This window comes from Paenibacillus lautus NBRC 15380 (assembly GCF_004000945.1).
GTDB classification, from domain to species: Bacteria; Bacillota; Bacilli; order Paenibacillales; family Paenibacillaceae; genus Paenibacillus_AQ; species Paenibacillus_AQ lautus.
The window spans coordinates 346029-403699 of the sequence record NZ_BIMF01000004.1; the positions used below are offsets into that span (position 1 = coordinate 346029).

The following is a 57671-nucleotide window of genomic DNA, read 5'->3' on the forward strand; positions in this document are numbered from 1 at the left end:
CATCCAGGCGGCCTTTGATAATCTTCTCGATCATCGATTCAACCTGTTCCACCGTCGGTTTACGCAATGAACGGACAGCCGCTTCCACGCTGTCGGCTATGCCGACAATTGCAGACTCCTTGGATTGAGCCTTCGGCCCTGGGTAACGGAAATCATCTTCGGTGAAATCCGGTTCGATGCCCTGCTCCTCAGCCTGGCGAACCGCTTTATGATAAAAATAGTGTAAAAACGTTGTGCCATGATGCTGCTCTGCGATATCCCGTATCGGTTTAGGGAGCTTGTACTCCTTGAGCATTTCCACGCCATCCCTTGCGTGAGCAACGATAATGGATTTGCTCAGCTTCGGTTCAATGGAATCATGCGGGTTCTCCATATTGTTCTGGTTCTCGATAAAATAGATCGGCCGCTTGGTTTTTCCAATATCATGATAGTAGGAACCGACGCGGCACAGCAGTCCGTTGGCGCCAATCGCTTCCGCCGCAGCTTCGGACAAGTTTCCGACCATGACACTGTGATGATAAGTGCCTGGCGTCTCCGTCAGCAGTTTACGAAGCAGCGGATGGTTCGGGTTCGATAATTCCACCAGCTTCAGTGCCGACAGAATACCGAAGGTGACTTCGAAGAACGGCATTAACCCGATAACCAGGATGGCCGTTAACAATCCGCCCGCGATGGCAAAACCGATCGAATACAGCGTTTCGCTCGTAGTCCATGTATCGTTATTGAGCAGCAGCATAATAAACACGATCAAGGCGCCGAAGAGAGAAGCCATAATGCCGCCCTTCAGCATCGTCGACCGCTGGCTTGCGCGGTGAATCGAGAAGATCGCCACGCAGGAAGTCACGGCTGCGAATAACCCGAATTTGAAGTCAAACAATTCGCCTTGTACGTTCAATATGACACTTGCCATGATGCTGAAAATGATGACGCTGAAATAGGCCAGCGAGGTTTCCAGCAGCAGGGTAACCAGAATCGCGCCAATCGCAACAGGCGCAAGATATCCAACATACATCTGGGAATCGCTCTGCAAAAATGCGGTCAAGTGCATAGGGATCAGCGTGATCACATACACCAGAACCAGCATCAACAACTGCGAGTTGTTGTATTTAAATTTGCCAGGTTCCGACTGCCGGATGAACGTCAGTATGCCCAGCGACAGCAGGACAGACAGGAGAAGAACTCCCAGCTCCGGCCAGTAGTTAATGTCGTCCTTCAGCAGACCATTTTTGCCAAGCAGCTCGTACAGCTCCGGTGTGATAAGCTGACCCTTCGCCACGAGGATATCCCCTTGTTTGATATAGACAGGGTCAGCTTCTTCACGGGCTGCAACCTTGGCTTCCTTCGTCGCCACCTCATCCAAAAACTTGTTAGGCGTAATAGCTAAACGAGCCAATTCTTGAACGACTTCCCTAGCTGTACGATCATCCAGGTTGCTTGTACTTACCATCTCTGGAACCCGTGCTCTACCCGTTTGCGCATCTACCATTTCATTCAAGATCAGCCTGGAAACGATATCTCGAGCGGTTGATTTCATTTGAGGAATATCCTCCAAATTCAATCGCGGTATCTTAATAAAGGTTTCCTCTGGAATCTGATAGGTTTGTTCCTCAATGGCTTGACGCATTTCTTCCAGCAGTTCCGGGGAATATGCTTCGTTTGTACTGTTTGCAGACAGGTAATTTCGTACAAATCGCTCTGCTCTTTGGGGAATTTCAACTCGGTAAATACCGATTTTTTCCTGAGTAGATACATCCGCATCCTGATTGAGTTGTTCAATTCTGTCCAGAATCTGGGAAACCAGAACATCACTCCGAAGAGGGATATAGGAGTAAACGGGTTGAACTGCTTCCGCCTTTTGCTCCTGCGCCTGCAGCGTTGCCTTGCTGTCCTCAATTTGCACGGGCGCCACGATATTCTTTTCGCTTTTCGTATTGACCTGTATGTCATAGCGTTCCGGCAAAAGTTTGGATGCTAGACTGATATAAAAGAGCAAAGCAAGCAGCAAAAACAGAATATAGCGTGTTGCCACGCTATATTTCCATCCGCTGTTTCTACCCCATATGGACTTGTCCGTCGATGGTTCTTTGGAGGCCATTGCGACAATCCCCTTTAATCTTGGTTTTCTGCTGCTTTATCATATGCGACGATGATTTTTTGTACTAAAGAGTGACGTACGACATCCTGTTCGGCAAAATAGACGAATCCGACTTCCTCAATTCCGCTTAATATCCTTTTAGCTTCGATAAGTCCTGATTTCTTGCCTCGCGGCAGGTCAATCTGGGTCACGTCCCCTGTTATGACCATCTTCGAGCCGAATCCAAGCCGTGTCAGAAACATCTTCATCTGTTCCGGCGTGGTGTTCTGCGCTTCATCCAAAATAATAAATGAATCATCCAGCGTCCGCCCGCGCATGTAAGCAAGCGGCGCGATTTCAATCAACCCACGCTCTAGCGCCTTGGCCGTTTGATCCGGGCCCATAACATCGTATAAGGCATCGTACAGCGGTCTGAGATAAGGATCAACCTTCTCCTGCAGATCTCCCGGCAGGAAGCCCAGGCTCTCTCCAGCCTCTACTGCCGGCCTTGTCAGAATAATCCGTTTGACGGATCCTTCCTTCAGAGCGGCAACAGCCAGAACGACGGCCAAGTAGGTTTTTCCTGTTCCGGCAGGACCGATACCGAATACAATATCCCGTTTCTTGATGGTGGTCACATAGTGCTTCTGACCGATGGTTTTGACACGAATAGGCTTGCCCTTGAAGGTTGTCGTGATTTCGCCCTTGTACAGATCCAGCAATTGATCAGCTCTCAGATCCTTGGCGAGTTCTACAGCATAAAGGATATCACGCTCGGTCAAAATGTAGCCGTTACGCACAAGTTGGAGCAGCACTTCAAACAGCTGCTGAAGACTCTCCACATTTCGATGTTGTCCACGAATCGTGATGACCGCTTCCCGTGAATCAATCGTCGCAGGAATTTCTTTTTCGATTAATTTAAGAAATGTATCTTGTGGTCCGAATAAGGACAGACCTTCTGACGCGCTTTGAAGTAAAATTTGAATGCTGGTCGTTTGCTGTGACAAATAGCCTCATTCTCCTTGATCGTATACTATGGGAAGTTCTTTCGCGATGGTCTCTTCCACCTCAAAAAGCACTTTCATATAAACTTTACCATTCTCTTTCTTATCATGCAAAATTTTTTGGCTTACAAATCTTGAATCCGTGCCATATTTCGCCAAAATATCCCGGCGCGCCCCCTCGATTCCCTCTTTTTTCGCCTCATCCTCGGTAATGGTCCGCTGAACCTCGGTAACCTCCATGATCTTTTCCGTCATCCAGCCCAGCGGAAGCACGCGCGTCCTCCAAGTTAGCGGATCATAGAAGGTCAAAGTCTCCTGCTGCGAAAATGGAATATCCCCATAGCCCCACAACTGGACGGCCCGATCGCCAAATACGATATAAGAGCGCTTCTTCCCTTCCCCTGTATAAACCTTATGGGTCTTCACCAATGGGATTTCGATATCGTATTCATGCCACACAAGGCCCTTCACTTCCCCTTTGGCTACAATGCGTTCCGAATTTTCCTCGTCCCCAAGGACGCCGGAAATCAGTATGTCGCCCTTCTTCACCCGGCTGTTTATCCCTACTTTAGGGACTCCCTTCTCAGCGTATATATGGGTGATGACGGCGTCCTGCGTACTGATAAGATGCCTCGGGCTCTGGAGCGGCGGTTTGTCCGGTACGGCCGCCTCTACAATCTGTATGCGTATGCGTGTCCCATTGCGTTCCACCCCTACCCATGAAGTTCCCGGAAGGCGGGCGGTCATATTCCCGGACAGCTTGTCCATCGATTGCAGCTTGAATATCCATTGAAACGGATAGATGCCTTCCTGCTTCGCCGCATCAAGCACATCTTCCGAAGCGATCGTTTCATTCCCCTCGACTTCCACGTTCCACACCATCGAGGAAAGCGTCAACAGGATCATAAAAAACGCAACAACGCCAATAACAAACGCTTTGCGTTTCAACAGGCGGCGGGCTTTGAAGGGGGATCCGTAGCGCCCCTTGATACGCGTACGGCAGCCTGTCCGTTTTAACAGCGGACGGAGCCCTCTGAAATCCTTCAGCAGCAGCTTAAGCTCTGCTGAGTGGGCTCCTGTCGGTGTTACATCCCAAACCGGAATCCCCGCCTCCGCCAATGAATTAATGAATGCTTCCACATGCTCACCGCGAACAGCGAGCTTCAAATATCCTCGAAGATGGATCATCGTCGGAATCTTCACGGTTTCTCCCCCGTTCCTATGTATTGAATATGATGAATGATGCCAATGATGGTCACTTCATGACTTTGAATAGCCTGAATCGCAAGTCCGGTCCCCGAAATCTCCAAAGAACCCTGCGTTAAAGACAACACAAGTCGTTCCTCGGAAAAATGCCGGACTCCGCGATGATTTTCGATATGCAGCTCTTTATTGCCAATCAGGGTCAACCGCGGCAAATCAAATAACAGGTCCTGTGGCAAATCAAGCATTTCTTGGGTCCATTTCTGCAGCTTGCGGCTGATGCGGGACATATGGAGACTTTCCCCCTTCCTGTACTGTACACCTTATGCCCCAAGAAGCTGTTTTATGAGATCAAAAGTAAAAAGACCGCCCCGTCAAAAAAATCTGACGAGGCGGTCTCCCGCTTCTATAAATCTATGAATTGAGTCTAATTTACGCTGATCCTGTACAAGAAATTTGGCTCGAAGAGCTCGAAAGAATCCGCTAATTTAACGGCGAGTATTCATGGGGCGCTTGGCACGCGGAGTTCCCAGAATTTCGGCCCAAACAATGCCATTTCGAGCTTGTTCTGCAAGAAACGATCCACTGCCCCTAGACTGTTCACGATCTTCATCTCGGCTTTCGACAACCGTTTCAGGTAATGCGATGGTCATCTGGTTCAAATTCGAGTGAATCCGGTTCAAATCCCTCTCCATCATCTCGATTCTATGATCTATGCTATCGGGGTGAGATCTCATCTCTTCCTCACGTCTCGCTCGATCAATCTCTTGATGTTCCAGAGAGTATCCGTTCCCGGTATCCATTTCTTCTTCATCCATCCGCTCGATCCGGGTGCTTTCCTGAACAGGTGCCGGACGGGAGACTTGCGGAGTCGTCTGTACCCGTCTAACTTCAGGCCGCTGAGGCCGCTGCTGCCCCGGTCTTGCAGGACGGTCCCCTTCGCCGCCGAAGGACGGCATACGGGGATTTTTCCCCTCCTCAGGGTTCTTGCCGCGTCTTCCGAGGGCGGAGATGATGAAGAAGCCTATAACAGCTACAATGTAAAAATTTTCGATTAACCAGCTCACTATAGGCTCACCTCATCGTTACTTGGTTTTGTTGTCACCAGGATTGTCATTATTCTCACCCATCTTACCGAAGGAACCCCTCATTTGCGTGTCGGCTTCGATATTCTTCAGGTTCATATAATCCATCACGCCCAGTTGGCCGCTGCGAAGCGCTTCAGCCATAGCCAGCGGAACTTGGGATTCCGATTCCACAACGCGTGCTCTCATCTCTACGACGCGAGCCTTCATCTCTTGCTCTTGGGCTACCGCCATCGCGCGGCGTTCTTCCGCCTTCGCTTGGGCAATACGCTTGTCGGCTTCCGCCTGTTCGGTCTGCAAGTACGCGCCGATGTTTTTGCCTACATCCACGTCCGCGATATCGATGGACAGGATTTCAAATGCGGTTCCGGCATCCAAGCCCTTGGACAGCACCGTTCTTGAGATGGAATCCGGATTCTCCAGAACATCTTTATGAGAGTTACTCGAGCCGACGGTAGTAACGATACCTTCACCTACACGGGCGATGATCGTTTCTTCCCCGGCACCCCCGACTAAACGGTCAATGTTGGCACGCACGGTTACACGGGCTTTAACTTTCACTTCAATACCGTCTTTTGCAACAGCTGCAACAGTTGGCGTCTCAATTACGCGCGGGTTAACACTCATTTGAACAGCCTGCAGAACATCGCGTCCCGCAAGGTCAATAGCGGCAGCCCGTTCGAACTCAAGTGGAATATTTGCACGTTGAGCTGCGATCAGCGCATTTACAACCCTGTCTACATTACCACCTGCCAAATAATGGCTTTCCAGCTGGTTGATGTTTAGACCGAGACCCGCTTTTGTCGCTTTAATCAGCGGATTCACAATTCGGCTTGGCGTTACGCGCCGCAGACGCATAGCCACCAATGTAATAATCCCCACGCGAACGCCAGAAGCGATCGCCGAGATCCAGAGCATCAACGGGAAGAAACTGAAAAACACGCTGAGCACAATGATCGCGACAACCCCGATCAGAAGTATCGGTATCAAAGAACCGTCCATATTCACTTCACCCTCCATTTTTAAAAATATTTGCACTCATAACTTAGAACGCTTAAAATACTATCCCTTGTAATACTACACAATTCCGTGACGAGGTTCACCCTTTTTCTTCCTCTACCACAATTCTAGTGCCGTCCGTCCTGATGACGCGGACCGGGCGGCCGGAATCGATGAATCCTCCAAGGGTAACCACATCAAGTCGTCGTCCCTCTAGCTCCATCGTTCCAGCTGGCCGCAGCGGCGTAAGCGAAGTTCCGACCAGACCGATCAATACATCTCGGTCTTCATTCGGAATATACCCCTGCTCTTTGGATAAGCTGTCACTGAGTATGAACTTCCGCCATATTCCCCGTTCCTTAAATACGAGGGCGACCACAATGATAGCCACCAGTGCACATGCCGCTGCAATACCTAGAGACAGCGCGACATGCGACGTGCTGTATGCCGCCATGACCACGCCGGCAATCAAGCTGGCTGATCCAATGATGCCCAGTATCCCGAAGCTTGGCACAAACAGCTCCATCGCCAGCATCACGATACCGATGATAAACAGCAGCCAGGTCTCCCAACCGGCAAATCCAGCCACCTGGTTACCAAAGAAATACAGTACGAATGCAACCACACCAAGAATTCCCGGCACACCAAAGCCCGGAACGATCACTTCGATAATGACACCTGCGATACCAATGAAGAGCAGGAGCGTCATCACGCCAGGGTGCGTAAGAAAAGTAGCCAGTTTCTCCGAGAAGGTCGGCTCCATCCGGAATACATCCTGCGTGGAATAATCCATCCACGTGATGACTTCTTCCGTGCTGCTTGCAACCGTATCCGCATAGCCTGTCTTCAGCGCTTCATCATGCGTCAAGGATATTATATCGCCTGGCTGCTTCGTTAAACCGATTTCAGGCACTTCAACCTTTAAATTAAGGTCAGCCATTCCTTTGGCGATCTCCGGATTTCGGCCCGAAGCTTCAGCAGCACTAGCCATGCTGGTTTTCCACCAGGAAACCATCTTGGCATCCTCGATCGGATTCCCCCTGGCATCCACCATATAAGCCGCGCCAATCATACTGCCTGGCGACATGGCAATCTTGTCTGCGTTCAGCGCAATGTAACTCCCAGCCGATGCGGCATCACCCGTGATGTAAGCCACAATCGGAATATCACTGGCCTTCATCAAGGATGCAATTTTACCCGCTTGGTCGACCAGACCACCCGGCGTATCAATTTCCAGGACGATCAGTCCTGCCGCCATCTTCTCGGCTTCCTTAAATCCACGCTCCATAAAGCTGGTTAAGCCGCGCTCGATCTGCTGCTTGACCGGAATGACATACACCGATCCGATGTTCGCAGCCACCGCGGATTTCACCGGACCTACATACATTCCGATGGATATCAGCATCATAACAACAGCTGCCGTGAATGTCAGTAATTTGCGGATCCAAAACGGTTTGCTCAATCTGTTCCCCTCCTTTTCGACGTATTAAGCCATCTGAACCATTACTTCGACAAATAGGGTTCAGCGTCCTGCCTGTTGCATAAGCATATGTATCTACTTGCCCTCATATGGTAGTTATTACGAATCAGAAACGAATTCGTTTCAAAAAGTATTCCCATTCTTAAAAAAACCATCGCGAAGAGGCGGTTCTCGAAAACATCCCCCGGATAAAAAGAAAAAACACCCCTTGAGAAAACAAGGGGTGTTTCACTTATGTTGTTACAGAAATTGTTGAACAACTTGATTGACAAGCTTTCCATCTGCACGCCCTTTAACTTTCGGCATGAGAGCGCTCATTACTTTACCCATCTCGGCTTTTGAAGAAGCACCGGTTTCCTGGATGGTCTGCTGTACAATGACTTTAATTTCTTCTTCAGTAAGCTGTTCCGGGAGGTAGGCGCTTAGGAGCTCAATTTCTGCTTTTGCATCGGCGGCAAGATCGTCGCGTCCCGCTTTTTCAAATTCTTGGAGGGCATCTTTGCGCTGTTTGATTTCACGACTAAAAATATCAAGCACTTCGTTGTCATCCAAACTTCGTTTCAAATCTATTTCAAGATTTTTTATCGTCGAACGAACCATTCGAATCGTTGAGAGTTTGAACTTGTCCTTACTCTTCATCGCTTGCTTCATATCTTCGTTCAATCGTTCGCTAAGATTCATGCTAGTTCAGATCCTCCTAAAACTTTCTCTTACGAGCAGCCTCGGACTTTTTCTTGCGCTTTACGCTTGGCTTTTCATAATGCTTGCGTTTCTTCACTTCAGCCAATACGCCATCTTTAGCAATGGAACGCTTGAAGCGACGAAGTGCAGCATCAATTGTCTCGTTTTTGCGAACTTTAGTTTCAGACACCAGTTTTCCCTCCCTCCGACCAGACCGTCCAAGAGCATTAACACGGTTCATCAAACTTCATTATAGGGCAAACGGAAATAAGGTGTCAACCTTAGGCGTCTATTTTACGATAGTCGAAAGAATTGGAACAACCCCGCTGCGACATTGGACAGCGAGGCTGATCTATTTCTTCATTGGCCCGATATTATGTATGAGCGGGCGAAATGCCTGTTAAAGCGCCTAAACGGCGACCGCCCATCAGATGATAGTGCACATGAAACACCGATTGTTCCCCATCGGGTCCGCAGTTGTTAATTAATCGGTAACCGCTCTCCGCAATGCCCAGCTTCGCAGCGGCTTCTTTAGCCGCTTTGTGCATCTCGCCAATCAGCAGCAAATCTTCATCCTGAATATCGTTCATGGATGCGATATGCTTCTTGGGAATAATCAGGACATGAACCGGCGCCTCCGGATTAATGTTTTGAAATACAAGCACCTTATCATTTTCGAGTACCTTCGTGGAAGGAAGCTCACCCTCTACGATTTTACAAAAAAGACAATCCATCACGGTTACCCCTTTCATACGTTTACATGCTTTTATCATATAAGAAATTAGGCAATGCGTCCAATAGATGACAATTAGGGACGACACAAAAAAAAGAGAAGCACCCCTGGAACGCAGCTGTCCAGTAAGGAGGCGCTTCATCACGAGAGCAAGGGAAAAGATAGGAATCTCTCATGATCAAGCGCCTGCCCGGTGCTTCTTATATATGTCGGCTTATCTGTACTATAACAGTGCCATGTTGCTGTTTCCGTGATTTAGATCACATTATCCATGGTTCGCTGCTACATCGATTCGATTGCAAGCTTCGAGCCCGCACCCGCTTGCTCTGCCGGCCGTACGACCAGCTTGCGCGGCAGACGCGCCCGAAGCTCGGGCACATGACTGATGATGCCAACGGTCAGCTTATCGGTATGGAGCCGCTCAAGCGCGGTGATGACCGTTTCCAGCAGCTCCGGATCCAGCGTACCGAACCCTTCGTCGAGGAAAAAGAACTGCAGCGGATATTGCCCGCGCAGCTGAATTTGTGCCGAGAGTGCCAAAGCCAAGGCTAATGAGGTCAGGAATGTCTCGCCGCCGGATAATGTGGATACCGGACGCCGGACGCCGCCGTTGGCATCGTCCCGAATGACGAATCCTCCGCCGGAATCCACCTCAAGCGAGTAGCGCTGTTTGGTCAAGTAGCGAAGACGCTGGGAAGCCGACTGACTTACCTGCATCAGCTGTTCCTCCGCAATGTATTCAACAAACGCGTTTCCGCGCAAGCAGGACTGCAGTTTGGACAAGCGCTCGCTCTCCCGTTGAAGGCTAAGACGCTGCTCTTCCAATTCCATAAACCGGATGTGACGTTTATTCAGGTCTTCCAAGTCCCGCTCGGCTCGAGCCCTCGCCTGAAGAGCCTCCTCATCGGCTGTACGGGCCGCCTGAAGCTCGGCTGAGCACCGTTCCCACTCCTCTTCATGAAAAGGGCTGGCGCCAAGCTTCTGTTCGACGTCGCGAAGTCTCAGCGTCCATTCCCGCTGACCTTCCCGGTGTGCTTTCACTAACTGTACACAACGTTCAATTTCTTCCGCGGTTAAACAGGCTTCCATGACGGCATGCTCCGTAGCGAACGGTGAGGCTGCCAGTTGGTTCTCCCAAGCAAGCTTGGCGGCTTGATGCTGCTCCTGCGCAGCTCTCTCAGCCTGTTCCGCAAGAGCCGCTTCCTTGGCTGCATGCTGAGCCTTCTCTTCTGCCTTCCTGCACTCGCTTCTGGCTTGTTCAGCGGATTCCTTCAGCATCGTCATTCTGGTCCGGCATTCGCTCAGCAATTCCTCAGCCGACCGGTCACCAATCCATGCCTGAAGGCGCTCTTCTTTATCCTTCAGCCCCTCCGCCTTTCCTTCACGCTGCGCGTCCCATTGAATCAGCTGCTTCTCCAGCTCACGAAGCTGCTGCTCCAAGCGAAGGACGGCCTGCTTCTTCTCCTCAATAAATGGTACGCTGCGCTCAAGCCCTTCCTTAATCGACTCGGATTCCGCATCCTTCTCCTGCATGAGCTGAAAACGGCCGGCTGCCTCCTCCAGAGAGAAATCCGGCTTGCCTTCCTGCCAGGAATTCAGAATGCCCTCAGCTTCTGCTTCCAGTCCTGCAAGCTGATCCCGCTGCTGGTTCCATATCATTTGACCATTCTCAAGCGCAGCGTTCTGTTTCATTAGCTCCTGCTGGCATGTAAAGAGGCTCTGCTGTACCTTGGACGCTTCCGTACGGCATTGCCCGATGGCAGCAGCCTGAGTTTCGGCTGCTTTCATGAGCCAGGCCGTATCGGAGGCAAGCCTTTCGACATCGTACGCTTTATCATCGGCAGGTATAGCTGACACTGCCGCTTCCATCCATCCGCGTTCCTGTTCCTGCCCGCCGGGTTTGACGGCAAGCAGGTCGTCATCTGCGTACGGCTCAATCTGCGAACGCGTTTGGCTTGCCAGCGCTTCCGCTTCGTTAAGCTGCCCCCGCAGGGTTAATCTGACCTCCTGGATCTGATGAGTGATCTGCGTCAGCCGATCCATGCTCTCATCAAGATCATCTTCAGGCTGCCCTGATGAGGCAGCAGGGAGAGGATGATGTTCACTTCCGCAAACCGGACAAGGCGCTCCTTCCTGAAGCTCGGCGGCCAGTGAAAGGGACAGCGCATGAAGCTGTTTGTCGCGAAGCGATTGGCTCATCGCCTGGTTTACATGAGCTGCCGCGGCTGCCATCCGATCGGCAAACGACGAGGCTTCGGCTGCATCACGCTGCAAGCTGATAGCTTGCACGGAGAGCTGTATGTAGTGCCGTTGCAATTCTTGCTCCTGCTTCTGCAGGGCAATACGTGTTGCCTCTTGCTCCTTCAGCCTGCTCTCCTGCGACTTTAACTCGAGCTCAGCCTTTTGCTTCTGTCTGCCGGCTGACTCAAGCGCTTGAACCTTCTGCATCGCCATATGAAGCAACTGGCGATCACCAGAGCGAGTCTCAAGCCCTTTCAGCTTGTCCTGCAGCTCCTCCTGCCGCTTTCGCCCTCGTTCGAGCAGCTCCTGCTCCTTCTGCAGCTGGGCAGTTACCCCTTCAAGCTCTTTACGGGCATTCACTCGCTGTGCGTCGAGTCTAATCAGTTCGTCCCGTAATCCATCACGTTCCCGCTGCAATAAAACAGCTTGCTCCAGCTGCTGCTCCCGAAGCACCAGCTTCGGCTCCTCGGCCCGAAGGGCTGCCTGGGCTGCTTCATCCGCCTTTACAGCCTGCTCCGCCGCCTTCTGAGCGGATGCAGCTTGCGCGGTGAGTCCTTCGGCAATCTGCCGCCGATGATCCCAGGCCTTGCCGGATTCGCGCCATGCTTCAAGCGCAGGGAGAACAGCGGCTGCCGCCCCTGTCAGCTCAAGCCGTCGTTCCAGCTCCTTCATCTCTTCCTCATGAAGGGCTAGTTCATCCAGCTTCCCCTGCAGCCGCCGTTTTTCCATATCCAGCTCACGGATTTTCCCCATAGCTTCATGGGCTTCCATGGCGGCCTGAAGAAGGCCCCGGGATGACGCCGCGTGTTTCTTGGCATCTTCCAGCACCGCAGTGGCTTCCGCCAAAGCTTCTTTCCCTGCACTGCCCAACCCCTGCTGTTCAGCTTCGACGGATTTCAGCGAACCCTCTGTATCCTTAACACGCCGGCTGAGCTTGATTGCGAGCTGGTCTCCGTACCGCTCCAAATGAAACAGCCGCTGAAGCATCTGCCGACGCTCACTCCCCTTCAGGGAGAGGAATTCGGCGAACTTTCCTTGAGGAAGGACAACCGCGCGGGTAAAATCATCCATTTTCAGTCCAATTTTCTCTTCTACGCAGCGGGTGACTTCGGCCAGTTTATCCGCCATCACCTGATCCCCATCGGGAGTAACGTGGATAAAACGACTTATTGTATTGCTTATAGAGAGCTCGTTGACCCGTTTGAATCGGCGCTCTACCCGGTATCGTTCCAGCCCGGCAGCGGAAGACAACTCAAACGTAAAGGAGACGGACAAGCTGTCCTCTGAATGGTTCATGATGCCCTGGGTTCCGTTAACCGCACGCTCCACCTTTCCGTACATGGCTAAAGTAATAGCATCCAGCAACGTGGATTTCCCGCTTCCCGTCGGTCCGAAAATACCGAAGAGTCCGGTTTCGCACAACGTCTCAAAATCAATCTCCTGCGTATCTCGGTAACTCTGCAGTCCGGATAACTTCAACAAGATCGGTTTCATCTACGACTTCACCTCCATCCCGTCAGACTCCTCTTCCTCTACAAGCTCCAGAAACAAATCGACCAGATGATCCTCGGGCTCCGCCCCGCCGGTTTGCCGCTGGTAGAACTTTCGGAACAGGTCCGGCAGCGGCAGTCGGGAGCGCTCGCTCTCCAGCTCCAGCGCCTCCATCTCCGGGTAAACCGGACGGATGTGAACAATGCCGTCCCTGCTCTTTCGGAGTCGCTGAATGTCGGCAAGCCCCATGGCCTCCGTTAGGGATACCTCCAGATCTATGAAGGCTTCGGGATCGCGCCCTTCATCAAGCCAACGATACACTTCTTCCAAGCCGCCCTTGGCCTTCCAGCGAACAAGCGGGCGGCCGCTGCTAAGAAACAGCTCCTCGATCACGGGGGCTCCTCCTGGCGATACGTCAACCAGAGTCACCGATTTGGCCTGTCCCGCTTCCGAGAAGCTGTAGGCGAGAGGTGAACCGCTGTAGCGGATAATTCCCTCTCCTTTTACTGCCTGAGAACGATGCAGGTGACCAAGCGCCGTATAGGATGCGCCTACAGAGAGTGCCAACGGATCAACCGTGTACGCTCCACCGACCTGAATCGGTCGCTCGGAATCGCTCTCGACGCCGCCAAGCACATAGATATGGCTCATGGCCAGATTGACCGTCTGCGGAGAAAAATCCCTTGCCATCATCCTCATCAGTTTTCCGACTCTCTCGCTATAGGCACGCCGGAGCTGATCCTCATCTCCATCGATGGAAAGCAGCTCGTTGAGCCTGGCCTCCGACGGATATGGGAGTGCTGCAATCTTGGCCGTTTCTCCGGTACGTGCCGCTGAAACAGTGATTGCATCGGCAACAGGGGTACCAATCAGGGTTATGCCCCTGGTTGCAACAAGCGGCGTGACCGATGCAACCCGTTCCGGCTGATCATGGTTGCCCGCAATGACCACCATAGGGCGCCCCCCCTCCGTAAGTCTGGCGGCCGCATCGTAAAACAACTGCTCTGCAGCCGCAGGCGGATTGACGGAATCATAAACGTCCCCCGCCATGAGGATCAGATCGGCCTGCTCTTCATCTGCCAGCTTAACCAGCTCATCCAAAAAGCGCTCCTGCTCTGCAAGCCTGCTCCGACCTTCGAGTGTGCGCCCCAGATGCCAGTCTCCGGTATGCAATATACGCATCGCTAATCTCCTCTCCCGCTTCAAACTTCCAAATCAAACCAATAGAAATGACTATAATTGAACGGCATGTCCCCCATCAAAAAAGTACAGCCATTTTTCATGCACGGGCTCGTCTAAAATATCCTCCAAGGCCTTCGCATATAGATCCAGCTGAAAACGATACTGCTCTGCCAAGGCCGAAACGCCGCCGCGATGCTCCAGGACCCGGTCCGTTTTATAATCCAGCAGCACAAGTCTACCACCCTGCCTGAACAGGCAGTCCACAACCCCTTGGATCAGCACGGTTTCGTCCTGAAGGAGCTGCACATCCGGTGCTGCTTCGGCCGCTTGGTCCGAGATTTGGTCCATGAAAGCGAGCCCTTGGTATGCTTCAGCTGCCGGGAGTGCATATGAAAACGGCATCTCGCGCCAGACATCCTCTGCTGTCAGCAGCTGCTTCCCTACCTCGCAAGCGAACAGGCCGCTGATCTCCGTGGCTTCCACCGCGGCTGCCTGCTCACCGGTTAAGATTTCTTTTTCCACAAGGTAGCGGATCGTGTCTTCAATCTCCGGCGTCGGTTCCGCGGCTCCCTCCAATCGTTCAAGAGGCACATGCTGCATGATCGTATGATACACGGTTCCCCGTTCCGCGGGTGTCAGCTTTGTTGACTCCATAAATTTCGGCCGCCGCAAGCTTAGTGTGAAGGATGAGCCTGCCCCGATATTTTCCTTGCTCTGGCGTTTTACGGCCTGCTCCTCCAGCAGATCCAGGGAGGGGCTGTCCTGCAAGGCAAGCAGCTTCTTCATCTCCGTTACGGACGTTTTGGCGGATATTTGGCTGACCGTTTCATAACGATATTTCCAAGACAAGCGCTCATAGATGCTTGCACGTTGACCATCTGTGCTTTTACCTTCCGCTTCGGCCATAGTAGCCAGCGGACCAACCGGCTCGAGCTTGCGCAGGGCATTCAGCTTAATCAACCGATCATCGCTATCCGCCTGCACGTCATCCTCAATGCCGGTCATGCCCTGCGCCAAGGATTCCGGCGTCTCAATCGAAATTATCCATTGCGATCGATCTTCCCTCAACACGCGTGAGCTCGTCTCCCCGGGTAATCCCGCCTTTTCGCGGAGCACACCTGCGGATGGATGGCGTATCACGGCCGGGCCGATCCAATCCAAGTAACTCCGGCCACGGGCAAGGACGTAATCCGGCAGAAGAAGCTCCGGGTTAAAATCGGCTTGTGCCCACACAGCCGCCTTCTTCGGCAAATCCTTCACCGTACCGACCAGGATCATTTTCTCTTTGGGCCGCGTAAGGGCAACATAGAGGACGCGCATCTCCTCAGCCAACAGCTCCAGCTGCGACCTGCGCCGGATCGCCAGATTAGGCAGCGTCGGGTAGCTAACGCGCATGCCTTCATCCACAAACTTCGGTCCAAAGCCAAGCTCCTTATGCATCAGGAATGGGGAGTTCAAATCCTGCTGGTTGAAATTTTTGGACAATCCCGCTACAAAAACAACCGGGAATTCCAGCCCCTTGCTCTTGTGAATGGTCATCAGGCGCACTGCGTTGCCCTGACTTTCCGTACCGCCGGCCGTGCCGAGATCCCCGCCTCGCTCCCGGAGCCGGGAGATAAAGGTCAGGAATCGGAAGAGACCTCTGGAGGCGGTATCCTGTTCATACTGCACAGCCCGGTCATACAAGGCGGTCAGATTACCCTGACGCTGCTTGCCGCCGGGCAGACCGCCAACCCAATCCAAATAACCGGTTTCGCTGTAAATTCGCCAGATCAGATCGCTCAAACTTCCTTGGCGCGCTTCCTGCCGCCAGCGCTGAAGCTGATCCATAAACAATCCAAGTTTTGAGCCCAGCTCCGGAGATATTTCGATATTCTGACTTTCCGCTGATAACGGAGCGTCCGAAAGAAGGCTGCCTGCCACGAGCTCATGACCTGCTGCTGCTTCGGCTAAGCCTTCCAGTTCTACGCCCGGTGTCCATTTGCCATCCACGAAGCCCACAGAGCGTGCAGAATCCATGACCGGCGGGGCGACACTTAACGCGACTGCTGCCTTAAGCGCATCGTAGTAAGTCCCTTTGGCACACAGACGCACCTGTGCCATCTCTTCCTCGGATAATCCAAGTATGGGCGAACGCAATACGGAAGCCAGGGGAATATCCTGGCGGGGATTATCAATCACCTGCAGCAGCGATAAGATGATCTCCACTTCCGTCGCCTGAAAGTATCCCTTGTTCTGCTCGCCGAACGCCGGAATGCCTTCCTGCCGCAGCTCCTCCATAATCAACGGTGCCCACACCATGGCTGAGCGCAGCAAAATGACCATGTCTCCATATCCCGCGGGCCTCATCGATTTGAGTCCCTTATCGTACACCATAAGCGGCTTCCCGCTTTCGCCTGTCATCTCTCGGATTCTACGGGCAATGGCGCGTGCCTCCAGCTGGGCGGTTTCCATTTCAAGCGCCTCAACCTCAAGATGTACCCCATCGTCTTCGGAAGCCGATTCTTCGGGCTGCGCCTCCGTCCCTTTTCCAAGACGGTCGATCAGGAGTAATTCAGGGGTGTAAGGGTTCGTGCCACCCTGAACCTCCTGCTCCGGAAAGGAAGCGCCGCATACAAGCTCTGCCCGCTCGTCATAGGCAATCTCGGCTACGGATTCATTCATGATCTGCCGGAACAGCAAATTGACGGCATCCACTACTTCCGTTCGACTGCGGAAATTACGGGCCAGATCAATCCGGATACCGGCTTGGGCAGTGCTTGCGTCAGAAGAAAACGTCTTATATTTATCGAGAAACAATCCCGGCTCCGCCAAGCGGAACCGATAAATACTCTGCTTCACGTCTCCGACCATAAACCGGTTGCCCGGCATTTCCCGGGAGATCAATCGTACAATGTCTTCCTGTACGCTGTTCGTATCCTGGTATTCGTCCAACAGCACTTCATCAAACTGCTCGCGGTATTCCATGGCCGCATCGGAAGGCATCATATGGCCCGGCACGGAATCGGGGTGGCGAAGAATATGGAGGCAGTAATGCTCAAGGTCATTAAAGTCGACCATACCTTTGGCCGCCTTGGCCTCCCGATATCGCTCGCTAAAAGCGATAACCGTCTCGGCCAGCTCCATCATCAACGGCGCTGCCGTGTGAAGTTCCTGCAAAAATTCCGATGCCGGACGGCCAAACAATGCACTTTTCAGCTCGTTGACGATTTTCTTCACGTTGTCGCGCAGTTCCTTAACCTGTTCCTGAAGCTCCGGCAGCACCTCATCCTTCCGGACGGATTTGAGCTTGCCGAAAGAAGCCTCGCGGAAAATGCCGTACAACGATTCCCACGGCGAAATATCGATGGCCTCAAGCAGGGAGGCGACCAGCCGCAAGTCGTCATCCAGATTATCCACATACGGTGCAGGCCCTCCCGGCTGCATGGCGATCGCCCTGGCTTGCTGCAGCAAGCCGGCCGCTCCATTCAAGGCCAACCGAGCATCCGCCAAAATGCTTTGAACCCATGGCGTTTGTCCGAGAGCCTCCGTATCTTGTACCTGGAAGCCGGCAGCCGTTTCCCTAAGCCAGTGTGCCGGCCATGAATGGCTGCGGGAGAAATCGTAGAGGCGCTGCACGAGACGGTACAGCGCGTCATCCGTGCGCTCGCCGCTGAACCAGTCCGCCAATCGCACAAAATGACTCTCCGGATCGCCCTCGGCCTCGCCGTATTTCTCCTCGAACAGCTCCTCCAGCATGTCCTGCCGCATTAAATCCGCCTCATGTTCATTCAGAATGCGGAATCCCGGATCCAGAGGTATTAACTGATAATATCGCCGAATGACTTCCATGCAAAAGGAGTGCAGCGTCGTAATGGACGCCCTGCCAAGCAAAGCGAGCTGACGCCGGATATGCTCATTGTCCGGATCCCGGTCCAGCTCACGGTCCAGCGCTTCTCTAATCCGCCCCCGCATTTCGGCAGCAGCGGCCTTGGTAAACGTAGCCACAAGAAGCCGGTCTACGCTGAACCCTGCGGAATCGTCGAGGATTTTGCGAATGATCCGTTCAACCAGCACGGCGGTCTTCCCTGAACCTGCTGCAGCTGCAACCAGCATGTCATCGCCCGACATTGCGATGGCTTTCCACTGGTCGTCACTCCACATGCTGCCCTCGGGTTTTGCTATCATCTCTCTCACCGGCCATCTCCTCCCTTCGGATGTCCGAGCAGATCCCAAACCTGATCTTTACCCGGTTTACCCAGCAGCTGATACTCGCTGCCCTCAATCGCGTCGTCGAACTGGCATACCGGCCGGAAGGAACAGTACGTGCAGGCAGTCTCCTGCTGAATCCGGTATGGCACAATCGCGACATCGCCCCCCGTAATTCGGGAGCCGATATTCAGCATGTTCTCCCGCGCGGCGGACAACAAGGTCTCCCACTGGTCAGGCGTTGCAACGGCTGCGCTGCTGTAGAAGCTGCCGTCCGTTTTGACGGCGACAGGCAGAATGGCCGAGTGCCCTTTTTCAAGGAACGAATCCATAAGGGAAACCGCTTCGCGGTCTGCCAGCAGCAAGCCCTTCATTTTGTAACGTTTGAGCAGCTCCTCTGCCGCCTGCTCCGGCGTCATGCCGTTTGCGGATTGCAAGACAGGATCATGAACGTGGAAATACAATGTTCCCGCAGGCAACGCCTGTTCGCCGAGCCAGTCCTCGGCAAACGTCAGCAGCACGTCCAGATAGGTCAGCATCTGCAAGGATAAGCCGTAATAGACCTCATGCAGCCGCAAATCCTTCTGGCTCGATTTATAATCAATGACGCGCAGCATGATCCCATGCTCTCCGCGTGCCATGTCGACGCGGTCAATACGCCCGACAATCTCCATCTTGACACCGTTCGGCAATTCAAACGTCAGCGGCGGCAGCGGCTTCCCGGGACCGAAATCAAGCTCGAGGCCGATCGGCTCGAATTTGCCGCGCCTTGCTTGTTCACCCAAAATCACTGACGCTCTGCCCACGATGTTTTTCAGCTTGCGCGAAATATATCCGTATCGCTTGGAGCTAAGCAGGATTTCACCCTGCAGCATCGGAGCAAGCCGATCGACCGTTGCTTCCGCCTCGCGCAGGCATTCCTCCGCGGTCAAGTCTCCCCAGCTTCGATGCTGCGATTGAAACTTCACGGCCATGCTGCTTAAGGCCGCATGAAATAGCTGCCCGATGTCAGGAGCCTGAAGACGGTACAGCTGACGTTCTCTCAGCTTCAACCCATGGGAGGCAAAATGGGAAAACGGGCACGCAACAAAGCGCTCCATCCGGGATACGCTTGTCCGCAGCTTCGTTCCGTACAACTGCCTGCTGGTTTCCTGCTTAAGCGGCCGGGCTTCATTCCGGTAAGACAAGGATGAGAGCATCGAAGAAAGACGCGGTCTTACCTCCGGCTGCTCCGCATACCAATTGTACACATGCCACCAAATGTCCGGGATCTCCTCTCCATTCCTCCAGTCGCGAAGCCGACCCGTTAAATAAGCAAGCGTCTTGTCCGGACGGGCCGCGTAATGCTCCTGCTCGCTGGCCGATTGCCCGGCATGCGGTCTTGGAAACAATGGCACCTCTTCCATCTGAAACATCAGCTTCAGATGACGGATGACCTCGGATGGCAATAACGTCTTGCCTTCATCGTCCGCCGCAGGATAACTGACCCATAGCTGCTTACTGGCCGAAGTCAGAGCATTATAGATCAGGAAACGTTCATCCAGCAGTCTTCGGGATATGCTTGGAGCAAGCTCCAAACCGCGGTCTTCGAGCTGAACACGCTCCGGTTCTGTCAGGATACCATCGTCCTGAAACTGGGCTGGGAGAACACCATCGTTAACGCCGAGCAGAAAAGCATATTTCAGGCCGCCCGTCCGTGTCCGGTCCATGCTGCCGATCAGCACTTGATCCAGAGACGGAGGCACCAGAGCCATTTTCATCTCCGTAAGTCCCGTACCCAGCACGCCCGTGAACATTTCGGTGCTTAACTTCTCCGCACCCATCATTTCCACAATCTGGTCGAGCAGGTCAAGCACAGCCCCCCATACCTGGCGGTGCTCCCTGGCTTCCTCAGGACGCCCGGCATCCAGAGCTGCCCGGCTTAACAGCTCCAGCTTTTCAGGAACAGCGGTTTCCTCCAGAAGCCGATAGACTGCGGTGCTCTGATCCATTGCACTTGCAGCCTTTTTCATCCGTTTCTCAAACGCATGCAGCGGCTCCGTAATCGCCTTTCTGGCATACTCAATCACCTGCATGCCATCGGGATTTCGCACCTCGCTCTCCCCGTCTTCTAATGAGAGGCTTGGAATTCCCTTCCACGGACGGCCATCCGTCCAGCGCGTGCCTTGGATTCCGGAAGCCAGCACATGGTTCTCCAGACGGTCCATGTCCTCACGGGTAAGCGAACCGTCAAGCGGCAGCAGCAGATCTGTCTTCACGCAGCGGAATACATCCTCATAACGCCAGCGGCGTCCGATGATATCGAGCGCAGAGCGAATAAATTCGACCAGCGGATGATGCAGCTCGCTTCGCTTCTGATCCAGGAAATAAGGAACGCCGTGTTCCCTGAACAAAGGACCTATCAGATGTTCATATTCCCCCATATTCCGGACAAACACGGCCATTTCCCGGTATCTTGCTCCTTCTTCCCGGGCGAGACGCACCATTTCACGTAAAGACCCTTCAATTTCGGCCCGTCGGTGACTGGCAGCATGAAGAAGAAGACCTGCGCTTCTACCGTCCGGATTGCTCACTGTAACTCCGTCCCGGGCAGCTTCAGTCCAACGTTTCTTCCGATCATAACCGCGTTCGAGGTGGGCAAGCAGAGGGGATTCTTGAAACCGTGGAAGAACATCGGGTTGCAGGATACGGTGCTCCGTATCCACCCCCATCTCATCGGCAATGCCTTTAAGCTTTATGTACGTCACTGCGGTAGGATGAAAGAGATCCAGCTCATGCGGAGCCTTCCCGTTCGTATAAGGCTTGTCCAGTGTCAACGCGATCGTTACGCGGTTGGCATGGGTCATAATCTCCTGGAGCACCCGGTACTCCTGCGGCGTAAAGCCGTGGAAACCATCAATCCAAATGTCGGCGCGCTTGATATAGTCCGATTGGGTCACGCCCTCTGCCAAAGAGGCCAGCGTATCTTCCTCATCCATGTATAACCGTGAAATCTCAAGCTCAAAATCGCGAAAGACTGTTACGATGTCCTCCAGCTTGCGTCGAAGCATCGGTGAATTCCCGGAGCCTGATACCATCTGTCCCAGCTGCTCCTCCACGCAGGAAGCGTCAATGCAATAGCGCTTCATTTCCGTATACAGCTCGCTCAGCTTGCCGACAAAACCATGCTGCTCCCCCGAAGCCCCGAACAATTGGAGCTCTTCTTTGCGCCTCCGCAAAATTTTATACAGCAGCATGCGCTTTCCTTCTTCGCTGATCGCCACTTTCGCGGCCCCGCCGGTTTCCTGCATGACACGGTAAGCCAGTCGACGGAAACTTAGCACTTGCGCGCGCATCATCCCGCGAATGCCTCCCGCATTAACGAGTGCATGCTCCGCTTCATAGGACCCTTGCTCGGGAACGATCAGTATCATCGGATTCCCCTTGGGATCTTGCTCCAATCGCTCGATCATCTCTTGGCGGATCGACGTGCTTTTGCCGCTGCCCGACCTGCCGATAACAAATTGAATGCTCATGCTATGCCCCCTTTACATCGTCTTTCGAAAGGGACTCCTTCACCTTCAAAACAAGCTGCGTGCCCGGTGAAATCATGCCCTTGAATCTATTGGTCAAATCTATCAAAATTCATGTGAAATCCACGTCTTGGTTCGTTCTCTATCAAAAAAGATGCTGATTACTAGTATAGCATAAGTAATGTTTAATGGAACATACGTTTGGATTTCATTCCCATTCCAAAATATTGCGGGCATACAAAAAAGGACCCCGCCATCGTGGTTCACCCACCATGGCAAGACCCTTCGCATTAACCGCGAAGCTGCGGCAATTTAAAGCTTTGATTTGCTGCGCACTTCGAACACGGCAAATTTCAAATAATGGCCCTCGTCGACCCCAAGAATTTGCGGATGATCCTTGCCAGCCGCACGCCATTCCACAAGTCTTAAAATTTTGCCGGCATCTTTTGCCGCATCCTGAATCGTCTCCAGGAACAAATCCGGCCGCATATGGTACGAGCAGCTTGCAGTAACCAAATAACCGCCCTCATTCACCAGTTTCATGCCATGAAGGTTGATATCCTTGTACCCGCGGCAAGCCCCTTTGACGGCAGACCTGGTTTTGGCAAACGCCGGCGGATCCAGGATGACCACGTCCCAGGAACGTCCACCTCCCGCGGTCAGCGGTTTGGAGGTATCCACTTTCTGGTCCCCTTGCGCACGCTGCTCACGTTCTTCCAAGCCTCTTACCTGGTTGCGCAAATATTGGAAGGCGTCGTCCACTACAAACTCCACGCGATCCTGGAATCCGTTCAATTCCACATTCTCTTTGGCGCTTTCAATGGCATGCTCCGATATGTCAAGACAGGTTACTTTCTTGGCCCCATAAAGGCATGCATGCAGCGTAAAACTGCCCGTATGCGAAAAGCATTCCAGCACCGTGGCTCCGTCCCAATAGGGAAAAGTGACTTCTTTTCCGCTTTTGTTCACCGGTAAGGTCTTCATCTCACCGTCCCGTTCCACAGTCTGGAGCGTGATCCCGCTGCGGCTTCCCCAACCATTCATTAAGGGTTTAATGGATGCCCGATTCTCCCGTTGATCAAAGAAATAGCCCGTCTTCTGCCCTTCCTCGATATCCACCTTGATCTTCAAGCCGTTCTCCGTCACCGTTACGTGGCGCGGACACTCCCCGTAGAGAATGCCTGTGCGCTGCTCCAGCCCTTCCAGTTCCCGGATGGATACATCGCTTCGTTCATAGATTCCTTTCGGCTGCACCACCTCGACAAGCGCGTTCACGATATCCTCACGGCAGCGATCCATGCCCAGCGTCAGCAGCTGCAAGACCAGTACATCATCAAAACGGTCCACAATCAGCCCCGGCAGAAAATCCGCCTCGCCATATACCAGCCGGTAGGCGTTCTCATCTCCGATAAACCGTTCCCGGTGTTTCAGGCATTCCTGGAACCTGGCGATGAAAAAAGCCTTGTCCATCGTCTCAACCGGCTCATACGAAACGGTGCGTACGGTGATTTGAGATTGCGGGTTGTAATAACCGGAGGCGAGAAAACGGCCCTGATGGTTTAACACCGATACGATATCACCTGGCTTGGGTTCACCCTCGACAGAGGCAATCTCGCTTTTATAAACCCAGGGATGCCCCTGCTCCAGTCTCTTTTTTCGACTGCGCTCCAAAATTACCGATGGCACTGTATTTCACTCCTTAAGTTATCCCCTGGCCATTTCAATAGGCATGCATGTCCGCCAAGGGTCATATACGTAATTAAGAAAAAAGTCTATCGCCGGACTTTCACAGTAGCGGTTGCTTCATATCCAATCCACCACTTTATTTCACAAAAAGGAGAACATCATGCTATCCTCACTCTGGTTTCCTATCTGTTATGGTCTTGTCCTGTTCCTGTTCGGCATGAAGGTCATGGAGGTTGCCCTCCAACGCTGGGCCGGTCCACTGTTGCATAAGTGGCTCCATAAAGCGACATCCACGCCCCTTAAAGGCATGATCGCCAGCACAGCGGTCACGGCCCTGCTGCAGAGCAGTACCGCCGTTACCGTGCTGGCTATAGGTTTCGCCAATGCCGGATTGTTAAGCCTCGCCGGTACCCTGGGCGTTATCCTTGGCACGAACATCGGCACAACGGTAACGACCGAACTCATCAGCCTGCAGATTGGACAAGCCGCCATGCCCCTGCTTGTCCTCTCGCTGATGCTATGGGTCGGGGCCGTCCTCGTCAGCGAGCGCGTGCCTCCGAGCTATGACAAGTTAAAAAACAATTTGATCCGCAGCCAGTTTTTATGCCTTGCTGTCGCCGGGTTCTCGCTGGTGCTGCTTGCTATACAATTCATGCAATCCATCGGCCCGACCCTTCAAAGCCTCGGTTTGTTCCAGTGGTTCCTGGACCACGCTTCGCGAAGCGTCCTCTGGGGCATTGCAGCCGGAACGATATTGACTGCTTTGATGCACAGCAGCGCCGCTGTCATCGCTATGGCTATGGGACTTGCAGCAAGCGGTGCGCTGCCTCCGGAGATCGGCGTTGCCATCGTTCTGGGCTCCAATGTCGGCACCTGTGCAACAGCACTTATAGCAGCGATTGGCAGTACTCGAGCAGGACGATTCGTGGCCTGGTCCCATATGGGGCTGAATATCGGCGGAGTCCTGCTCTTTACTCCGTTCATAGCGGGTTTAACCACCGTATCCGGATGGTTAGCGGCGGATCCGGCCGGACAAATCGCTCATGCGCAAACCCTGTTCAATGTTGTATGCTCGCTCATCGCGCTTCCACTATGCTATCTGCCCTTCTGGAACAAGCGGGCAAAAATCTAAAATTTCATATCTTCATCCGTAGGAATGCTAACCTCAAGCAGCGTTAACGCTTTACGCAGGATGATATCATTGTTGTTGTATCCGTTGCTGCGCTGCTTCCTCCAAGCGGCCAGAGGCTCAAACCAGTCCACCCCGTTGATTTCCTCAATTTGGGGCTTCAGGTTACCTTTTTCTGCCTTAACCAGATAGTAGTGAACTTCCTTGTCTACCTGGCCGAATTCGGGATGATGGTATTTATATGCAATAATGTCCACTGGTGAGGTGATGGATCCGACTATACCTGTCTCCTCGCAAATTTCTCGAAGTGCAGTCTGCTCGACGGTTTCACCGGCTTCCATCTTGCCCTTGGGAAGCGAGGTTTTTCCATAACGGTCCAAAATAAGCTGGATCTGAAGCGCCCCTTCATGATGACGGTATACCACGCCGCCTGCGGAAATCTGTGTATATGTCATGTCCTTTTCCTCCTTCATGTACAACAAGGATTCCACTTCCGGTAGCCAGGAAATGAAATCCTTGTCTGGTATGGCCGCTATGGGAATTACTGAGCAGCTGCCTTTAGTCCATGATCCATGACGCTCAGGAGTTCGCCCTCGCATTCATTTACACCGGCTTTGGTTACTTTTACACGGCACAGTTTGCCTTCGAGATCAGGCGATCCGTTGAATACAAGCTGCAGATAATTATCGCTATAACCCTGCATCTTTCCGCCCTGAGGAGCACCCTTGTACTCACGTTCCGGTATCACTTCCAGAATCTGACCCACAAAACGTTCAGCATAAGCAAGCTGCAGCTGCTCCGACAAGTCAATCAGATCATGGACGCGTGCATTCTTCACTTCCTCGTCCACCTGATCCTCCATCCGTGCTGCCGGCGTACCGGTACGCTTCGAATACGGGAATACATGCATTTCGGAGAACTGAATCGCCTTCATCAGGTCATAGCCGTTACGGAACATCTCATCGGTTTCGCCAGGGAAGCCAACGATAACGTCCGTCGTAATGCCCACATCGGGCATCGCTTGACGAATCAAGCCCATCTTGTTATAGAACTCTTCGGTTGTATATTTACGGCGCATCCGTTTCAGTACCGTATCATCCCCCGCTTGCAGCGGAATATGAAGGTGGCGGCACATTTTACTGGAGCGGTTCAGCACATCCAGCATCTTCTCATCGATCTGGCTTGCTTCGATGGAGCTGATGCGGATCCGTTCCAAACCGTCTACCCGGTCAAGATCCCACAGCAAATCGGACAATCTGTAATCTTCAAGATCATCTCCATATCCGCCTGTATGGATTCCGGTCAGCACGATTTCCTTATAACCCGCTCCAACCAGCTGATGCGCCTGAGTGATGATGCTCTTCGGATCACGGCTGCGTGACAAACCGCGGGACCAAGGGATAATGCAGAACGTACAGAAGTTGTTACAGCCGTCCTGGATTTTTAGAAATGCACGAGTGCGTTCAGCAAAATCCGGAACGTCCATTTCTTCAAATACCCGGGTCTTCATAATGTTGCGAACCGCATTAATCGGCTGGCGCGTCTTTTCAATATCATGGATGAAATCCATGATCTTATCGCGATCCTGGTTCCCGATGACAAGATCCACGCCCGGTATGTCCAGAATTTCTGCAGGCGAGGTTTGAGCGTAACAGCCCGTTACGGCCACGATGGCCTCGGGATTGCGGCGAATCGCGCGTCTGATCATCTGACGGCTCTTCTTGTCCCCTGTATTGGTAACGTGGCAGGTGTTAATCAAATAAACATCTGCGGTTTGTTCGAAGTCCACTTGGTCGTAGCCTTCATTTTTGAAGTATTGCCAGATGGCCTCGGTATCGTAAAAATTGACTTTGCAACCCAACGTATAAAACGCTACGGATGGCATGTTCAAACGCCCCCCATTTCTCCAGATTCGTATAGTGCGCAGGCAAGCGCCGTCATGCCGGCAGTCTCGCAGCGAAGGATCCGCCTTCCAAGTCCAACGGATACGGCTCCTGCATCTTCGGCCGCTCGGCATTCCTCTTCCGTAAAGCCGCCCTCGGGTCCAACGACCAGCAGCAAGCTGGCCTTCTCGGCCGACTCCGGCAGCGCCTGCTCTACAAAAGGCTTCAGCACGTCCCTCAGCTGGGAGCCATGCTCTTTTTCATAACAAAAATATACGGCATCATAGCCGGCAAATGCTGCAAGCAGATTTTTCCACGACAGAGGCTGTTCAACAGACGGTATCCGGTTACGATGCGCCTGTTCAGCCGCCTCCTTCGCAATCTTGCGCCAGCGCTCCAGCCGTTTCCCTTCCTTCTTGGCATCGTACTGAACAATCGTTCTGTCCGATAGGAAGGGCACAAAGGACACCGCTCCAATCTCGGTGCACTTTTGGATGACGGTCTCCATCTTGTCGCCTTTCGGCAAGCTCTGAGCGATGCTAACTTGCAGACGCGGTTCCTGCGTCATCTCCATGGGTTCAATTACAACGGCAGTGACACTGGCCGCTTCGATGCTTTCAATCTCCACCATGGCTTCGCGGGATACCCCATCGCTTACAATCAATTTATCACCAAGCCTGCCTCGCATGACCTTGGTAATATGACGGGCGTCGTCGCCCGTAATCTCAACACGGTCTCCCTCGAATTGTGCGGGAGTCACAAAATATCGCTGCATCTTTATCCTCACCTAACTCCAAAATCGCCAAACCCCATCATACAACTTTTCGTGCAAACTGACCAGAGAAAATCAGCGCCTCTTACCCCCCGAACATCTTAATGAACAGATTCAAAAAGTCGATGGATAATGCATGCGCCGCATCATATAATGGCTTAATCGTATATCTCTGAAAGGTTGGCAGCAATATGATCAATAGGAATATAAGTATCGACCACTGCTCGAACTTCTGAATCCTCGCGCTTACGCGCGGAGGAAGCACATTCTCAAGAATCCGGTAGCCGTCAAGCGGTGGCAACGGAATAAGATTAAAGAGGCACAGAAAGAAATTGAGCAGTATAAAGGTATTGAAAAACAAATGTATCGCTTGATCTGTTTTGGTAACGCCGATCGGCTCGATCACACCGAACTGATAGAGTCCCGCATAGATCAGCGTTCCAAGTATACCTAACATGAGATTGCTCAGCGGGCCAACCGCCGCCACAATGATGCTCATACGGCGCGGGTTGCTGAAGTTCTCGCGATTGATCGGTACCGGCCGTGCCCAACCGAAACCTGCTATCAGCAAGAGAACTATCCCCAGAAAATCAAAGTGCACCGCCGGATTCAGCGTGACCCTGCCCAGCAGCTTAGCCGTTGGGTCTCCGAATTTATTCGCAAAATAGGCATGCGAGAACTCATGCACAGTAAAGGCAATAATTAAAGCAATCAGATAAAAAGGAAGTTGTTCCAGCGGATAAAATAACAGTTGATCCAAAAAATCCATAATCAGTTTTTCCTCGCTACGAACGCAACCCAATCATCCTCGCGGCAGATGTCGGCAATTTCGAAACCGGAGGCAATCAGCGCCTTCTCTACGATCTCTTCTTTGTTCTTGTAAATGCCCGAGGCAATATAAGCGCCTCCCGGCTGAAGAGCCTGGTATACATCGTCTACAAACAACAGGATGACCTCAGCCAAAATGTTAGCCACTACAACTTGTACCGGCAGTCTCACGCCCAGATCCGATTGATCGGACGAATGGGTGAGTACCGATAGCAGATCACTTTCCTTCACCGTAATCCGATCTTCCAAGCCGTTAAGACGGGTATTCTCCATTGCGCTGGATACGGCAACCGGGTCCAGATCGAGAGCCAGTATCCGTGAAGCTCCCAGATGCGCTGCGCCGATGGAGAGAATGCCTGAGCCTGTCCCCACATCGATGACTTCCTCTCCGCCCTTGATCACCATCTCCAGTGTGCGCAGGCATAACGAAGTTGTCGGATGCGTTCCTGTGCCGAATGCCATGCCCGGGTCCAGCTCAATGATCGATTCTTGATCGGATTCCGGCGTGTACTCTTCCCATGTCGGCTTGATCGTTAACCGCTCGGACACGCGGATCGGCTTGAAATACTGCTTCCAGGCCGTTGCCCATTCATTCTCATCGACCGTCTTCATCTCATACTTGACTTCACCTGTATCAATCCCGAATTCCTTCAGTTCAATCACGCGCGGGGCAATCTCATCACGGATCGCTTCCAGGGTAACCGTCTCATCAAAGTAGCCTTTAATAACGGCTTGCCCTTCAGGAATATCGTTAAACGGAACGATCTCATCAAACCACTGTCCAAGGGATGTGTCCCGCTTTTTGTTCGTCGTACCGGATTCTTCAATCGAAACGCCGCCGGCTCCCGCCTCATGCAGGAAATTCGTAATCATCTCCACGGCTTCCTCCGTGGTATGTATCGTTAATTCATGCCATAACATGTGCTACTGTTCCTCCTCATTCATACATAAGTATTATTGTACTATATTGAGGACCCCGGATACAAAGTTTGTACTAAAATACCATCATGACTTTTCTCGCAAGGCGTTCGAATAAGAAAAACGCTATCGACGTACAATCTCAGAAGACAGACCGCTTATGGCGGAAGATTTTCTTGCGAACGAACGATGGTAAGCCACCGATGTTTATACTTTCTTATCTCTTCAAAAAAAGCCCTGCTTACCACCTCCGTAACAAGAAGGTAAGAGGGCTCTTCATAAGCTATAACCATAACGATTAATCTACATTTTTACTGGTTTCATCGAGAATTTTCTTCAATTGGCGTTCATCCGCAGCCTCGCTTCTGCGCAGCGCTTCCACATCATCGTGGTCGGCTGCCATAGCCGAAAACTCAACATCCTCCGCCTTGGCGGATTGCAGCGCAATCATCTTCTCGGTTTTGCTCGAGATCTTCCCTTTTTTTACGCGTCTCATCATGGGTGTTATTCTCCTTTCCGATATAAACACTCAGAGCTGTGCCTGTGACCTCAAATCATACCGCCGGATTCTTCGATTAACCGCATGGCTTGCGGGAAGACGCCTTCGTCCAGTACAACCGTCAGCAAAATATCCCGGCCTTCGGTTCCGTCCTCACCGGCGCTGCTCATCCCGCTGGCGGACGGGTCCGCCGCCCCGAGAATACCGGCCCCCGGGCCCGAAATATCCGCATTTAAGGTCAGTGTTGTTAAGCTTGCAATGTTGCCTGTCAACGGATTCATCGGATTGTTGAGCTCCCCGCCGGGATCAGCGCTAAACCGGTCGATGGACATATCCGCAACGCGCAGCGACTGTAATTTGCGGGCTGCATGCTGGGCTTCTTCCGGACTTTTGAAATATGCCAAAATATTTTTCTCTGCCACTTCGTATCACCTGCATTTCCTATTCAAGATTGCATCTTCCGAGATGGAACTACCCTAGGTTGCTTCATCGTCAAGCGTTTTATTCTTGAGAAACGGGCCTGTTTAAGCTGGCAGACACTCCTGCCGCTTCCTTCCCCCAAAACAAGAAAACAGCAGACCGAAGGTTGATCACCTTTAGCCTGCTGCTGTTCTTTATGCTATGAGGGGAGTTAGCCCCATAAGTTTGTATTAGTCACCACGGAATGCTTTTTTTACACGGTCAAAGAAAGACTGTTCCTGTTCATGGGTCTGTTCGCCATCAAGTGAAGCAAACTGCCGAAGCAGCTCTTTCTGTTCATCACTCAGCTTGCTTGGCGTAACAACCACAACCTTGACATGCTGATCACCCTGCCCCATGCCGCGGAGCCGAGGTACCCCTTTGCCTTTCAACCGGAAGAAGGTCCCCGTCTGCGTGCCAGCCGGGATCTTCAGCTTCACTCTCTCCGTCAGCGTCGGGATCTCAATCTCGTCGCCAAGTGCAGCCTGCGCAAAGGTAAGCGGCACTTCACAATAAATGTCGTCCCCTTCGCGTTCGAAGAAATCATGCGGCTTCACGCGGATTACGATATACAAGTCACCGGCCGGACCGCCGCGGAAACCGCCTTCGCCTTCACCTGTCATGCGAAGCTGAGCTCCGTCGTCCACGCCGGCAGGCACGCGAACATGAATCTTGCGCTGCTTCTTCACTTTGCCGTTGCCGTTACAGGTCGAGCAGCGGTCTTTGATGATTTTCCCTGTTCCGTTACAGTTTGAGCAAGCACGGCGGTTTACCATACGTCCAAACGGCGTATTTTGCACGACTTCTTGCTGCCCGCTGCCGTTACACACCGAACATGTATGCGGCTGCGTGCCCGGCTTCGCCCCGGAACCGTGACATGTATCACATGTCTCCGTTCTCGGAATGGTAATATCCGTTTCCTTACCGAATACCGCTTCCTTAAATTCAACCGTCATCGTATATTGCAGATCGTTCCCCCGCTGAGGCGCATTCGGATCACGGCGTCCATTGCCGCCAAAGAACATATCGAATATATCTCCAAAACCGCCGAAATCACCGGAGAAACCGCCTCCGCCCATGCCTTGGTTCGGATCGACATGACCGTACTGGTCATAACGCGCACGCTTCTGACCATCGCTCAATACGTCGTAAGCCTCTTTCACTTCCTTGAATTTGGCTTCCGCGTCAGCCGCTTTGTTCACGTCCGGATGATATTGGCGGGCCATTTTGCGGTACGCCTTCTTGATCTCATCGTCCGATGCATCCTTGCCGACACCGAGCACCTCATAATAATCACGCTTATCAGCCACGGTTTCACCCCAATCTCTTTATTACTCTTTTACATAAGGAAAGCCAAAGTGCGAAGATGCGCAGCTTTGACCTTCCCATACAATCTATTCAGATTAACCTTTGTTTTTATCTTCGTCAACAACCTCGTAATCTGCATCTACGACATTGTCTTTATTAGCAGCACCTGAGTCGGCGCCTTCAGCACCCTGCTGCTCTTGTGCTGCTTGCTCATACAGCTTCACGGACAGCTGCTGTACGATTTGAGTCAGCTCCTCTACCGAAGCGTTAATTTCTTCGAGGTTATCGGATTCAAGGGCCTTCTTCACTTTGTCTTTCGCTTCGTTCGCTTTTTCCACTTCGGAAGCATCGACTTTGTCGCCCAGATCCTTGAGTGTTTTCTCGGTCGTGTATACGAGTTGGTCCGCATTGTTGCGAGCCTCTACCAGCTCTTTGCGTTTACGGTCTTCTTCGGCATGAAGCTCGGCGTCCTTCATCATTTGTTCAACTTCAGCATCGCTCAAGCCGCTGGAGGACGTGATCGTGATCTTCTGGCTCTTGCCTGTACCTTTATCCGTCGCCGAAACGTTTACGATCCCGTTCGCATCGATATCGAAGGTAACTTCGATTTGCGGCACGCCGCGTGGTGCTGGAGGAATGTCTCCAAGCATGAAGCGTCCCAGCGTTTTGTTGCCGGCAGCCATTTCGCGCTCACCTTGCAGCACGTGAATTTCAACGCTCGGCTGGTTATCGGCATACGTGGAGAATACTTGGGATTTGCTTGTCGGAATCGTGGTGTTACGGTCGATCATTTTGGTGAATACGCCGCCTGCTGTCTCGATACCGAGGGACAACGGAGTTACGTCGAGCAATACGACGTCTTTAACGTCACCTGTCAATACGCCGGCTTGAACAGCTGCTCCAAGCGCAACCACTTCGTCAGGGTTTACGCCTTTATGAGGCTCTTTGCCTGTCAATTTCTTAATCGCTTCCTGTACGGCAGGAATACGAGTGGAACCGCCGACAAGGACGATTTTATGAATATCGTTAGCTGTCAAACCTGCATCGCTAAGCGCTTGACGAGTCGGGCCAAGCGTACGCTCTACAAGGGAAGCAGACAATTCTTCGAATTTAGCACGAGTCAGGTTGATCTCAAGATGCTGAGGCACGCCGTCAGCAACCGTGATGAACGGCAGCGAAATCGTAGTTGTCAGTACGCCGGACAATTCCTTTTTCGCTTTTTCCGCAGCGTCTTTCAGACGTTGAACGGCTGCCTTGTCTTTGCTGAGATCGATGCCTTGCTCTTTCTTGAATTCGGCTACCAGGTAGTCAATGATCACTTGGTCAAAGTCGTCGCCGCCAAGCTGATTGTCCCCGCTGGTTGCTTTTACTTCGAAGAAGCCATCGCCCAATTCCAGAATGGAAACGTCGAATGTACCGCCGCCAAGGTCATATACCAGGATGGTTTGGTCTTCGGATTTCTCCATGCCGTAAGCCAATGCAGCAGCAGTCGGCTCGTTGACGATACGCAGAACCTCAAGACCCGCGATTTTACCGGCATCCTTGGTCGCTTGACGCTGGCTGTCATTAAAGTATGCAGGAACCGTAATAACCGCCTGGGTTACAGGTTGGCCCAGGTAAGCTTCCGCATCGGATTTTAGCTTCTGCAGAATGATGGCAGAGATTTCTTGCGGCGTGTAGTCTTTGCCGTCGATCGTTTCTTTGTGATTTGTACCCATATGACGCTTAATGGAGATAATGGTGCGATCCGGGTTGGTGATCGCTTGACGCTTCGCTGTATCCCCAACGATACGCTCGCCGTCTTTCTTAAATCCGACAACGGATGGAGTCGTACGAGCACCCTCCGGATTCGGAATAACTACTGCTTCCCCACCCTCCATTACGGCTACGCAGGAGTTGGTTGTTCCTAAGTCGATACCAATAACTTTGCTCATGTAAAATTTTCCTCCTTATTCATTCACGCGAATCCTCGCATGATCTTCATCAATTTTTATATGATAAACGACTATCGAAAGTCGCTTACATGCTCACTTTAACCATCGCAGGTCTTAATACTTTATCTTTTAGCATATACCCCTTCTGCACTTCCTCAACCACGATGCCTTCCTCGTATTCATCGCTTTCCACCTGCATGATCGCTTGGTGATACTCCGGATTGAACGGCTCGCCTACGCTCTTCATTGCCGTCAAGCCTTCGGTAGCGAGGACCGATTCCAACTGGCGGAAGATCATGCTGACTCCCTTGGAGAAGGATTCAAACTCCGGATTCTCCTCGGATGCCTGAAGGGCACGCTCAAAGTTGTCGATGACAGGCAGAAGCTCCGTAATCAGTTTGGAGGAAGCATATTTGCCCAGATCTTCTTTCTCCTTCTGGGTGCGACGACGGAAGTTATCGAAATCCGCTTGTACACGCAGGGTACGCTGCTGGTGCTCCAGCACCTCGGCCTGAAGCTTCTCAAGCTCGGCTGATCCGGCTTCATCAGCCGAATCCGTTACAGGAATCTCCTGTTCGGGATTTACGGCTTCCTCCGCAGACCCGCTCTCACCCGAGTTTGGCGTGTTTTCCAAAGATTCTTCAATCGTTTCTTCTGTAACTGTATCTTGAACGGCATCCTTATGCTCATTATTCAAGACGCCTTCACCTCCTTCATATTGTAAAACAGACTGTCTGTGATTCATTTTATCCTTTAAGCGTTATTCGCCTATTTCTTTCATCTTGATCACATGGTGAATCCGCAGCACGGCTGCGGCAACTTCGCCGGCTGCCCGCAGGCCGTGAAGTTTGACCGGAGCCGGATCCAGCACGCCCAGCTCCTCATAATCCACAACCCGGCCGCTGTCGCAATCAATGCCCATGCAATCCGAGTCTGCACGGATTTGCGCTGCTCGAACTTCTTCCATCTTCTCGAGCGGATTGTAACCGGCATTGAGAAGTATCTGCGACATCGGCTTGCGCAGCGCCGCCGAAACGGCTTCCATGCCGAAGGCTTCCATGCCTTTCTGAGCCTCCCGGATTCGTTCCAACTCGTAGGACACCGCGAGTTCGCTTGTCCCGCCGCCCGGAAGGACACCGCCGGAAACGGCAGCCTGCAGTGCCGAGGCCGCATCTCCTGCAATTCTGGCCGCCTCGCCCACTACTTCCGAAGTGCTTGCCCCAACAATGACCGTCACGATACGGTCCCGGTCTTGGCTGCCGCTGGCCAGCCTGATTTTCTCGATGCCTTCATCATAAGCGACACGCGGGGTATCACCCAGAAGGGCTGCAAGCTCCTTCGAGTCTTTATGTAACGCCTTGCGGCGTACGGGAGTAGCTCCCGTCATATCGCTTACCCGGCGAAGATCCGCACGTGACACGCGCGGCACAACCATCATGCCGTGATCCAGGCAAAACTGCTCCGCATCCGGATGGATGCCTTTTTCAAGCAGGATGAGTTTTACGGACAGTTCGGACAATCTCTCTAAATCGGAAGCAAACACTTTTCGGAGGTCCATATACTGCGCAAATCCGGCTTCGGTTGTGAGCGCCTCTTCATCAATCTCATCCGGCTCCAGGGAATCAAACAGCACCAACACTTTTGCATCGTCATAAGACTTGGACTCGCGGGCGAAGATCGGCCGCTGCCGGAGCAGCACCCCCTCGAACACTTCATTCTCGGCATTCTCCAGGGCAATTATACTGTCTGCAAGCGAGTAGGATGAGTCCTGAAGACGGGTGATTCCGGCTTTCCGCGCGGCTTGCATAATCAGCTCCACGATGTCCTTCCGTTCCCGCCCCGCAACGTACACCGTCCGTTCCAGAAGCGGATCATCCAATCCGTCAATCTGCCGAACCCGTTTGGTTAAGAGCTGCATCGACTTCTCAATTCCCTGACGCAGTCCTTCCACCACCTTGGAAGCAGGCACCCCGCGGGTTATGCGGGAGACTCCTTCCTGCACGAGTGCGCCTGCAAGCACGGTAGCGGTTGTGGTTCCGTCGCCGATTTTCTCCTGCTGCGCTCGTGCCACCTGAATGAGAAGGCGCGCTGCCGGGTGGGTGACATCCATTTTATCCAGAATTGTCACCCCATCATTCGTAATGACCACTTCGCCGCGGGGACCCACCAGCATCACGTCGAGCCCCTTGGGACCAAGCGTGCCTTCTACAGCGGACGTGACGGCCCGGACGGCATTACTGTTGTTCAATAGCGTAGAATAACGTTCATCTCCGTCCACTTGGCTATGTTGTCCTTGGCTCATCTGTCTCACTCCTTTATTTGTACCAGTGTGACAGCAGCTTCGTCAGGTCATGGGATAACACATTCAAGATGCCGATCACCCGTGCATATTCCATTCTTGTAGGACCGAGAATGCCAATCGAACCTAGCGCTTTTCCGTCGATCGAATAAGTCGCAGTGATCAAACTGCAATTGGAAATCGCTTCATGCGTATTCTCCGTACCGATCTTCACCTGGACACCATGCTCACCGGGAGCAGGGGCCATGAGCTTCATCAGTGCAGGTGTCTGCTCCAGAAGCTCGAAAATTTCCCTTACCTTATCAACATCCTTGAACTCCGGCTGATTCAGCATGTGGGTCGTGCCGCTGAGATATACGCCGCGATGGTCTGGTTCATTGTTGAGGGCGATATCCAGCATACTCATGAGATCTTCATAATGTGAAATATGCCGCTGCATTTCCTCGCCAATCTCCGTATACAAACGGGTCTTGAGTTTATATAGAGGCACATTGACCAGCTTTTTGTTCAGAAGATTTACCACTTGCTCCAGATCCGAAACGGATACACCCTGCGGAATCGAAACAATTTTGTTCTCGACTTGCCCTGTGCTGGTTACGATGATGGCTACCGCTTGATCCTCATGAAGAGGAAGAAGCTGGAAGTGACGCAAAGACGTATGAAAAACTTCCGGTCCCAGCAGGATGGAAGTGTAATTAGTCATCTGAGACAGAATGCCGGCTGTATGCTGTATCATCTGCTCCATCACGTTCAGCTTTTCTGCAAAAAAGGATTTCATCATATGCAGTTCCGCAGGGTTCAAGGAAAACGACGACGTGAGATGATCAACATAATAACGATATCCTTTATGTGACGGAATTCGTCCAGCTGATGTATGAGGCTGCTCCAGAAAGCCGAGTTCCTCCAGATCAGCCATCTCGTTACGAATGGTTGCCGGACTGTATCCGACATCCCCGCGTTTGGAAATGCTTCTTGAACCAACCGGTTCGGCAGAACGGATATAGTCATCCACAATGGCATTCAAAATCATGCGTTGACGATCTGTTAACATGTCGCTCCCCTCCTTGCTGACTGCTTATTTTCACTTTCGTTAGCACTCATCGCCATCGAGTGCTAACCGATATAACAAAAATACCAAACCGACCTGAGGATTGTCAAGTCAGTTCAGTACTTTAAGAACAGCTATTTCGTCACATGCATGCTGCTTCTTGCAGTGAATGCAGTCGGTCCATACTTTCTCCGGAAAAATCTCCTTCTCCACGACGGCAAAGCCGTTTTTGATGAAAAAGGATACCTCATACGTCAAAGCCATCACTTTCGGAAGCTCACGACGTTTCGCTTCTTCCAGAAGGGAGTCCACCAGCATGGAGCCGATTCCTTGCCCTTTATAACCATCAGAGATACCGAGTGAACGAATCTCCACCAGATCATTTCCCAGCTGACACAACGAACCGCAGCCGATCACGTTCCCTTCGGATTCGGCTACAACGAATTCCCCTATTTGTTTCTCCAGCACTTTTTTGGACCGGGGCAGCATAATCCCCTTTTCCGCATAACCCTGAATCATCTGATACAGCGGCTCGACATCTTCTAACTTCGCCTTTCTGCATACCGCCGACATGGTGTCCGTCTCCCCTTTACACGCTCCGTCATGTTATGAATAAATATACAACAGAGCGCATATAAGTTCAATAGATTAATTTGCTGACAAGCTGCCTATAAATTCGGCGAACACATCGTTGCCAAACAAAATGCCTTTACTGCTCAGTTTATATCCGTCATCAGTGGAGTCGAGAAGTCCCGCACCTACCATTTTATTAAGCGGGCCAGCGAATACTTCTTCCATGGAAGTCCCGAATTGCTGCCGGAATCGGCTGCGCGACACGCCATCCAGCACTCGGAGCCCAACCATGAGGAAATCCTCCATCGCTTCTTCCCTTGAAACCTCAAAGCTCTCCAATCGCGGAAGTCCTTGATTCGCTGCTTCATTATATGGGTTGACGCCTTTGATGTTCACATGGCGCTGCCGACCGACGTATCCGTGCGCTCCCGCGCCCAAGCCATAATAATCCTCGTTGCGCCAGTACGTCATGTTATGCCGGCTTTCAAAGCCGGGTTTGGCAAAATTACTGATCTCATACTGTTTATATCCGGCAGCCTTCATCCGCTCCATTAATAGAAGATACATATTCAGCTCGTCCTCCTCATCCGGAAGCGGCAGCTGGTTTCGCTGGTACATCGTATGGAACAGCGTATTTTCTTCAACCTTCAAGCTGTAGATTGAATAATGCGGGAGTCCAAGCTCTAGCGCCTTATCCACGCTTTCCGCAAGCATGTCCAGCGTTTGGTTCGGGAGACCGAACATCAAATCAATGGACATGTTATCAAAGCCTGCTGCTCTGGCGTTCTCGAGACTTCGATACACATCATCCGTATCGTGAATTCGGCCGATGCCGGTCAGCAAGCTGTTCTGGAAGGCCTGCACCCCGAAGCTGATCCGGTTCACGCCGCCTTCACGCATGACGGACAGTTTCTCCAAATCCGTGGTGCCGGGATTCGCTTCCATCGAAAATTCAATACGATCGGACCATTCCGGAAAATGGCGCTTCACGCTCTGCAGGAAGTATTCCATTTCATTTGGCTTCAGCACCGTAGGGGTCCCGCCGCCTACAAAAATGCTTTTGATTCGTCCCGGCGGGTTGGCCTGAACGGTCAGCTCCATCTCCTTATCCAGCGCCCGCAGATAATCCATCACCGGCTGATCCTTCAATACATAGGAATTGAAGTCGCAGTAAAAACATTTATTGGTACAAAACGGAATGTGAATGTACACCGCTTCCGTCCGTTGATTGTTTGCCGTCATTCTTTTCTTGCCCCCTCATGTACACCTCTGGCATGACTTACTTAAAGTAACTTCTCAAAAGTTCCTTCTCTACTATAACGCTATGCCTCTTGGAATGAAAGAAAGGAAAGCCGAGAATCGGCTTTCCCCATCATTTACTTCATCAGACTATATCCGTAGGACCAGCCCAGCCCGTTACCTCGCAGGCCTGCCATTCCTAGGCAAAATTACTTGTCGTCGATTTTCAGTACCGCCATGAAGGCTTCCTGCGGCACTTCCACGCTGCCGACTTGCTTCATCCGCTTCTTACCTTCCTTCTGCTTCTCAAGGAGTTTCCGTTTACGGGAGATGTCACCGCCGTAACATTTGGCAAGAACGTTTTTGCGCATCGCTTTAACCGTTTCACGGGCCACAACCTTGGTACCGACAGAAGCTTGAATCGGCACCTCGAACATTTGACGAGGAATCAGCTCGCGCAGCTTTTCGCAAATCGCCCGGCCGCGGTGGTATGCACGGTCCTTATGCACAATAAAGGACAAGGCATCCACTTGCTCGGCATTGAGCAAAATATCCATTTTGACCAGGTTGGATCGACGGTACCCGGACAGCTCGTAGTCAAACGAAGCATATCCTTTGGTGCTCGACTTCAACTGGTCGAAGAAATCATACACGATTTCCGACAACGGAATTTCATAGGTAATGGTAACGCGCGTTGTGTCCAGGTATTCCATATTTACGAATTCGCCGCGTTTATTTTGGCAGAGTTCCATGATCGCCCCGACGTAATCGTTCGGAACGATAATGCCTGCTTTAACATAAGGCTCTTCGACATAATCGACCTTGCCGACCTCAGGATAATGGGACGGGTTATCGATCTGGATCTGCTCCCCGTTCGTCAGCGTAATGCGGTAAATCACGCTCGGCGCCGTCGTAATCAGCGGTATATTAAACTCGCGTTCAATCCGCTCCTGAATGACATCCATGTGCAGTAGGCCCAGGAATCCGCAACGGAAACCGAATCCGAGCGCGCTGGATGTCTCCGGCTCAAAGCTTAGCGATGCATCATTAAGCTGCAGCTTCTCGAGTGCCTCGCGAAGATCATTGTAGTCTGACGTTTCGATTGGATACAGACCGCAGAATACCATCGGGTTGATTTTGCGGTAACCCGGGAGCGGCTGGGCCGTCGGACGCTTGGCATCCGTTACCGTATCACCGACCTGCGTATCGCCAACGCTCTTGATGCCAGCCACGATGAAACCGACATCTCCGACGTTAAGCTCGTCCACGATGGACATGCGCGGCTTAAACGCCCCCACCTCAATGACCTCGAAGGTTTTGCCGGTGGCCATCATCTTGATCTTGGAGCCGGCTTTGATACTTCCGTCAATAACGCGGACATATACGATGACACCTTTATAAGGATCATAATGGGAGTCGAAAATCAGCGCTTTCAACGGTTCTTCCGAATCGCCAGTTGGCGCAGGCACTTTCTGAACCACCTGCTCCAGAATTTCCTTGATTCCGATACCCGCCTTGGCAGAAGCTAATACCGCATCGCTGGCATCCAGTCCGATGACATCCTCAACTTCCTGCTTCACCCGCTCGGGATCGGCGCTTGGCAGGTCAATTTTGTTAATAACGGGCAGAATTTCAAGATTGTTATCCAGTGCCAAATATACGTTGGCCAATGTCTGCGCTTCAATTCCCTGTGCAGCATCCACTACGAGCAGCGCGCCTTCACAAGCGGCCAGGCTTCGGGATACCTCATACGTAAAGTCGACGTGCCCTGGAGTATCAATCAGGTTCAATATATACTCCTCGCCGTCATCGGATTTGTAATTCAGGCGAACGGCCTGCAGCTTGATGGTAATCCCGCGCTCTCTCTCCAGATCCATCTGATCCAGTACCTGCTCTTGCATTTCACGCGTAGTTAATGCACCCGTAAATTCCAGGATACGGTCAGCAAGCGTCGATTTCCCATGGTCTATATGTGCAATAATACAGAAATTACGAATTTTTTGTTGTCTAACTTGTGCGTCTGTCATGCCTTACCCCCAACAACCACCAGATGTTTGAATCAACTTATTATACCAGTTGAGGGGATGCACAGCAATGCTGAGAATAAGGTGAATTTATTCCGTGATCGATCCGAACATCGACACGACCCAGCGTATGCTTTTGTCAGACAGCTGCTGGAGCAGTCCTGCCGTCTTATCGGCAAGCACATCGGCAGGCGGCTGCGAGCGTTCGGGAAGCAGGATGTCGCTTGGCATAGGCTCATATTCGGACAGTGTCTTACGAGCGTCTTGTTCTAGAACAGCGGACTCTGATACGGGAGGGTTCTTGCGTGTCCCTCCCCATCCATTCCCTTGGGCAGCCCCGCCTTGCGGATCCTGAATATGGTCTTGCTGCACAGTTTGCACAATTCCCGTACCGTCTCCCGGTACTGGTGCCTTTGCCCCACCAAGCTGCATGCCGACCAATATGCCGATGCCTGTCCATATGATAAGAGCCACCAACCGTTTTCCCATTCTTGACATCACTGAGTCCCTCCCCGATTTACCCGTTCACTCTTGCTCCGCAGTTGCCGCCGGCTGTTAACCTGCTTTGGCTGCTTGATCCTCCGTACCTTTTTTGCTTCCGCCCTTGGTTGCCGTCGAAGCGGACTGCTTCTTCGTTTGATCATTGTCTTTTTTCACGCTGGCTTTCTCCGCCTCTTGTTCCTGCCAGTACACATCTGCAATGATGTCCGCCAACGCTTCAGCCGTCCGCTGCAATTCTTCCTTCGTATTATCGATGCCGCCGATTTCAATCAGGATGCTGTTCGGTGACAGGGATTGATTATATTCCCCGTTCCCTTGATCCGCCGATTTGCCCCACACGCCCCGAGATACCCCGGGATAGGACTGTTCCAGCTTGGCATTGATTTTGCTTGCAAACGCCTCGTTCTGTCTCCAATTCTCGTTCGCATGTCCGATGATGAAGTAAACCTTGGCGTAGTTAACGCCGTTGACGGTTGCCGTCGTTTTGTTATAGCGCTGCGAATCCCGATGGATATCAATCAGGTAATGAATGCCGTCGTTCTGGGACATGGCCTCCATGACCATCTGGCGCGAGTATTTATAAGAAAAGTTGTAATTGTACCCTTCGATGGTAGATTGATAGTCGCTTTTATCATGCAGGGTGCCAATTCCGTTGGCTTCAAGTCTTTTACTCAGAAAGCTGCCTACCAGCATGACGTTTTTACTCGGGGATACAGCCCCCGGATTGTCAGATGGATGCGAGAGCAGCGGGTTATATGCTTCCTGTGGGTGAGAATGATAGATGAGAACGGCTTTCTTTCCATTCGTGGACTTTCCGTCCTTAGATGTGTTTCCAGGCTCATTCTTACTGCCCGGCTCGTTCTCTGTACCCTGATCCGGGGCATCCTCGCCATTGCCTTCATTGCCGATATCTCCCCGACCGCCTTGCGGCGGCTCTTCCCCGGCATCAGCAGGATCGCCTTCCGCCTGCCCCTCCGCGGGATCCGGCCGGTAATCCGCCGGTGCCTCCCCATCCTCATTTCCGGAGCCGTGAGACAGCTGTACCGGTTGATTTGCCTTCATGCCTGGCAGTTCTCCCGCAAGAAGGCTTTTCGGGTCCCTCGGGTTCACGCTCGTAAGCAGTTCAAAGACGAAGGTCGACATTTTCTCGCCGGAGAAGCTTGAGGTCTCTTTGGAAGCCGTCATATGCGGCATCTCCATGCCGATCATATCAATGAAAAAATGGCTGGATAACGAAGCCGCCAACCCTTTCATTGACGATACGGGCGAGGAATTCATCCGCTGTTCCGCCATCCCTCCGAGCCCTAGCAAAATAAAAAATATAAGAGAGCCTAGCATCAATATAACGAGCGTTCGACCCATGCTCAGACCTTCCATAACCTTTCGTTTCAGTCTGGCAATATTCCAGATGCGAAACTTGCGATTGTTCATAACGATGTCCTCCTCGGTTCGCCGGGAGCTATAACGGCCATCTTTCCGCCGTTCCCGCGACTCTGTAATCTCTTATATTTCAAATCTATGAACCGGGGAGAATCGATAGAACTAGATCCATGAAAAATATAAAAGCTCCGATAGATTCGGAGCTTTTATACCGGGTTAGTGAGTGTACGCGCCTACATTGCCGGGATCCACAGCCTCATGCAGCGCTGCGTTCAGGCCGGTTGCCACGATATTGGCGATGTCCTCTATAAATTCGTCAATCTCCTTGGGCGTTACGATAAGGTCATGGCCCAGCGGCTCCAGAACTTCCTTCACCAGCGCCAGACGGTCACCTTCAGGTATATCATGGAGCATGCCCATAATTTTGCCCGTCTCCGGCGCACCTTCGCCAAAATGGGATTTCATGAGCTCAATCGCGTTATTAACGATGGTGGAAGCATAGCAGACGGTCGGAACTCCGATCGCAATGCAGGGGACCCCGAGAATCTCCTGCGTCAATCCCTTGCGCTTATTGCCGACGCCAGAGCCGGGGTGGATTCCGATATCCGCAATCTGGATGGTCGTATTCACCCGCTCCAGCGAACGCGAAGCTAGAGCGTCAATGGCGATGATCAGCTCAGGACGGATTTGTTCCACAATGCCTTGAACCGTTTCGCTTGATTCAATCCCTGTCAGACCGAGCACGCCTGGCGCTACGGCACTGACCTGACGATAGCCTGGCGCCACGCGATCCGGCATCAACTCGAAATACTGACGGGTTACCATCACGTTCTCCACCACAAGCGGTCCCAGGGAATCCGGCGTCACGTTCCAGTTGCCAAGCCCGACAATGAGCACGCTTGCCTTGGGTCCGATCCCGATCCGGGACAAGAATGCCTCAAACTCACGTGCGAAGACAACAGACACTTGATCCTGAAGCCCCGTATCACCCTTGCGAAGATCGGGCACCTCCAACGTGACATAATGGCCCTTTACTCTTCCGATTTGCTTAGAGGCTGCATCGTTCTCCACGTCCAGCCTTGTAATCTTGATTCCGTCCTCCTGCACCACATCCTCCATCACACCAGGAATGGGCGCACTCCCTTTGCCTCCCGCCAGTTCTCTTGATTCCACCGCCAGGTCCGTTCGGACCGAATATTTTTGCAGATCCAGATCCATATAAATTCACACTCCTCCTCATATTGCTAGTAGTGTGCGAGAGTAGGGGAGAGATTATGCAGAAGTCCGAATGAGTATTGCTTTTTGTCCACCCCCATGCTAAAATATTTTAAGTTGTGAATCATTTCGCTCTATTGAAATGCCTTACAGGAGGTGAATGTAATGCCAAACATCAAATCCGCGATTAAACGTGTAAAGACAAGTGACAAACGCCACGCGCTTAACATTTCTCAAAAATCCGCGCTTCGCACAGCTGTTAAAACTGCTGACGTAGCGTTGAACGGTACAGAAATCGAAGCTGCTAAAGTTGCTTTCCAAGCTGCTTCCAAGAAGCTTGATAAAGCCGTTACGAAGGGCCTGATCCATAAGAACGCAGCTGCCCGCAAGAAGTCCCGTCTGGCGAAAAGACTGAACGCTCTTACGTCCCAGGCGTAAGTAACGTTTGTTGAATACGACATGGAAAAAGCCCTGAACAGTTCACGCTGCTCAGGGCTTTTTGTGGTATGTTGATCGACGTACTCTTCTCGGTAGACAACCGCATATAGCGGATTTTTTTCTCGCGAGATCAAGTTGGTAAGCCTCTGAAGTTCATACTTTCTGATCTCTAGAGAAAAAGAGCGTACGACTGCTCCCGCGGCCATACGCTCTTAACTTGTTGCGGATATGTTATGTTAAGCCCCAAGCCGCAGCAGAAACAATTCAATCCCCAGCACCTTATCCACGGCCCCCGTCTTCATCTGGTAATCCAGATTCGCCAGATGGTTGAGTATGCCTTCAAGGCGTGCCGTCTCAAACTTGCGGGCTTGCTCGCCCGCAATCTTCACCGCATAGGGATGCAATCCGATCTGGGAAGCAATTTGCTGCTGCGAGTAGCTCTGGGTAGATAGAGTCTTCACCTGCAGAATAATCCGAAACTGTCTGGTAATCAGCGCCGCAATCTTGATCGGCTCCTCGCGCTGCTTCAGCAGCTCGTAATAGATGCCGAGTGCCTTGTCCAATCGGAGATTTGCAATATCCTCTACTAGCGCAAACACATTCTGTTCCGTGCTTCGCGCCACCAGCATATCCACGGTTGCGACATCAATCGCTCCGCCAGCACCGGCATATAAACACAGCTTTTCGATCTCGCCTGACAAGGCCTGAAGACTGGTTCCCGCATTTCGCACGATCGCCTCTGCCGCACCTTCCCGCAGCGTGCAGTCACTTTTCTTCACCTGCTTGTCCACCCAGCGAATCAAATCCTCTCCGCCCAAAGGCATGAAGGACAATGCAACCCCCGATTTCTTGACTGCCTTGACTACCTTTTTGCGTTCATCCAGCTTTTCTTGTCCAACCATAAAGACAATCACGCTATAATCAGCAGGATTGGTCAAATAATCCAGCAAAGCCTCTGGACGATGATCCACTTTCCCGTTATCTTTTGCTGCGGTAAAAAATGCCGTATCCCTCACCATGATCAGTTTTTTCTGAACCATAAAAGGAACCGTCTCCGCTTCTTCAATAACCGTTTGAATCGGAACTTCCCCTAAATCCATATGAACAAGGGCAAAATCACGGTCTTCTTTCGGGATCAGCTGGGCTTCCAGAAATTCGGCGAATTCCTTCATTTGAAATTTCTCGCTGCCATACAACAAATAGACGGCAGATACATCTCCCTGCTTAACCGCCTTGGCCGCCGCTTTGGCATCCATCGGCGTCCCCCCTTTCTACTCTGTACACTATACCAAAAAAGAGTGCCTGAATGCGATAGACGACAAGCATAAAAATGAAATCGCCCATACGAAAACAAAGAGACCTCGGCTTTGGCAGCGGCAAGGTCCCTTCGTCCCAACACATCTATATAAACGCCGGCAAGTATGCTCTAGAAACACCTCGCCGCCGGTCATACGACGGTAGTTGGTATCATGCTCTCTCTAATATATAGTGTATTCATATCTCCCGGCATTGGTGAACCGATTGTATATATCTCTGAACATTTCTATGGTTTAGGCTGCTTCTGCCCCGTAGACGCCGGTGGCTGAGACTTCTCAACGGTATAGACGGATTCAACCAATTCGTTATGGGTCTGCACCTTGTACTTAAACGTTAAGCCGTCCTCTGACCATTGACCGGATACCCAGCTTCCGCCGAGCGGAATCGTCTCAACCGTTTCAACCGCCTCAGGCGAAGTTTGGCTTCCCGATGGCAGACGATAGATAATCAGATGATCGGCTTCAAGCGAAGCTCGGTAGAGACCGTCCGGGGACGACCACTGCTCCGGTACCATCGCCAGTCCTTGGTACGATCCGGTTGACCTGTCGGATGATTCCGTGCTTCCCGTGCCTGCATCGCCGGAAGGATCGCTAATTGGAGGCAGCATCTCTGACGAGGTATCTGCCGATTCCGTAGGCGAAGTCTGGGCATCCATGGTCTCAGAGTCCTGCTCAGGTTCACTGGCGGGAGGGTCAGACGGACTTGTGGTATTGTTTTTTGGTACCTCATTGTTGCTCGTTGCAGGTTGGTCTGACGCTTGAGGTTCCCCATTATCTTTCTTTTGGACCGAAGTATCGGGTGCTGCACCATCTTTCTTGGTACCATTAGCCGCATCCGTTGGTTCCGGCGTTGCCTTCGTATCATTCGGAGCAGGGTCGGAATTGGCTTCCGATGTCGATTCCGATGGCGAACTCCGCAGACTTGCGGACGGATCGCTTCCCTGATTCTCTGAACTACCACCCGTCTCCGCACCGCCATCGGCAGCGAACGGCTGAGCCATTTCCTGACTCTGCGTCGCAGCCGAGTCGTCATTCGCCCCGGCGCTGGTCGTGCTTGCCTCTTCGTATGGAATCTCCGCATCGGATAACATCTTCGGTTCATTATTAAAGATCGCTACGCCGAAAATAAGCACAGCCGCGGCGGCCCCGATAGCAGTTCTCCCGCCAATCGTGCTTAACCAGCTGCCCGCACGTCGCGGACGCCGCATTTCCGGCATCATTTCGGCTGACTCCTGGCTTTTCACGCCTGGAGGTTCAACAAGGTTCTGGCGATCACGGTCGATGGCATCCAGTCTAGGCATGATAGCGTCTACCAGACTGACAGGCGGGGTTACGGCCGGAAGATCCTCAAGCTCTCTGTTCAATGATTTCAATATATTAAAGGTCTCCGCACACATGGGGCACACGGCAATATGCTGGTACATTTGGGCCGTCTCCTCCGAAGTGAGATCCCGGTCCAAATACCGGTGCATACGTTCCACCACCTCTTGGCAATTCATCCTGATACACCACCTTTCTGATGCTCTTGGAGCATATTCTGCAGCTGCTGCCTGGCCCTGAACAAATAGGATTTCACCGTATTGAGCGGGAGGTTCAGACAATCAGCAATTTCGTTGTAGGATAGATCCTGCAAATACCTTAAGACAATGACCGTGCGATGATGATCCGGCAGTTGATTAATGGCTTCCTGAATATCCTGGGCCAAATATCCCGACATCACTTCCCGTTCTACATCGAGATTATCCCGAAACACCAGATCATGTTCATCGATGGAAACCGTCGGCTTGGTCCTGCGGAATTTATCAATGCATATGTTGGTGACAATCCGTTGGACCCAAGTTTTGAACTGAGCCTTCTCCTCGTAGGAGTTAATCTTCGTATATACACGTATAAGTGCTTCCTGGGCTGCATCCATGGCATCCTGTTCATTGTTTAAAATATAATAAGCAGTTCGGTAAACATGTTGCTCAATTTCTCGCAATAGGGTGATTAGAGCGTCGCGATCGCCCGATTGAGCGGCTCTTATGAGTCCCTGCTCCACCACAGTGGATCCCCCTCTCCCTGCATACATACAGACGGATAGAATAAAAAAAATGTTGCAGTATGTAACCTATTATTTTTTTAGAAACTTCATCTAACTATACCAAATATAAAGATGATAGTCACCGCTGCATTTTCCTATAAAAGATCATACTACGAATCGATGTCCCAAGGACAGCGGCTGCCTTTACGGAAGCTTCGTACGCGTCTCAATATGTCCCTCCTTGATCCTCATCTGTATTTCACCTTGAAGGTTGGTCTGATAGATGAGCGTCGAGGAACGTTCCAACCGTCCTACCACATCCGGATGAGGGTGGCCGTACATATTGTTGACGCCAGCGGAAATAACCGATGCCTTCGGCTTCCATGCATTCAGCCATAGCGCGGATGTCGAGGTTTTGCTTCCGTGATGGGCAACCTTCATGACATCGATCCGGTCATCGGCAGCAGCACGCCGTGAAACTAAATCATCTTGTGGAGATCGTTCCTCCAGGTGCAGCAATATTTTATGTTCGGCGGCTTGGTCCGTGTCACCTGTAAATAAGAAACGGCTGCCGTTCATTTGAAGGACAAATACTAGTGAAGCATGATTCTGCTCCTTAATCAACGGTAATGGTTTTATCGTTTCTCCACTTTCTGGGGAAACAGGAGCTAAAAATTGTATTTCCGTATGACTGTCAAGCTTCCATACTTCCCGATCAACTCCTGCTTCGTAAATGGGGATGCCCTGCTGAACGGCCGTTAACATCAGTTTTCCGAAGGTGGCGGATTCGGTCAAGGTCCCATTGAACACAACCGATTTTACGGGGATTTCCTGCAAAACCGCCTGCAGACCGCCTATATGATCCTGGTCTCCATGGGTCATGATGACAGCCTCAAGCTGGTGCACGCCCCGTTTTTTCAACAACGGAACCACCACCTTCGCTCCCACCTCGTACGGAGCCTTCCTTTCCCTCCAGGCATCCTTTTCCTTCCGAAAATTCACCGTTCCACCACCGTCAATGAGTACGTGCTTGCCTTCAGGTGTTGTTACCAATATCGCATCCCCTTGTCCCACATCCAGGAATTGCACTAGCCCCGCTCCGTGCATAGATGGAGATTGATAGCCGCCGTACAGCAGAAAAACCATAGCTCCGGACAGCAAAACGATCGCAGTTCTCGCTGCGTAGCGTTCGATATAATCACTGGCGCGAAGAAAACCTCTCCATCGCAACGCACCGGCCCATTGATCCACAAGCGGAAACACGCCGGTTGCCCCAGACAAGCTTCTTTTACTATCCAAGGGTACGTATCCTGCCAATGGAACGGTATCATCCGACCCGCTCCGCTCTTCTTCGCGACTTCCGGATCTCTTCTTCAGAATGGACAGCAATGAATACAGAACAACAAAATAACACAGAATCCAGGCTAACGACGGGGATGGCCACAATGTCATAAAAGCGGATGAACCATTCATCCATTCAACGATTCGGAACGTTATTTGGTTTAGCCATTCCGTTACAGCCGCCAACCAGCCAGCTCCTCCCATCCATACCCACCCCATCAGCAAAGACACCATTCCTAACGGAAGAACGACAAGGCTAATAACCGGAACCAGGATCAAATTGGCAAAGACCGATATCAGCGACACTTGGTTGAAATAATAAATGGTAAGGGGAAAGGAGATCAACTGCGCTACGACCGTGATTCCGACGGTTCCCGCAAGCCAGCGGGGCAAGAATGTCAGCAGCGGCATCAGCTTCGGTACGAATATCATCAAGCCCGCAGTCACGATGAATGACAACTGAAAGCTGACGTTTACAAGAAAATACGGGTTCCACAGCAGCATAGCGAGCGCGGCAACACTAAGAATATGCAGTCCATCCTTCAAAAGTCGCCGCCGTGCGGCATACAAACCGATCATCCCCATGATCCCGGCACGGACGATAGAAGGACTCGCCCCGGTAAGCAGGACATATACGGGAATCAGCCACATGACCACAGTCAGCGAGGTCTCCCTCGTCATTCGAAGGGTTGTGCATACGAATAAGAGGCATCCCACAACCACAGCCACATGCATGCCCGATATCGCAAGAATATGAGTCAATCCCAAACGCGAGAACTCCATAAACGTGTCGGGATCCAGATCATCCTGATTGCCAATGACAAGTCCCTTCATATAACCTGCATGGATTCCGTCGTACAATTGATCCAGCTTGCCCCCGAGCTTCTCGCGAACGGCATCAGTCCATCGTAGAATATGACCTAAATTCCAGCTGTCAGGCGGGGTAACCTGCGCTTGTTCAGAGCCTTTCACTTTGATCATCCAATGAATATTCTGGGTTCGCAAATATTGAAGATAATCAAATCCATCAAAGTTGCGGGCTTCTCCAGGTTTTTGCAACTCTCCCGTCAGCTCGATGCGGTCCCCGCGCTGCCAACGGTTAACGATCTCCAGCTCCTTTTTGTCCAAAAGTTTTACTTGAACCCTCACGATATCATCCGTCTTCAGCATGGTGCCGTTATCCGGATTCGCTTGTTTTTGCGGCGCTGGAGGCTCGGCTAGCGTGAGAGCTGCTTGATGCAGTGAAACATTGAAATCCGCACGGTCACCATCCGCTTCTATAGGGGATATGATTACACCGAACGCAGTAATGGGAACGGTATCCGTCGATGTCTCCCCGGAGAGGACCTTCTCGAGATCACTTACATTTGCCGCGTCATGCCATTCCCAGTAAGTACCCGACACGCACAAGGAGAACAGCATGCAAAGTGAAAAAAGACGCCCCGCCCCCGCCCAATGACATACAGCAAGCAGTATGAGAATCAGCCCGGCAGCAATCAAGGCCAGCCTCCATCCATCGTACAGGCATGCGGCACCACTGCCGATTACCCAAAACACGGTAAACACAAGTAACGGCCTTCGCTTCATGATCTGAACAAATCCCTTCATCATTAAATGAAAAAGAACCTTTGCCTGCATATGGCAGACAAAGGTCCTTCCTCTGTGACTTTCTATTCATTTTTTTCCGTAACCTTATATTCATGAATCATTCCGCTACCGTCATCAAGGTTTCGCGCGGCGGCTCATACGCTTCAAGCTGCCGGAACAAAATCCCCTTCTGTTCCATCATGCGGGACACCTTGCCCGAATCCTTCGGATAAGGACGGTGGAACACAACCTCGACAATGCCGCTGTTGGCAAGCATATTCGCACAGGTCCAGCAGGGCTCATCCGTCACGTACACCGTACTGCCTTCCCTATCGATCCGGTCCGTGAATAGCAGCAGATTCTGCTCGGCATGAATAGTCCGGATGCAGCGCTGTTTCTTCACCATGCTCTCCTTGCCGTCCTGTACAACCAATTCATAATCCTCAGCGATCATACAACCCGCTTCCGAGCAATCAGGCACTCCCATCGGCGCGCCGTTATAAGCCGTTCCGAGCAGTTTCTTCCCCTGCACCAGCACCGCACCGACATGACGACGCGGGCATTGAGAGCGGGTAGAAACCATAAAGGCAATATCCATGAAATAAGTATCCCAATCTTTACGTTGATCTGCACTCATCATCTGTCACCTGTTCCTTATCAATATCCCCTTTATTGTAGCACATAGCTAAAGTCCGACGTAAGGCTTCATCTTCTCCAGCATTTTGGGCCCGATGCCTTTTACGTTCATCAAGTCAGCCTGACTTCGAAATGGACCGAACTGATTCCGGTAATCAATAATGGCCTTGGCCTTCGCTTCGCCAATGCCAGGCAGCTCCATAAGCGCTGCAGCATCCGCCGTGTTGACATTAATCAACCCGGATGAATCCGGAGCTGCTGGTGGCTGCGCTGTACGGTTAACAGGGGCTTGTTGCTGTAACTGCTGACCGACATCTTCAGCCTGAGGCGGAACCGAGGACGAAGCAGATTGGGCAGAAGCTGAAGAAGGAGCCGTATGATCTGCTACACTGCTCCCTGCCCCACCTTGGTCGTGGTTTGGCATGGGGTCCTTCACGTTACTTGCAGGTTCGATTTGCCCAGCCTGAGCGGTCTTTGCAGCATTCTTCGAATCTGTTCCGGCTTCAGCAGAGGCTTCAGCCGGTTCCACATCCTTATGCCGGGAATCAGCCCCGGACGTCTTCACACCCGCATTATCTTCGATGGCAAACACCTGCTCCAGCTGATCGTTTAGCGGCTGCCAGCCCTCGATCCCCGGATCCGTACCGCCGGCAAACAAGATAAACCCACAGCCGGCTATCGTCGCGGCAAGACTCCAACCTAAAGATATCCGTTTCATCTATGACCTCTCCTTATCATTAAAGTTCATTTGGTACAAACCCATGAATATTCTTCGGTTTCCCTACCGAAATCGCATGAAAAACCGTCATGAATCGGCATCTTCCCCGCATACATTAAACGTAAGGACGGTACATTTCTGCCGTAAAGCGCGAAAGGAGGGAACATACACATGAAGGTCGGTTTTATCGGTACGGGCAGCATGGGTAGTCTGTTGATCGATGCCTTCATTCAATCGGGCGCACTCCTGCCTGAGCAGATTCGGGTCAGCAACCGAAGCCCTGAAAAGCCGCTGCAGCTGGCAAAACGTCATCCCGGTCTGACGGTATGCAGCTGTAACACGGAGACGGCTTCTCAGAGCGACCTGCTATTCTTATGTATCAAACCGCTTGAATTCAAATCTGTCATCAGCGAAATCAAAGGCCGGCTTGAAGCCCGGCAAATCGCGATATCCATCACGAGTCCGGTCCAATTGATCCATCTGGAATCATCACTGCCCTGCAAGGTGGCAAAAATCATACCGAGCATCACCAACTTAACTGGAGGCGGAGCATCGTTATGCATGTACGGTTCCCGAATAAAAGAAGAAGACAGGCAGCTTATAGAAAGCCTCCTGTCTTATATCAGCAGGCCCGTTGAGATACTGGAATCGCACACGCGAATCACTTCCGATTTCTCCAGCTGCGGGCCTGCTTTTTTAAGTTTATTCATGGAAAAATGGATCGACGCTGCCGTTGAAATGACCGGAATCGACCGCAGGACCCTTAATGCATTAGCCGGTGAAATGCTGCTTGGCACCGGCAAGCTGCTAACGGAGGAGGGCTTCTCCCCCGAACAGCTGCAAGAGCGGGTGGCGGTTCCCGGAGGCATCACGGCCCAGGCTTTGGCACTGCTGGATTCAAACCTGAACGGATTGTTCTACCAATTGATCAAAACCACACACGACAAGTATGAGGAAGATTTGGCAAAACTGGATGCTGCCTTCGGTTTTACGATTAACCGGCCACGATATTGACCAGTTTACCCGGTACGGCAATGACTTTGCGAATACTCTTTCCTTCCAGCGCCTGCTTGACATTTGGAAGGGAGAGGCTATGTTGTTGCATGGCTTCTTGGTCCATGTCTTTCGAGATTTTGGCACGTTCTACGATTTTGCCGTTAACTTGAACGACAATCTCAACTTCGGCCTCTACAGTCCAAGCCTCGTCATACTCCGGCCATGGCACGTAGGTTACGCTCTCCGTGTAGCCTAAACGGCTCCACAGCTCTTCAGCCAGGTGAGGGGCCAGCGGGGAAAGCAGCTGAACGAAGTTCTCCATCGCTTTGCGCGGAAGCTCTTCCGTCTTGTACCCCTCGTTGATGAATACCATCAGCTGGCTGATCGCTGTGTTAAAGCGCATATGCTCAAAGTCTTCCGTTACTTTCTTAATCGTTTTGTGCAGCGTACGTTTGAATTCGTCCGTACCCTCGCCTTCCGCGATTTTAGGGTTCAATTGACCGTCGTCCCCGATGAACAGGCGCCATACCCGGGAGAGGAAACGATGTGTTCCTTCAACGCCGTTGGTGTTCCATGGCTTGGTCGCTTCCAGCGGCCCCATGAACATCTCGTACACGCGCAGCGTGTCGGCACCGTATTCGTTCACAATATCATCCGGATTGATGACATTGCCGCGGGACTTACTCATTTTCTCATTATTGTTGCCCAGGATCATACCCTGATTGACCAGCTTCTGGAAAGGCTCCTTCGTATCGACAACGCCCAGGTCATACAATACTTTGTGCCAGAAGCGCGCATACAGCAAATGAAGCACCGCATGCTCCACACCACCGATGTAGAGGTCAACCGGCAGCCATTCCTTCTGCTTCTCCTTAGAGCACAATTCCTCATTATTACGGGGATCGATGTAACGCAGGTAGTACCAGCAGCTGCCGGCCCATTGCGGCATCGTATTGGTCTCGCGGCGGGCTTTCATGCCGGTTTCGGGATCTACCGTTTCCACCCACTCCGTAACGTTAGCCAGCGGCGATTCGCCGGTACCGGAAGGTTTAATCTGATCCACATCCGGCAGCAGTAATGGAAGCTGATCTTCAGGCACGGTCTTCATCGTTCCGTCTTCCAGATGCAGAATCGGAATCGGCTCACCCCAGTAGCGTTGACGGCTGAACAGCCAGTCGCGCAGACGGTAAGTTACCTTCTTTTTTCCCTTGCCCTCTTTTTCCAGCCATTCATTCATCGCCTGGATAGCCGCTTCATTGTCCAACCCGTTCAAGAAGCCGGAATTCACATGCGCGCCACTGCCGCTGTATGCTTCCTCCTCGACATTTCCACCCTGAACGACTTCAATAATCGGAAGACCGAATTGCTTCGCGAACTCCCAGTCGCGGCTGTCATGACCCGGAACCGCCATAATGGCCCCCGTTCCGTAGCCGGCAAGCACATAATCCGCGATCCAGATCGGCACCTTAGCACCGTTTACCGGATTGATGGCGTACGCACCCGTGAATACACCGGTTTTATCCTTGGCCAAATCCGTCCGTTCCAGGTCACTTTTACGGGCTGCTTGATCTTGATAAGCCTTTACGGCTTCACGCTGATCGGCTGACGTAATCTTATCCACGAGGTCATGCTCCGGCGCCAGGACGCAGTAGGTTGCCCCGAACAGCGTATCCGGACGGGTTGTGAACACCTCCAGATGACCATCGTAACCTTCGATGTCAAAACGAACCTCAGCGCCTGTGGATTTGCCGATCCAGTTGCGCTGCATATCCTTCAGGCTTTCGCTCCAGTCCAGTTCATCCAAATCCTCAAGCAGACGATCCGCATATTCGGTAATACGCAGAATCCATTGGCGCATCGGTTTACGTACGACCGGATGGCCTCCGCGTTCGCTCTTGCCGTCGATGACCTCTTCGTTCGCAAGCACGGTACCGAGCGCTTCGCACCAGTTCACCGGCACTTCGGCCACATAGGCAAGGCCGCGCTTATAGAGCTGGATAAAGATCCACTGGGTCCATTTATAATATTCCGGATCGGTTGTGCTGATCTCACGGTCCCAATCATACGAGAAGCCGAGAGATTTGATCTGGCGGCGGAACGTATCAATATTCTGCACGGTAAACTCGCGAGGATGTTTGCCTGTGTCCATTGCATACTGCTCCGCTGGCAGACCGAAAGCATCCCATCCCATAGGATGAAGCACGTTGTATCCGCGCATCCGCTTGTAACGGGACACGATGTCAGTCGCTGTATACCCCTCCGGATGTCCTACATGCAAGCCTGCGCCTGATGGGTACGGAAACATATCCAGCGCGTAAAATTTCGGTTTGGATGATGAATCTTCCGTTTTAAAGGTTTTGTTCTCATCCCAGTATTGCTGCCATTTCGGTTCGATGGCCTGCGGCTGGTAGCCGTGGCCGGTTGGTTGATTGTCCGTCATACTTCATTGCTCCTCCTTCACAGTCGAGAGACAAGGCCTACGCCATTGCCCAAAAAAACAAAAAAACCTCATCATCCATAGCGCTGATCGCTAGGGACGAGAGGTTTGATTCCCGTGGTACCACCCTAGTTAGCCAAAGGCATGCTTTGCCTTTCACTCCCTTTGCATCCTTATCGCGGATGAGACGACGGTGCTTCAGCGGCCGAATCTGCCGGAATACAGCCCTCCAGCGGCCGGGTTAACACCATTGCTCCGAGGCGAGTTCATCCCTATCGTCAACCGGTTTTCACCAGACACCGGCTCTCTGCATGATCGAAAGTGGAACGATTGATCCTCATCATCGCGTTCATATTACCGTTTTAATGTGGCTATTATACCCAAAAAGTCCGATCAAGTCAACGGAAGCTCTTCACCGCTTCTGCGATAATATTCCGGCGTCGTCCCGACCATGGCCTTGAACATCCGGCTGAAATGTGCCAAATGCTTGAAGCCTGCCGCCTGGCTGATTTCCGTGATGCTGAGATGCGGGTGGAGCCTGAGCAAAATTTTAGCTTGGTTAATCCGCCGGTGATACAAATATTTAAACACCGTCGTTCCGGTAACCTCCTTAAACAAGGAGGATAAATAGTGTTTCGTAATATGCATATCGCGGGCGATTCGCTCCAGCGTCAGATCATGCATGTAGTTTTCCTCGACAAACGATACGACATGCTGGACATGCCGCTCTTTCTCGGAGATGGAGTCCTGATCCTGCACAGCGTCCTGGCACCAATCCGCGATGACATACATCATCTCCTGAATACGCAAGGTCATCCGTTCCTGGCGGAAACCGGCCGTGGATGCCGAGAGGCGATGTATATCAGCCAGCATCCCTTCGAATTCGTCCCGGTTTGCCCCTGTCAGTGTCATGCGATGATTACGCAGCGTTTCGAAGGGGTCCAGCAATATCGATCTGGCCGTCTCCGAAAGCCCCTTGCAAATCCAGGCTGGATCGAAATGCAGAATGCTTCTGACGTATCTGGCATCAGGCTCTACATTCGGACAATGGAGCGTGAGTCCGTTCATCAGGAGCAGATCCCCCGGCTTCAGGGCAAAGATGGAATCACCGATCAAATAAGTGCAGCGTCCTTCGTGAAAATAATAAATCTCATAAAAAGCATGCGAATGAAACTGCCCGCCCGACAACGGCCGTTCATTGTAATAGATCAGATCAAACGGCGCTTGCAGCTGCATGCGATCAAATCCCGGCATCATATGGGAAGATGAGGTCATCTAGAGAATCGCCCCTTTAGCGATTTTGGAGTTATATAACCCTCAACGTATCGGGGTTTTCTCTATTATATATGATTTTATGGAATGCGCACGGCTTCATTTTGGGCAATCACGCACAATTCTCCGGCTTTGAAGGCGTGATCCTGGGACATGGCATGTTCCGTACGTTCCAGACAATCCAGGATAAGCTCTCCGAAGAATGGGTAGCCTACCTTGCCTCGAAGCTCCATATGAAACTCTCCCTCGCCATTAACCAGGTACAGATGATCGCCCTGCGGATTCCTTGCGATATCGATGTATTTGCGAAGCTCAATGTATCCTTCTGTGCCCAGAATAAAGGTTCTTCCGTCACCCCAGGTGCCTAGGCCTCCAGGTGTCAGCCAGTCGACACGGAAATAATTCGTAGCCCCGTTGTCTCCCACTAGCGTTGCATCTCCAAAATCCTCCAGCTCCGGGTACTCCGGATTCGCATAATTGCCCACCTTGCTGCTGAGCACCTTGGCATCGCGGCAGCCCGCAAAAAACAAAAACTGTTCAATCTGGTGGGAGCCGATATCACACAGAATGCCGCCGTACTGTTGATGACGGAAAAACCAGTCCGGACGGGAGGGCGCATTTAATCGGTGCGGTCCTGTTCCCATCACCTGCACCACTCGCCCGATTGCCCCGTCCTGGATCAGACTTCCTGCATGGACGGCACTCTCCACATGCAGCCGTTCACTGTAATAGACCATGTACTTCTTACCTGTCTCCTCGGCTTTCGCGCGAGCAGCGTTCACCTGCTCCAGCGTGGTGAAAGGCGTTTTATCCGTAAAATAATCCTTGCCATGCGACATGACCTTCAGTCCAAGCTCGCATCTTTCCGAAGGAATGGCGGCAGCCGCTACCAGATGAACCTCCGCATCCTGAAGCACCTGTGCTTCGGACGAAGCGACCGTTACACTTGGATAAGCCTTGCAAAAAGCCGCAACCTTCACGGGGTCTGAGTCATACACCCACTTCAACGTCGCCCCGGCCTCAATTAATCCGTTACACATGCCGTATATATGGCCATGCTCCAGCGACATGGCGGCAAAAATAAACTCTCCGGGCTTGCACACCGGCTGGGCTTTGCCCACCGGCGCATAGAGCATTCCATTACTGCGGTCCATACCACGCGCCCCCCGATTTTGATTTAGTAGGATCCAAACGTTTTGCTCATATCCACTGCCCCGATCTCCTTGACCGTTTTCTGAGCGGAAGAATGTGTGATCCGTTCCTGCAGCATTTCGTAATACAGGTCTTCGTTAAGAGGCAGATCAACCCAATTGTCGGTCCAGGTGGACAGATGCATGGC

Annotated in this window: 46 protein-coding genes and 1 other annotated feature (2 of these 47 cut by a window edge); of the genes, 3 read left to right on the plus strand and 43 right to left on the minus strand. The window is 52.0% G+C overall.

Annotated features, from left to right (window positions below; translation table 11 throughout):
- From PLA01S_RS10775 to PLA01S_RS10845, 15 genes are all read right to left on the minus strand, one after another.
- On the minus strand, window positions 1–2095 hold the 5' portion of the coding sequence (locus PLA01S_RS10775; RefSeq protein WP_127592088.1) for an HD family phosphohydrolase. Its footprint begins 206 nt before the window's first position; the window shows 2095 of its 2301 coding nt (coding positions 1–2095); the start codon lies at window positions 2093–2095; its stop codon lies beyond the left edge, outside the window.
- 14 nt (window positions 2096–2109) lie between these two features.
- Window positions 2110–3081, minus strand: a complete 972-nt coding sequence (locus PLA01S_RS10780; RefSeq protein WP_127592090.1) for a PhoH family protein — start codon at window positions 3079–3081, stop codon at window positions 2110–2112.
- A gap of 6 nt (window positions 3082–3087) precedes the next feature.
- The gene (gene yqfD / locus PLA01S_RS10785) at window positions 3088–4281 is read right to left on the minus strand and encodes a sporulation protein YqfD (RefSeq protein WP_127592092.1); all 1194 of its coding nucleotides are present in this window, start codon (window positions 4279–4281) and stop codon (window positions 3088–3090) included.
- Window positions 4278–4571, minus strand: coding sequence for a sporulation protein YqfC (gene yqfC, locus PLA01S_RS10790; RefSeq protein WP_127592094.1), 294 nt, complete (start codon window positions 4569–4571; stop codon window positions 4278–4280). Before yqfC ends, yqfD begins: the two co-directional genes overlap by 4 nt.
- A gap of 198 nt (window positions 4572–4769) precedes the next feature.
- The gene (locus tag PLA01S_RS10795; protein WP_127592096.1) at window positions 4770–5348 is read right to left on the minus strand and encodes a YqfB family membrane protein; all 579 of its coding nucleotides are present in this window, start codon (window positions 5346–5348) and stop codon (window positions 4770–4772) included.
- An 18-nt stretch (window positions 5349–5366) separates the two neighbouring features.
- Window positions 5367–6368 (minus strand): flotillin-like protein FloA, encoded by a 1002-nt coding sequence (floA, locus tag PLA01S_RS10800; protein ID WP_127592098.1) that lies wholly within the window; start codon window positions 6366–6368, stop codon window positions 5367–5369.
- 97 nt (window positions 6369–6465) lie between these two features.
- Complete coding sequence (locus tag PLA01S_RS10805; protein WP_246059438.1) at window positions 6466–7770, minus strand: NfeD family protein; 1305 nt, start codon at window positions 7768–7770, stop codon at window positions 6466–6468.
- Between the two features lie 315 nt (window positions 7771–8085).
- Window positions 8086–8526: a GatB/YqeY domain-containing protein gene (locus PLA01S_RS10810; protein ID WP_006209020.1), complete on the minus strand. Its 441-nt coding sequence runs from the start codon at window positions 8524–8526 to the stop codon at window positions 8086–8088.
- Between the two features lie 16 nt (window positions 8527–8542).
- Window positions 8543–8716 (minus strand): 30S ribosomal protein S21, encoded by a 174-nt coding sequence (gene rpsU / locus PLA01S_RS10815; RefSeq protein WP_005547957.1) that lies wholly within the window; start codon window positions 8714–8716, stop codon window positions 8543–8545.
- A gap of 184 nt (window positions 8717–8900) precedes the next feature.
- The gene (locus PLA01S_RS10820; protein ID WP_071222932.1) at window positions 8901–9260 is read right to left on the minus strand and encodes a histidine triad nucleotide-binding protein; all 360 of its coding nucleotides are present in this window, start codon (window positions 9258–9260) and stop codon (window positions 8901–8903) included.
- Window positions 9261–9541: 281 nt separating this feature from the next.
- Window positions 9542–12994, minus strand: coding sequence for an AAA family ATPase (locus PLA01S_RS10825; protein ID WP_127592100.1), 3453 nt, complete (start codon window positions 12992–12994; stop codon window positions 9542–9544).
- Window positions 12995–14173 carry an exonuclease SbcCD subunit D gene (locus tag PLA01S_RS10830; RefSeq protein WP_127592102.1) on the minus strand — a complete coding sequence of 393 codons (1179 nt, stop codon included), beginning with the start codon at window positions 14171–14173 and terminating at the stop codon, window positions 12995–12997.
- Window positions 14174–14224: 51 nt separating this feature from the next.
- Entirely contained in the window at window positions 14225–18340 is a 4116-nt protein-coding gene (addA, locus tag PLA01S_RS10835) for a helicase-exonuclease AddAB subunit AddA (RefSeq protein ID WP_127592238.1), read from the minus strand.
- A 5-nt stretch (window positions 18341–18345) separates the two neighbouring features.
- The gene (addB, locus tag PLA01S_RS10840; protein ID WP_127592103.1) at window positions 18346–21876 is read right to left on the minus strand and encodes a helicase-exonuclease AddAB subunit AddB; all 3531 of its coding nucleotides are present in this window, start codon (window positions 21874–21876) and stop codon (window positions 18346–18348) included.
- A gap of 309 nt (window positions 21877–22185) precedes the next feature.
- Window positions 22186–23559 (minus strand): class I SAM-dependent rRNA methyltransferase, encoded by a 1374-nt coding sequence (locus tag PLA01S_RS10845; RefSeq protein WP_127592105.1) that lies wholly within the window; start codon window positions 23557–23559, stop codon window positions 22186–22188.
- 160 nt (window positions 23560–23719) lie between these two features.
- Between PLA01S_RS10845 and PLA01S_RS10850 the strand changes: the two genes are divergently transcribed.
- The gene (locus tag PLA01S_RS10850; protein ID WP_127592107.1) at window positions 23720–24691 is read left to right on the plus strand and encodes a Na/Pi cotransporter family protein; all 972 of its coding nucleotides are present in this window, start codon (window positions 23720–23722) and stop codon (window positions 24689–24691) included.
- Here PLA01S_RS10850 and PLA01S_RS10855 read toward each other — a convergent pair.
- The 18 genes from PLA01S_RS10855 to gpr form a co-directional block, all read right to left on the minus strand.
- Complete coding sequence (locus tag PLA01S_RS10855; protein ID WP_127592109.1) at window positions 24688–25143, minus strand: NUDIX hydrolase; 456 nt, start codon at window positions 25141–25143, stop codon at window positions 24688–24690. The two genes, PLA01S_RS10850 and PLA01S_RS10855, sit on opposite strands and share 4 nt — an antisense overlap.
- Before the next feature lie 86 nt (window positions 25144–25229).
- A complete protein-coding gene (gene mtaB / locus PLA01S_RS10860; protein ID WP_127592112.1) occupies window positions 25230–26573 on the minus strand; it encodes a tRNA (N(6)-L-threonylcarbamoyladenosine(37)-C(2))-methylthiotransferase MtaB in 1344 nt (447 codons plus the stop codon).
- 2 nt (window positions 26574–26575) lie between these two features.
- Window positions 26576–27346, minus strand: coding sequence for an RsmE family RNA methyltransferase (locus tag PLA01S_RS10865; RefSeq protein WP_127592114.1), 771 nt, complete (start codon window positions 27344–27346; stop codon window positions 26576–26578).
- Between the two features lie 82 nt (window positions 27347–27428).
- Window positions 27429–28112: a site-2 protease family protein gene (locus tag PLA01S_RS10870; RefSeq protein ID WP_127592116.1), complete on the minus strand. Its 684-nt coding sequence runs from the start codon at window positions 28110–28112 to the stop codon at window positions 27429–27431.
- 2 nt (window positions 28113–28114) lie between these two features.
- Complete coding sequence (gene prmA / locus PLA01S_RS10875; RefSeq protein ID WP_127592118.1) at window positions 28115–29092, minus strand: 50S ribosomal protein L11 methyltransferase; 978 nt, start codon at window positions 29090–29092, stop codon at window positions 28115–28117.
- Window positions 29093–29387: 295 nt separating this feature from the next.
- Complete coding sequence (locus tag PLA01S_RS10880; RefSeq protein ID WP_100535899.1) at window positions 29388–29588, minus strand: YfhD family protein; 201 nt, start codon at window positions 29586–29588, stop codon at window positions 29388–29390.
- A gap of 50 nt (window positions 29589–29638) precedes the next feature.
- Window positions 29639–30010 (minus strand): hypothetical protein, encoded by a 372-nt coding sequence (locus PLA01S_RS10885; protein WP_127592120.1) that lies wholly within the window; start codon window positions 30008–30010, stop codon window positions 29639–29641.
- A gap of 228 nt (window positions 30011–30238) precedes the next feature.
- Entirely contained in the window at window positions 30239–31357 is a 1119-nt protein-coding gene (dnaJ, locus tag PLA01S_RS10890) for a molecular chaperone DnaJ (RefSeq protein ID WP_127592122.1), read from the minus strand.
- 93 nt (window positions 31358–31450) lie between these two features.
- Entirely contained in the window at window positions 31451–33289 is a 1839-nt protein-coding gene (dnaK, locus tag PLA01S_RS10895; RefSeq protein ID WP_100535896.1) for a molecular chaperone DnaK, read from the minus strand.
- 85 nt (window positions 33290–33374) lie between these two features.
- The gene (gene grpE, locus PLA01S_RS10900) at window positions 33375–33986 is read right to left on the minus strand and encodes a nucleotide exchange factor GrpE (protein WP_127592124.1); all 612 of its coding nucleotides are present in this window, start codon (window positions 33984–33986) and stop codon (window positions 33375–33377) included.
- A 63-nt stretch (window positions 33987–34049) separates the two neighbouring features.
- Complete coding sequence (locus tag PLA01S_RS10905; protein WP_127592126.1) at window positions 34050–35591, minus strand: TCP-1/cpn60 chaperonin family protein; 1542 nt, start codon at window positions 35589–35591, stop codon at window positions 34050–34052.
- A 13-nt stretch (window positions 35592–35604) separates the two neighbouring features.
- Window positions 35605–36639 carry a heat-inducible transcriptional repressor HrcA gene (hrcA, locus tag PLA01S_RS10910; RefSeq protein WP_100535893.1) on the minus strand — a complete coding sequence of 345 codons (1035 nt, stop codon included), beginning with the start codon at window positions 36637–36639 and terminating at the stop codon, window positions 35605–35607.
- Window positions 36640–36747: 108 nt separating this feature from the next.
- Window positions 36748–37209, minus strand: a complete 462-nt coding sequence (locus PLA01S_RS10915) for an N-acetyltransferase (RefSeq protein WP_100535892.1) — start codon at window positions 37207–37209, stop codon at window positions 36748–36750.
- 75 nt (window positions 37210–37284) lie between these two features.
- The gene (gene hemW, locus PLA01S_RS10920) at window positions 37285–38451 is read right to left on the minus strand and encodes a radical SAM family heme chaperone HemW (RefSeq protein ID WP_127592128.1); all 1167 of its coding nucleotides are present in this window, start codon (window positions 38449–38451) and stop codon (window positions 37285–37287) included.
- A gap of 206 nt (window positions 38452–38657) precedes the next feature.
- Window positions 38658–40475 carry a translation elongation factor 4 gene (gene lepA, locus PLA01S_RS10925; protein WP_127592130.1) on the minus strand — a complete coding sequence of 606 codons (1818 nt, stop codon included), beginning with the start codon at window positions 40473–40475 and terminating at the stop codon, window positions 38658–38660.
- An 87-nt stretch (window positions 40476–40562) separates the two neighbouring features.
- Window positions 40563–40973, minus strand: a complete 411-nt coding sequence (locus PLA01S_RS10930; protein ID WP_127592132.1) for a hypothetical protein — start codon at window positions 40971–40973, stop codon at window positions 40563–40565.
- Between the two features lie 54 nt (window positions 40974–41027).
- On the minus strand, window positions 41028–42404 hold the full coding sequence (locus PLA01S_RS10935) for a stage II sporulation protein P (RefSeq protein ID WP_127592134.1): 1377 nt from the start codon (window positions 42402–42404) through the stop codon (window positions 41028–41030).
- Between the two features lie 165 nt (window positions 42405–42569).
- Entirely contained in the window at window positions 42570–43571 is a 1002-nt protein-coding gene (gene gpr / locus PLA01S_RS10940) for a GPR endopeptidase (protein WP_127592136.1), read from the minus strand.
- A 162-nt stretch (window positions 43572–43733) separates the two neighbouring features.
- Between gpr and rpsT the strand changes: the two genes are divergently transcribed.
- Complete coding sequence (gene rpsT / locus PLA01S_RS10945) at window positions 43734–44006, plus strand: 30S ribosomal protein S20 (RefSeq protein ID WP_053489175.1); 273 nt, start codon at window positions 43734–43736, stop codon at window positions 44004–44006.
- Between the two features lie 236 nt (window positions 44007–44242).
- Here the strand turns inward: rpsT and holA are convergent, their stop codons facing one another.
- The 6 genes from holA to PLA01S_RS10975 all read right to left on the minus strand — a co-directional run bounded on the left by holA (window position 44243) and on the right by PLA01S_RS10975 (window position 51627).
- Window positions 44243–45262: a DNA polymerase III subunit delta gene (gene holA, locus PLA01S_RS10950; RefSeq protein WP_100535886.1), complete on the minus strand. Its 1020-nt coding sequence runs from the start codon at window positions 45260–45262 to the stop codon at window positions 44243–44245.
- 287 nt (window positions 45263–45549) lie between these two features.
- Window positions 45550–46821, minus strand: a complete 1272-nt coding sequence (locus PLA01S_RS10955; RefSeq protein WP_127592138.1) for an anti-sigma factor family protein — start codon at window positions 46819–46821, stop codon at window positions 45550–45552.
- Window positions 46818–47366 carry an RNA polymerase sigma factor gene (locus PLA01S_RS10960; RefSeq protein ID WP_036644490.1) on the minus strand — a complete coding sequence of 183 codons (549 nt, stop codon included), beginning with the start codon at window positions 47364–47366 and terminating at the stop codon, window positions 46818–46820. Before PLA01S_RS10960 ends, PLA01S_RS10955 begins: the two co-directional genes overlap by 4 nt.
- A gap of 183 nt (window positions 47367–47549) precedes the next feature.
- Window positions 47550–50294 carry a ComEC/Rec2 family competence protein gene (locus tag PLA01S_RS10965; RefSeq protein ID WP_246059422.1) on the minus strand — a complete coding sequence of 915 codons (2745 nt, stop codon included), beginning with the start codon at window positions 50292–50294 and terminating at the stop codon, window positions 47550–47552.
- Window positions 50295–50391: 97 nt separating this feature from the next.
- Window positions 50392–50910 (minus strand): deoxycytidylate deaminase, encoded by a 519-nt coding sequence (locus tag PLA01S_RS10970; protein ID WP_100535884.1) that lies wholly within the window; start codon window positions 50908–50910, stop codon window positions 50392–50394.
- Between the two features lie 48 nt (window positions 50911–50958).
- On the minus strand, window positions 50959–51627 hold the full coding sequence (locus PLA01S_RS10975) for a ComEA family DNA-binding protein (protein ID WP_127592142.1): 669 nt from the start codon (window positions 51625–51627) through the stop codon (window positions 50959–50961).
- Between the two features lie 171 nt (window positions 51628–51798).
- Here PLA01S_RS10975 and comER point away from each other — a divergent pair, with 171 nt between their 5' ends.
- On the plus strand, window positions 51799–52641 hold the full coding sequence (comER, locus tag PLA01S_RS10980) for a late competence protein ComER (protein ID WP_127592144.1): 843 nt from the start codon (window positions 51799–51801) through the stop codon (window positions 52639–52641).
- Here the strand turns inward: comER and leuS are convergent.
- The 4 genes from leuS to PLA01S_RS11000 all read right to left on the minus strand — a co-directional run.
- Window positions 52622–55063, minus strand: coding sequence for a leucine--tRNA ligase (gene leuS / locus PLA01S_RS10985; RefSeq protein ID WP_127592146.1), 2442 nt, complete (start codon window positions 55061–55063; stop codon window positions 52622–52624). The genes comER and leuS overlap by 20 nt on opposite strands.
- Before the next feature lie 89 nt (window positions 55064–55152).
- Window positions 55153–55413: a binding site (T-box leader), on the minus strand.
- Between the two features lie 40 nt (window positions 55414–55453).
- Window positions 55454–56335 carry an AraC family transcriptional regulator gene (locus tag PLA01S_RS10990; RefSeq protein WP_127592148.1) on the minus strand — a complete coding sequence of 294 codons (882 nt, stop codon included), beginning with the start codon at window positions 56333–56335 and terminating at the stop codon, window positions 55454–55456.
- 77 nt (window positions 56336–56412) lie between these two features.
- Complete coding sequence (locus tag PLA01S_RS10995; protein ID WP_127592149.1) at window positions 56413–57486, minus strand: Gfo/Idh/MocA family protein; 1074 nt, start codon at window positions 57484–57486, stop codon at window positions 56413–56415.
- Between the two features lie 23 nt (window positions 57487–57509).
- Window positions 57510–57671: the final stretch of a Gfo/Idh/MocA family protein gene (locus PLA01S_RS11000; RefSeq protein WP_127592151.1), read on the minus strand. The gene runs 1008 nt beyond the window's last position; 162 of the gene's 1170 nt are visible here — the last part of the coding sequence; its start codon lies off the right edge, out of view — the gene reads right to left on this strand; it ends in the stop codon at window positions 57510–57512.

Coding starts and splice junctions, on each gene's coding strand:
- yqfC (WP_127592094.1), bottom strand. CDS start 4,571: ATGTCCCGCATCAGCCGCAAGCTGCAGAAATGGACCCAAGAAATGCTT.
- floA (WP_127592098.1), bottom strand. CDS start 6,368: ATGGACGGTTCTTTGATACCGATACTTCTGATCGGGGTTGTCGCGATC.
- PLA01S_RS10805 (WP_246059438.1), bottom strand. CDS start 7,770: ATGCTGATATCCATCGGAATGTATGTAGGTCCGGTGAAATCCGCGGTG.
- PLA01S_RS10810 (WP_006209020.1), bottom strand. CDS start 8,526: ATGAATCTTAGCGAACGATTGAACGAAGATATGAAGCAAGCGATGAAG.
- PLA01S_RS10820 (WP_071222932.1), bottom strand. CDS start 9,260: ATGGATTGTCTTTTTTGTAAAATCGTAGAGGGTGAGCTTCCTTCCACG.
- PLA01S_RS10825 (WP_127592100.1), bottom strand. CDS start 12,994: ATGAAACCGATCTTGTTGAAGTTATCCGGACTGCAGAGTTACCGAGAT.
- PLA01S_RS10830 (WP_127592102.1), bottom strand. CDS start 14,173: ATGCGTATATTGCATACCGGAGACTGGCATCTGGGGCGCACACTCGAA.
- addA (WP_127592238.1), bottom strand. CDS start 18,340: ATGATAGCAAAACCCGAGGGCAGCATGTGGAGTGACGACCAGTGGAAA.
- addB (WP_127592103.1), bottom strand. CDS start 21,876: ATGAGCATTCAATTTGTTATCGGCAGGTCGGGCAGCGGCAAAAGCACG.
- PLA01S_RS10850 (WP_127592107.1), top strand. CDS start 23,720: ATGCTATCCTCACTCTGGTTTCCTATCTGTTATGGTCTTGTCCTGTTC.
- PLA01S_RS10855 (WP_127592109.1), bottom strand. CDS start 25,143: ATGACATATACACAGATTTCCGCAGGCGGCGTGGTATACCGTCATCAT.
- mtaB (WP_127592112.1), bottom strand. CDS start 26,573: ATGCCATCCGTAGCGTTTTATACGTTGGGTTGCAAAGTCAATTTTTAC.
- PLA01S_RS10865 (WP_127592114.1), bottom strand. CDS start 27,346: ATGCAGCGATATTTTGTGACTCCCGCACAATTCGAGGGAGACCGTGTT.
- PLA01S_RS10870 (WP_127592116.1), bottom strand. CDS start 28,112: ATGGATTTTTTGGATCAACTGTTATTTTATCCGCTGGAACAACTTCCT.
- prmA (WP_127592118.1), bottom strand. CDS start 29,092: ATGTTATGGCATGAATTAACGATACATACCACGGAGGAAGCCGTGGAG.
- PLA01S_RS10880 (WP_100535899.1), bottom strand. CDS start 29,588: ATGATGAGACGCGTAAAAAAAGGGAAGATCTCGAGCAAAACCGAGAAG.
- dnaK (WP_100535896.1), bottom strand. CDS start 33,289: ATGAGCAAAGTTATTGGTATCGACTTAGGAACAACCAACTCCTGCGTA.
- PLA01S_RS10905 (WP_127592126.1), bottom strand. CDS start 35,591: ATGAGCCAAGGACAACATAGCCAAGTGGACGGAGATGAACGTTATTCT.
- hrcA (WP_100535893.1), bottom strand. CDS start 36,639: ATGTTAACAGATCGTCAACGCATGATTTTGAATGCCATTGTGGATGAC.
- PLA01S_RS10915 (WP_100535892.1), bottom strand. CDS start 37,209: ATGTCGGCGGTATGCAGAAAGGCGAAGTTAGAAGATGTCGAGCCGCTG.
- hemW (WP_127592128.1), bottom strand. CDS start 38,451: ATGACGGCAAACAATCAACGGACGGAAGCGGTGTACATTCACATTCCG.
- lepA (WP_127592130.1), bottom strand. CDS start 40,475: ATGACAGACGCACAAGTTAGACAACAAAAAATTCGTAATTTCTGTATT.
- PLA01S_RS10935 (WP_127592134.1), bottom strand. CDS start 42,404: ATGAACAATCGCAAGTTTCGCATCTGGAATATTGCCAGACTGAAACGA.
- gpr (WP_127592136.1), bottom strand. CDS start 43,571: ATGGATCTGGATCTGCAAAAATATTCGGTCCGAACGGACCTGGCGGTG.
- rpsT (WP_053489175.1), top strand. CDS start 43,734: ATGCCAAACATCAAATCCGCGATTAAACGTGTAAAGACAAGTGACAAA.
- holA (WP_100535886.1), bottom strand. CDS start 45,262: ATGGATGCCAAAGCGGCGGCCAAGGCGGTTAAGCAGGGAGATGTATCT.
- PLA01S_RS10955 (WP_127592138.1), bottom strand. CDS start 46,821: ATGAATTGCCAAGAGGTGGTGGAACGTATGCACCGGTATTTGGACCGG.
- PLA01S_RS10965 (WP_246059422.1), bottom strand. CDS start 50,294: ATGAAGGGATTTGTTCAGATCATGAAGCGAAGGCCGTTACTTGTGTTT.
- PLA01S_RS10970 (WP_100535884.1), bottom strand. CDS start 50,910: ATGAGTGCAGATCAACGTAAAGATTGGGATACTTATTTCATGGATATT.
- PLA01S_RS10975 (WP_127592142.1), bottom strand. CDS start 51,627: ATGAAACGGATATCTTTAGGTTGGAGTCTTGCCGCGACGATAGCCGGC.
- comER (WP_127592144.1), top strand. CDS start 51,799: ATGAAGGTCGGTTTTATCGGTACGGGCAGCATGGGTAGTCTGTTGATC.
- leuS (WP_127592146.1), bottom strand. CDS start 55,063: ATGACGGACAATCAACCAACCGGCCACGGCTACCAGCCGCAGGCCATC.
- PLA01S_RS10990 (WP_127592148.1), bottom strand. CDS start 56,335: ATGACCTCATCTTCCCATATGATGCCGGGATTTGATCGCATGCAGCTG.
- PLA01S_RS10995 (WP_127592149.1), bottom strand. CDS start 57,486: ATGGACCGCAGTAATGGAATGCTCTATGCGCCGGTGGGCAAAGCCCAG.